Origin of the sequence: Pseudomonas sp. MWU12-2319 (genome assembly GCF_023242525.1) — a bacterium.
In the GTDB taxonomy this organism is placed as follows: Bacteria; Pseudomonadota; Gammaproteobacteria; order Pseudomonadales; family Pseudomonadaceae; genus Aquipseudomonas; species Aquipseudomonas gingeri_D.
In genome coordinates this window covers 57,672-110,781 of record NZ_JALJES010000022.1, presented here as the reverse complement: position 1 = coordinate 110,781, position 53,110 = coordinate 57,672, and the positions used below count along the sequence as shown (strand labels likewise).

Genomic DNA, 53,110 nt, shown 5'->3' with positions numbered 1-53,110 from the left:
ACTCCTCCTGCTCCGGCTCCCGAATCCTGTACCACGCCACATACAGCGCCGGCAGGAACATCAGCGTCAGCACCGTCGCCACCACGATCCCGCCGATCATCGCGTAGGCCATCGGGCCCCAGAACACTTCCCGGGCAATCGGGATCATCCCCAGGCTCGCCGCCGCCGCCGTCAGCAAGATCGGTCGACGCCGATGCTCCGTCGCCTCCACCACCGCATCCCACGGCGCATAACCATTACTCTCGTACTCGTTGATCTGGGTCACCAGGATCACCGAGTTGCGGATGATGATGCCGATCAGCGCGAGAATCCCGAGGATCGCCACAAAGCCCATCGGCGTGCCCGTCGGCACCAGCGCCAGGACCACGCCGATCAGCCCCAGCGGCGCGACACTGGCCACCAGGAACATCTTCTGCACACTGTGCAACTGGATCATCAGGAAGGTCGCCATGAGGAACAGCATCAGTGGTACCACCTTGGCAATCGGCCCCTGGGCCTTGCCGCTCTCCTCCACCGTACCGCCGGTGACCACCTTGTAACCCGGTGGCAAGCCGGCGGCGAACTGGTCGATATCGGGCTTCAACTGCTTGACCAGATCGGTCGGCTGCAAGTTGCCACGCACCCCAGCCTTGAGGGTGATGGTCGGCAAGCGATCACGGCGCCAGACCAGCGGCTGCTCCAGTTCATAACGCACGGTGGCGAACGCCAGCAACGGAATCGACACCCCGTTGGGCGTGACGATCTGCAGGTTCTGCAAGGTTTCCGGCGTGCCCCGCTCACTGTCCACCGCCCGCCCGACCACGTTGATCAGGTAGATATCGTCCTTGACCTGGGTCACCGGCGAACCGCTGACAATGCTGTTCATCAGCCTCGCCACATCCTCGGATGACAAACCGAACTGCCGCGCCTTGTCCTGGGCGATATCGATGCGCAGCACCTTGCCCGGCTCGTTCCAGTCGTAGATGGTTTCGCCGACATTGGGGTTCTTGTCGAGGATGGTCGCCAGTTCGATAGCATGCTTGCGCACCTGGTCGATGTCCTTGCCACTGACCCGGTACTGCAACGGCCGCCCCACCGGCGGGCCCATTTCCAGGGTCTGGACAAAGCTGCCGATGCCGACGAAATCCTCGCGCAGGCGCTTGTTCAGCCGCTCGATCAACGCGGCACGCTGCTCCAGGCCTTTGCTGACAATGATCAACTGCGCGTAGTAGGGGTTCTGCAATTGCTGGTCGAGGGGCAAGTAGAAACGGACCGCGCCCTCGCCGATATAGCTGCTCCAGCGCAGGATATCCGGGTCGTCCTTGAGGCTCGCCTCAAGCCGGTCCACCGCCTTGCGCGTTTCGTTGATCGAGGCGTTTTGCGGCAGGTTGAGGTCGACAAGGATTTCCGGACGGTCCGAGGACGGAAAGAACTGGTTCTGCACAAAACGCATGCAGAACACCGACAAGGCAAAGATCAACACCGTGAGGCCGATGGCCCACCAGCGATTGCGCATCGACCAGAGCAAACCGGCGTTGAACACCCGGGCAACACGTCCCGGTTCGCCACCATGGCCCTTCACGTTCTCACTGAGGATATGCACGGCGATCACCGGCGCGAACAGCACCGCGACCACCCACGACACCAGCATCGCCACGGCAATCACCGCGAACAGGGTGAAGGTGTATTCCCCGGCGGAACTCGCATTGAGGCCGATAGGCACGAAGCCCGCCACGGTCACCAGGGTACCGGTCAGCATCGGAAAGGCCGTCGAGGTGTAGGCGAACGTCGCCGCCTGTTCCTTGCTGTCGCCCTTCTCCAGCCGCGTGACCATCATTTCCACGGTGATCATCGCATCGTCCACCAGCAGGCCGAGGGCGATGATCAAGGCGCCGAGGGAGATCCGCTGCATGGTGATACCGCTGTATTCCATAAATACGAAGACCATCGCCAGCACCAGCGGGATCGAGCAGGCCACCACCAGCCCGGCACGCATACCGAGGGCGATAAAACTCACCACCAAGACGATGATCACTGCCTCGAACAAAGCGCTGGTGAAACCGCCGACGGCCTTCTCCACCACCTCGGCCTGGTCGGAGACCTTGTGCACGCCGACACCCACCGGCAGTTCGGCGGTCAGGCTGTCCATGCGCGCATGCAGGCTCTTGCCGAAGTCCTGGATATTGCCGCCCTTCTTCATGGCGATGGCCAGGCCGATGGCGGCCTGGCCGTTGTAGCGGAACAGCGGGGTCGGCGGGTCGACATAACCGCGGCTGATCTCGGCGATATCGGCCAGACGGTAGAAACGGTCATTGAGCTTGAGGTTGACCGCCTCCAGGTCTTTCTCCGAGGCGTATTGCCCGGAAGCCCGCACCGAGATCCGCTCCGGCCCGGCCTCGATCACCCCGGCCGGGGTCACCGCGTTCTGCGATTGCAGGCTCTGCACCACCTGGCGCTGGTCGATGCCCAGGGCGGCCAGCTTGCGGGTGGAGAAGTTCAGGTAGAGGACTTCGTCCTGCGCGCCGATCATCTGGATCTTGCCCAGGCCCGGCACATCGCGAATCTGCGCCCGCACCTGTTCCACGTAGTCGCGCAGCTGACGCATGCTCAGGCCGTCGCTGGTAAAGGCGTAGACCGAACCGAATACATCGCCGAACTCGTCGTTGAACCCCGGTCCCTGGATACCCTGGGGGAAGTCACCGCGGATATCGTCGATCTTCTTGCGTACCTGGTACCAGATCTCCGGGATGTCCTTGCCGCTGGTGGTGTCACGCAGAAACACGAACACCGTCGACTCGCCCGGCCGGGTGTAACTCTTCACATAGTCCAGGGAGTCGAGTTCTTCGAGTTTTTTCTCGATGCGGTCGGTGACCTGTTCCAGGGTGTCATCCACCGTGGCGCCGGGCCATTTGGTCTGGATGATCATGGTCTTGATGGTAAAGGACGGATCTTCCTCGCGCCCCAGGTTGATGTAGGAAAACACCCCCATCAACAGCGCGACGAACATCAGGTACCAGACGAACGACTGGTGTTTGAGGGCCCACTCGGACAGGTTGAAGGACCCTTTCATTGGGCTTTTTCCTCGGCGACTTTGACTTTCTGCCCCGGTTTCAGGCTGTTCACTCCGGCACTCACCACCCGTTCGCCGGGTTTGACGCCGGAAGCCAGCAGCACGCCGTCGGCATCGCGACTGAGCACCCGGACCTCACGCAATGCAACTGTCTGGTCCTGCGGGTCGATGATCCAGACCCGGGTCTGGCCCTCGCTTTCCAGCAGGGCCGAGAGTGGCAGGCGGGTCCGTGGCTCGATGGCCGAGCTGAGGGTGACGCTGATGGAGCTGCCCAGGCGAAACGCCGCCGGGGTTTCGGCCAGGGTCAGCCGCGCGCGCCGGGTGCGGGTGGCGCTGTCGGCCAGGGGCTCGATTTCCCGCAGGTGCGCGATGGTGTTGACGGCGGGGTCGAGCTGGCTGGCGACAAGGAACTCGACGCCCTCGCTCAACTGATCCGCCAGGGAGGCCGGCAGGTCGATGACCGCTTCCTTGATATCGGGACGCGCCAGGGTCACCACCTGCTGGCCGGCGCTGACCACCTGGCCGGCTTCGGCTTTCCAGGCGGTGACCACCGCCGCGTGGTCGCTGTGCAGTTCGCTGTAGCCGAGCTGGTCGCGGGCCTGGCTGACCGAGGCCTTGGCCTGTTCCAGGGAGGCACCGGTGGTTTTCAGGTCGGTCTGGGCGACGTCCAGCTGGGCCTGGGCGCCGACGCCACGGTCGAACAGTTCCTGCTGGCGCCGGGCATTGGCCTGGGCATTGATCCACTGCGCCTGGACCCGCGCCAGATCGCCTTCGGCGGCGCGCAACTGGTTCTGTTGATCGGTGGGATCGAGACTGGCGAGCAAGGCGCCCTGGGCCACCTCGCTGCCGACATCCACATAACGCCGGGCAATGCGTCCCGAGACACGAAAACCCAGGGTGCTTTCATAACGCGCCTGGATGCTCCCGGCGAAACGCCCGAGGCTCTGTTCCAGTGCCGGCGTAACCTCGACGAACAGCACCGGGCGTACCGGTTCGGGGGCAGGCTCCTGTTTCGAGCAGGCGACCAGCAAGGCGCCACTCAGCAACACCAGCGACAGGCGCTTCATGGCTGGGCTCCCTTGGCCGGTTGCGCGGCGATCTCCACCCGCATGTCCGGATGGAGCAATTGCCCGCCGGCGATCACCACCTTTTCGCCACCCTGGAGGCCGTCGCTGATGATCACATGGCCGGTCAGGTAGCGCCCGACCTTGACCCGGTGCAGGCTGACTTTACCGCTATCGTCCACCAGCCACACGGCAGGCTCGCTGATGTCCTTGGTCAGGGCCGACCAGGGCAGCTCGATGCTGGCTTTGCCGGGGGCGGTGACGGTGGCGCTGACCACCGAGCCCAGGTCCATGCCGGCCGGTAGCGCGCCGAGGGCCACCTTGACCTGCACGGTGCCGCTCTGGGCGGAAACCGCCGGGGTCACTTCACGGACCTTGCCCGTGGCCTGGATACTCGGGTTGTCGAGCAGGGTCACGGTGATGCTCTGGTCATCCGGCGGCTCCACCAGCAGCGCTTCGTAGACGTTGAATACCGCGTCGCGCGCGCCGTCACGGGCCAGGCTGAAGATCGGCATGGTCGCCTGCACCACCTGCCCGACCTCGGCCTGGCGGGCGGTGATCACCCCGGGCGCCTCGGCGATCAGCGAGGTGTAACTCAGCTGTTCACGGGCATTGGCCAACTGTGCCTGGGCCGCCGTGAGCGCGCTCTTGCTGCTCAGCAAGGCGGCCTGGGCCGAGTCGTATTCGCTGCGACTGGTATACCCCTTGGGCAGGAGCTTCTGCTGGCGGACGAAAGCCGCGCTGGTCTGTTGCACCCGCGCCTGCTGGGCGTTGACCTCGGCCTGGGCGGTGTCGACATGGGTTTGCAGGTCCTTGGGGTCGAGCTTGGCGAGCACCTGTTTGGCGGAGATCCGCGCGCCGACGTCGACAGAGCGCTGGATGATCTTGCCACCGACACGGAACGACAGGTCGGTCTGGACCCGGGCCTGGACATCGCCGGTCAGGGTCACGGCGGCGCCGAAATCCTTGCGTTGCACCTGCTCGACGAAGACCCGCGGCCGCTCGGGCTGCGGCGGTTTGTCATGACCGCATCCACTCAAGAGCGCTGCCAGGCCGAGGGCGACCATCCACTGTGTTCGATGCCCCTTCATGCACGCTCCTTTGCGTAATACAGTTTCGCCAGTGCGGTTACGACTGTTAGCGTAGAACAGGGTTCCCTCCGCGCACATCAACGACTCAACTCATCCGGCAGGACGCTTTACCATGCTCAAGACCCTCGCGGTCGCCAACTACCGCTCGATCAACCAACTGGTGGTGCCGCTGGGTCGGCTGAACCTGATCACCGGGCCCAATGGCAGCGGCAAATCCAACCTCTATCGCGCCCTGCACCTGCTGGCGGAAACCGCCCAGGGCGGGGTGGTCAACGCACTGGCGCGTGAAGGCGGGCTGGAGTCGACCTTCTGGGCGGGGCCGGAAACCATCAGCCGGCGCATGCGCAACGGTGAAGTGGCCATTGAAGGCCAGGTCCGCAAGGGGGCGAAGCGCCTGCGCCTGGGGTTTGCCGGTGAGGACTTCAGCTACGCCATTTCCCTCGGTTTGCCGGAGCCGAGCAGTTCGTATTTTTCCCTGGACCCGGAGATCAAGCGCGAATGCATCTGGGCCGGTGCCCTGTATCGCCCGGCCAGCCTGCTGGTGGGACGTTCCGGGCCCATGGTCAAGGCCCGCGAAGGGCGTGGCTGGGAGGTGCTGGCGCAACACACGCCAAGCTTCGACAGCCTGTTCGATCAGGTCGGCAATCTGCGCGGTTCGCCGGAAGTACTGTTACTGCGTGAGAGCATTCGCGGCTGGCGTTTTTACGATCACTTTCGCAGCGATGCCGACGCGCCTGTACGCCAGCCCCAGTTGGGTACACGCACGCCGGTGCTGCATCACGACGGTCGCGACCTGGCGGCGGCGTTGCGGACCATTATCGAAGTCGGCGACGCCGAGGCCCTGCACGCGGCCATCAGCGATGCCTTTCCTGGCTCACGACTGGAGATCGCGCCGTTGCAGGGTGCGCGCTTTGCCATCGAGTTCTATTAGGAAGGGTTGCTGCGACCGCTGTCGGCTGCCGAGCTGTCGGACGGGACCTTGCGTTATCTGCTGCTGGTGGCGGCGTTGCTGACGCCCCGGCCACCGACCCTGATGGTGCTGAACGAACCGGAAACCAGCCTGCACCCGGACCTGCTACCGGCCTTGGCGCGCCTGATCGTACAGGCTTCGGAGCACTGTCAGGTGTGGGTGGTGTCCCATGCCAGCCGCCTGATCGCGGCGTTGCAGCAGGACCCGGCGTGCAACGCCATCGTCCTGGAGAAAATCCTCGGACAGACCGGGGTTGTCGGCCAGGACAGACTCGATGAGCCGGCCTGGAACTGGCCGGATTGACCCTGGATTAAAACCCGCCCGACGGATTTGCCGGATAGTCAGCGGGCGGCTACTTTCCTTTGCAGCGCAATACGGATCTTTTTACCCAATGGGCGCTCCAAGCACGGACGAACATGGCCCGCTCAATGGCCAGCCCATAACAAGGAAGACTATATGGTTCAGGCAAAAGCGCCGGAAAAGCTCGATCCACAAGACATCGTGAAGCTGTTGATGGCATTGCGCCGAGCAGTGAGAAAACAACCGAGCGGGCAATAAAAAACGCCGACGCTGGTTGCTCGTCGGCGTTCAAACCTTGGAAGGGGTTCTTCGCGAATCAGAACGCCGGCAATACCGCGCCTTTGTACTTCTCGGCGATGAATGCTTTCACTTCCGGGCTGGTCAGGGCCTTGGCCAGTTTCTGGATCGCGTCGCTGTCCTTGTTGTCCGGACGAGCTACCAGGAAATTCACGTAAGGCGAATCGGCACCTTCGATCACCAGTGCGTCTTTAGCCGGGTTCAGGCCCGCTTCCAGCGCGTAGTTGGTGTTGATCATGTCCAGGTCGACCTGGTCCAGAACCCGTGGCAGCAGGGCCGATTCCAGTTCCTTGAACTTCAGGTGCTTGTCGTTCTTGACGATGTCTTTGGGCGTCGACAGGGCGTTGGTCGGGTCTTTCAGGGTGATCAGGCCGGATTTCTGCAGGAGCAGCAGGGCACGGCCGCTGTTGCTGCCTTCGTTCGGGATAGCCACGGTGGCGCCGTCTTTCAGCTCAGCCAGGCTTTTGACTTTCTTCGAGTAACCACCGAAAGGCTCGACGTGCACGCCAATCACAGTGACCAGGTTGGTGCCCTTGCCTTTATTGAAGCCATCCAGGTACGGCTTGGTCTGGAAGTAGTTGGCGTCCAGGTGTTTCTCGGCCACCTGGGTGTTCGGTTGTACGTAGTCGGTGAAGACCTTGATTTCCAGGTCCACGCCTTCTTTGGCCAGGGTCGGCTTGATCAGCTCGAGGATCTCGGCATGGGGGATCGGCGTTGCCGCCACGACCAGTTTCTCGCCGGCCTGGGCCAGACCTGCCGCCAGAGCGGCCGCCAATGCGGTAAACAACAGAACCTTTTTCATGCAGTGTCCTTATCGAAGATCACGGTCGTCATCGACGACAGCCTTGAGAGAGAGGTGCCAGTAAAGTGATATCGCTGGCGTGGGGCAGAAGATACCGATATTTTTTATTCCAGAACAATATCTTTTATTCATCTTCATATTCCATTTTGTTCATACAGCACTATCCAGCAGGCGCTTGAGTGCCGCCAGTTCCTCAGGGGAACTGCTACCGATAAATTGCTCGATCAAGGCCAGGGGTGCCGGCAGGTTCAAGTGCTCCGGCAGAATCTCGTCGCCACTGCTGACCAGCAAGGCAAAGTGAATGACATTCTCCAGCTCGCGGGTATTGCCCGGCCAGCTGTGACGCTCCAGAGCACGCTGGGCACTTTCGCTGACCAGTGGCACCGGCAGGCTCAGGCGCTGACTGTAGATACCTAGAAAATACTCGGCCAGGGGCAGGATATCGCCGACCCGCTCGCGCAATGCCGGCAACTCCAGCCGGCCTTCGCTGAGGTAGTGATACAGGCGCTCATGGAATTTACCGACCGCCACCGCCTGGGCCAGGTCGATGCTGGTGGCCGCCACCAGGCGCACATCCACGGGGCTCGGTTGCGGCGCGCCGACCCGGGTGACTTCATGATTTTCCAGGGCCGCGAGCAACTTCACCTGGATCGGCAACGGCAGGTCGCCAATCTCGTCCAGGTACAAGGTGCCGCCATTGGCCGAGCCGAACCAGCCGGCGCGACTGCTGGCCGAACCGCTGTAGGCCCCCGCCGCATAACCGAACAGTTCGGCATCGGCGTAGGTCGGGCTGATGGCGCCGCAGTTCACCGAAACAAACAACCCGGTGCGGTCGCTGGCGCGGTGGATATGCCGGGCGAGCAACTCCTTGCCGGTCCCGGTCTCGCCACGGATCAATACCGGCACCGACTTGGGCGCCAGGGTTTCGAGTTCTTCACGCAGTTGCCGCGAACGCGGGTCGACGAACACCAGCGCCTTGGCGCGAATGCTCAGTGGGCTTTTTTCCGAATCGGGAAAGGTCAGCAGCGGCTGACCGAAGGTTTCATGCAGGCTCATGGCAGGCTCCCGCCCCAAACCACCAATGGCAGTGGGCGTTCAAGCAAAAGAAAGAATTCAGGCGCGACGCAGGGAATGCTGTTCCATTCGGGTCTGCAGGCGGTACAGATAGGCAAAACCCTGCTCCCAACGCTGGTGACCGGACTTCACATTGATATGCCCGGCACCGCTGAGGATGCTCGCTTGCGCGCCCCAGTCGCGGGCCAGTTCCAGGGTCCGCGGGGCGCTGACGGCGGCGTCGTTGTCGGAGGCGACGATCTGGCTCGGAAACGGCAGCAGGTCGCTCGGAATCGGCGCAAAGTTACGCAAGGCCGGGGCGCAGGCGGGACGCTCGACATCGGCCGGGGCCACCAGCAATGCACCACGGACCTGGCGCAGCAGGTGCAACGGCGCTGTTTGCGCCCAGTGGGCAACGGTGATGCAACCCAGGCTGTGGGCAATCAAGATCACCGGCGTATCGTCCGCGGCAATGGCTTCGGCCAGGGCCGCGACCCAGTCTTCGCGGCGCGGCGTCAGCCAGTCGGCCTGCTCCACCCGCGCACTGTTGGGCAGGCTGTTCTGCCAGTGGGTTTGCCAATGATCTTCTGGCGATCCTTGCCAGCCCGGCACGATCAGATAACGAATCGACTCGTTGCGCATGGGGTACACCTCCTCCAGCGTTTGCGTTCCCGATCGAGTATAGGGAGGAGAGTTATATTCGTTAAGGAATAAGAAGCTATTTATTAAGACCATAAAGAAATATAAGAACTAGCGAATCACTCCTTGTCGACGCGAATCCTTGTGGGAGCGGGCTTGCCAGCGATGAAGCCCGCAGTCATGTATCGACTATCCATCCACCATCGCCGGCAAGCCGGTTCCCACAGGTTCTGCATTTGCCAGTTGCTCCGTGGAAAATAAAAAAGGGCCGCACCCTGCCAAGGAGACGGCCCAAGAAACATCGAAGATGTGTTGCCCTCAGCGTGCGGTAATCACCGACAGTTTGGTAATCCCGGCCCGCTCGATGGAGGCCATGGCCCGCGCCACTTCGCCGTAGTTCACGCCGTTGTCGGCCTGCAATTGCACCCGCAGGTCCGGATCCTTGGCCTTGGCCGCCTGGAGGTTGAACTCCAGCAGCTCGGGCTTGATTTCATCCTTGTTGAGGAACAGCTTGCCGCTGCCATCAATACTCACCACCAGCGGGTCCTTCTGCTCCACCGGCGCCACGGCTTCGGTCTTCGGCAGGTTGATCGGAATCGCATTGGTCAGCAGCGGCGCGGTGACGATAAACACCACCAGCAGCACCAACATCACGTCCACCAGCGGCGTGACGTTGATCTCGCTCAATACCTCATCGCTGTCCTGGGTCGAGAAGGCCATATCAGGACGCCTCCTTCACTTTCTGCGCACCGCCCTGGGCGGCGGTTTTGTTCGCCGTCGGGTGGATCAGCACGCGGAACGAACTCTTCTGCGCCAGGCTGTAGAAGTCATGGGCGAAGTCATCGAGGTCGGCGGCGGTGAGCTTCAGGCGACGCAGGAAATAGTTGTAAACCAGCACCGCCGGCACCGCGACGGCGATCCCGACACCGGTGGCCACCAGCGCGGCACCGATCGGCCCGGCAACGGTTTCCAGGCTCGCGGACCCGGCGGCGCTGATGCCTTTCAAGGCTTCCATGATCCCCCACACGGTGCCGAACAGACCAATGAACGGCGAGGTGCTGCCGATACTGGCGACTACCGCCAGGCCGGTTTCCAGGGAGCGTCGTTCCCGCACGATCTGTTGGCGCAGGGCACGTTCGAGACGGTCCTGATGATTGATCGCCTGGCTCAGATCCGCCGCGTGGGACGCATCGCCGACCTGGATCGCGGCATAACCGGCCTGGGCCACGCGAGCGGCTGCGCCCGGTTGGGTTTCGCTGAGCTCGGCGGCCGAGTCGAGGCTGGAAGCGGCCCAGAACTGTTTGTGGAACTTGCGATCCTGGGCCTTGAGGCGGCCGAACTGCACGCCCTTGAGCAGGGCCAGGCCCCAGGTGGCGACGGAGAAAACCACCAGCAGCCAGATCACCGCGCTTTCGATGGATTGGAGTGGAGATGCCAGTAACGTCATGATGTGTTCCCTCTGTGGAAGCGTTTAGCGCGTTGGGTGCCGATCAGTGGATCTTGAAGTCGATGGGTACGCTGACCCAGCCGACCTGGGCGACATCGCCCTGCTTGGCCGGGACAAAGCTCCAACGCTTGACCGCTGCCAGCGCGGCGTCGTCGAGTTGCTGGCGACCACTGGTTTTCTGAATCTGGATCTCGCCCGGTTTGCCGCTGGCCAGGACCTGCACCCGCAACAAGACCGTGCCTTCCCAACCGCGACGCTGAGCCAGCTGCGGATATTCCGGCGCCGGGTTCTTCAGGTACGCGGCGCTGGCCGAAGCCGGGGTCACCGGTGCCGGCGTCGGCGGCGCCGGTGGCGCTGCCGGAGCCGCTGGCTCTGGCGGCGCGGGCGGTTGCTCGACCGGCTTGGGCGCAGGTTTCGGCTCAGGCTTGGGCACCGGCTTGACCTTGGGTTTGGGCACCGGCTTGGGCGGCGGCGGTTTGGCCGCCAGCTCATCGACCACTGGCGGCGGCGGCTCGACCACCGGTGGGGGCGGCGGAGGCGGAGGGGGTGGAGGCGGCGGTTCAACCACGGGCGGAGCCGGTTGGGAGAACTCGATGGTCATCGGTGGGATTTCCGGCGGCACCACCGGCAGCACCGGGGTTTCCTTCTGGCTCAGCCAGTAGATCACCGCGCCATGCAGCACCAGCGCGAACACCCCGAGCAAGATCGCCTCGCGTCGGCTGAGGATGCCCTTGGGCACTTTCTGCAGACGCAATTGCCCCAGCGGCGCGCGGTGGGGCCGGCCGAGGTCGACCAACTCGCCACCCGGTGCCGGTTGCCTGCGCACCTCATGTGCACTGGCAGCGGTCTGGACATTGCCCATTGAATAACTCCTGCGGTCTTCAGCAAAAAATCGTCGAGGCGCGCTTGGCGGCGTCGAGGTGCCGATGATCCACGGAGGCTGCTTAGGCCTTAAAGCAATATTTAAAATTATACATAGAACAAAAATGAATATTGATTTTCAGTGCCCCGCTCAAGGCCGCGTGTTTCAAGGGCTCCAGCCAATCGCCCGGAAAGCCATGCTTTTCAGGCATTGAAAATATTCGCTCAAGGCATGCCTTCAAGGCCCGAAACCGCCACTTGATGAGCGATTTCAAACACGCGGCGGCGATCACCACACGGGCAACCGCGCGGATGACAAAGAAACAGAAAGAAGGATTCGGATGTAAGAAAGAGGAAAGTACAAACAATAAAATGGCGTATTTAATAATTAACACAGACGACAAAACATACCGCCAGTACTTCGAGCGGATGAGCAGCATCCGCCACTCACCCGTTCGTTGGCCTGGCAGTATAGTGTGTTGCCTTTATTACTGTTTGACGAACTCGCCACCCAGACCGACCACTTGGCCGTCAAAGGTGCTGCGTGAACCGCTCGCTCTCAGTCGCCCGTAGTTGTGGTCGGGGGAGAAGGCGGCGAAGGTGACATAGCCGTGACCATCATTGTAGCCAGTGAAGGCAATGATCGTGGGCTGGCCGGTGCTGTTCTGGAAGTGGTAGTGACCGGTCACGTTGTAGTTCACACCGGCCTGGGTGATCTGCCCGCTGAAGGAACCGTTCGAGTCGTTACCGTCGGTCACGACCAGTCTGGCGTCAGAGTTGGCGTTTACATAAGTTCCATTGATGCTCGACATGATGCGTTCTCCTTATGTCGTTAATACACTCTTCCACTGAAGGTGAGGTTCTCCTGAAACTCACGACACCCAGCATGGTTGGACTTGTAACGTCTGTCCAATTGCACCACCGGTTATTTATCAATCGATTGGCTATATGAACCATGAGCATGGTGAATAACTTGTTTGGCGGATGAGTTGTATATAACCAACTCTTCACTGAATGGACTCAGAAGTCATAGCGCCCGGTCACCCCGAGGGTCCGCGGCGTGCCGAGCAGTCCTTCATAGCCGCCATTGCCGCCGGTCCAGAGGGTGGTGTAGTAGGTCTTGTCGAAGGCGTTCTTCAACCACAACGACACATCCCATTGACCCTGCTTGAAATCGCCGCGCAAGCCGGTGGACAGGTTGACCACCGCATAGCTGGGAATCTGCCCATAGGCGGAGTCCTCGACCGTACCGGCGGCCTTGGAGCGGAAGGCGTAGCTGCCGGTGACGTATTCTTCCCAACCGTTATCCAGGTTCCATTTGTATTCGCCATTGGCGTTGGCAATCCACTTCGACGCCCCCGCCACCTGGTGCCCGGTAAGGTCGCAGGAAGCCGGCGCCCCGGGTTGCAAGGCGACCTCGGGCGCGCACGGCGCATCCTTGTAGGACATGTAACGCACATCGTTATAGGAGCCGTTGAGATTGAGGGTCAGGCCGCGCAGGGGAATCAGCGTGCTCTCCACTTCCAGCCCGCGCGAGCGCACGGAACCGGCGTTGGTCAGGTATTGCACACGGGTGTCGTAGTCATAGGCGTTGGTCTGGTATCCGTTGACCTGGGTCCAGAACAGGTTGGCGTTGAGCTGCAGGCGCTTGTCCCACAGGGTGCTCTTGAAACCCAGTTCGGCGTTGTTGGCGCGCTCGCTGCCCACCAGCAGCGAGCCGGCACCGGCCGTTGGGGCCGTCCCCACCGCAAGGCTGACACCACCGGATTTTTCACCGTGGGACAGGGTCGCATAACCCAACAGGTCGTCGGTGAAGCGATAGCTCAGGTTCAGCAGGCCCGACGGGCTGATGCTGTACAGGCTCAGGTTACCGGAGTCATAGGCACCGGCACGGCCGGCTCGGGCCGTGGCGGCGGCACCGGTCACGGCTGCACCGCCAACCGGTGCATCGCGGGTCACCCAGGCACTTTTTTCCTCGTAGCTGCCGCGCAGGCCGGCGGTGAAGTCGAGGCGCTCAGTCAGGTGCCAGGTGCCCTGGGCGAAGAGCGCGAAACTGTCGGTGTCGATATGCCCGTTGCCGATGCTGGTGACGTTGTTCAACGCGCCCGTGGGGGTGCCGTTCCAGATATCCGCCTTGGGGCCGTAGTAGCTGAAGCTCTGGTTATCCAGCTTCGAGCCGAAGTAGTACGCCCCCAGCACATAGTCGAAGAACCCACCCGTGGGCGAGGCCAGGCGCACCTCCTGGGACCACTGGGTATCCTCCACCGAGACCCCGGAGTTGTAGGCGGCCGGGACGTTGAGCCCGTCGTCGTTGCGCGGAGTGAAGTTCCACCAGCGATAGGCGCTGATGGACGTCAGGGTGAAATCGTTGGGCAGGGTCCAGTTGGCCTCCAGGGAAGTGCCGCCCTGGAACACCCCGACGTGTTGCTGACCGTCGAGATTCACTTCCCGATTCCGACCATCGGCGAGGGTCGCCCCGGCCGCGGCAGCCCGCGCCTGGTAAAGGTTCACGCCATTGATGGTCGGGCCGGTGCTGTAGAGCACGCGGGTCCCGGCGCTGGAGTCTTCTTCGTTGTAGTCGCCGATCCAGCGCAGGCTGAAGTTTTCGTTGGGCTTGAACAGCAGCTGTCCGCGAAAGCCGTCCCGCGAGCCGCCGTCCAGCTCATGGCCGTTGTATTCGTTCTTGATATCGCCATCGCTGCTGGTGCGATAGGCCGACAGGCGCCCGGCCAACTGATCGGTGATCGGGCCGGAAATCGTGCCCTTGGTCTGGAAATAACCATCCTCGCCCACCGAACTTTCAATGCTGCGCTCGGGCGTGAAACTCGGCGCCCGGGTATTGATATTGATCACCCCGGCAGTGGTGTTCTTGCCGAACAGCGTGCCCTGGGGACCGCGCAACACTTCCAGTTGCTCGATATCCATCAGGTCGAATACGGCCATGCCCGGACGACTCAGGTAGACGTTGTCGATATACAGCCCGACGCTGCCCTCCAGGCCATCGCTGGCCGGATTGTTGCCCAAGCCGCGAATCGACACGCTGGACTGGCGCGCATGCATGTAGGCGACGTTGACGCTGGGCACCAGTTGCTGCAGATCCTGGATGCGATAGACCCGCTGGCTTTCCAGGGCCTGGCCACCGATCACGCTGATGGGCACGGGCACGCTCTGGGAGCTTTCTTCCCGGCGCCGGGCGGTGACGGTCACGGTTTCCAACTGCCCGCTGTCGGCCTTGGGCTTGCTGGTACTGGCCACGGGTGCCGGGTCCGGCGGTGCTTCGCTCTCGGCGGCCTGGCCCAGAGACCAACTGGCACTCCCCGCCAGCAACAGGGCCAGGGGCAAGCGCTTGAGCCGCCGCGAAGGGTGATGCAAGGCAAAATTGAACGAATTCATGGGCGGCTCCTGGTCAAAAAATACACATCCGGTATATTCTTTAAAGTTATTTATTTATGTTTTTACAGATATTTACTGCATAAGAGATTGCCTTTATAAGGAATCGACGTAATGCATAGCCAATGCATTTCCCCGATATTTTCCATGTGAAAAATGCATATCGACCTGCGTCAACTCCGTCACTTCATCGCCCTCGCCGAGCAGCGCAGTTTTGTCGCCGCGGCCACGGCGGTGAACCTCTCGCAGTCAGCGTTCAGCCGCAGCATCCAGGCTCTGGAACACAGCGCCGGGTGTCAGTTGGTGGATCGCGGACGCAAGGACCTGGCGCCGACCAAACAGGGCCAGGTGTTGCTCGAACATGCTCGCCGACTGGTCAGCGGCGCCCAGCAACTGGCCAATGAAATCAGCCAGTTCAACGGCCTGGAGGCCGGCGAGGTGCGCTTCGGCTGCGGGCCGGCGCCGGCCTCGGGGTTGATCCCACGGGCCATCGGCCACTTCATCGGGCGCTATCCGAAAGCCCGGGTGCAGTTCCAGGTGGATGACTGGCAGAGCCTGAGCAAACGGCTGTTGAACGATGAGTTCGAATTTTTCGTCGCCGACACCCGCAGCTTCGAGGCCAACCCGGATTACCTGACCCAGCGCCTGCGGCCACGCAAGTGGTATTTCTGCTGCCGGGCCGGGCATCCGCTGGCGGCTCAGGAGAGCGTGACGGCCGGGCAATTGCTGAGTTATCCCCTGGCCTCGACGATTCGTCCGCCGAACTTGCGCAAGGTGATCGTCGACCTCAGCGGTCGCCCGGATTTCACTCCGCAGGTGGAGTGTGAAAGTGCGTTCAGCCTGTTGGGGGTGGTGTTGAGATCGGATGCCATTGGTATCTGCGGTGAGAACAGCGATGCCTGGGAGTACGCCCGTGGCGGGTTGGTAAGGCTGAAGATCGAGGGGTTGGCGGAGGATCTGGAGGAGTTGTATACGCGGTATGGGATTGTCAGCCGGGCCGGGTATCGGTTGTCGCCGCTGGCCGAGGCGATGATCGAGCAGATCAAGAGCGAGGATGCGCTGGAGGTGGGTGAGGTGTGCAGCCTGGAGCAAATGGCTGTCTGAGCGAGACTCACCCCATGCACACTGTGCATAGAAAACAGTCGCCAAATGCGCTTGCCGAAAATCGCGCCAAAACGCGAAATCCCTCACTTGTCCTCCGCTGCGGTGAACCTCCATGCCCCACGTGCGCAACGTGCTTTACATCATGTGCGACCAACTGCGTCGCGATTATCTGTCCTGCTACGGCCACCCCCATCTGCACACGCCGAATATCGACCGCCTGGCCGCCGCCGGCGTGCGCTTCAGCCGCGCCTACACCCAGGGCACCATCTGCGGGCCGTCGCGGATGTCGGCCTATACCGGACGTTACGTCAGCAGCCATCAAGTGGCCTGGAACGCCGTGCCGCTACCGCTGGAAGAACTGACCATCGGCGACTACCTGCGGCCCCACGGCATCCGCACCGCCCTGGTCGGCAAGACCCACGCCACGCCCAATCTCGACGCCCTGCAGCGACTGGCCATCGACCCCGGCAGCCTTCAGGCCGAGCCCTTCAACGAAGTCGGTTTTGAAGCCTACTCACGCCACGACGGCATCTACCCCGATGACCCGCTGTTCGCCGATAAACGCGAGTCGGCGCCCTACACCCATTACCTGCGCGACCTCGGCTATAACGGCACAAACCCCTGGCATGACTGGGCCAACGCCGCCGAAGGCGAAAACGGCGAGATCCTCAGCGGCTGGCAAATGCGCCACGCCCATTTGCCGGCGCGAGTAGCGGAACAACACTCGGAAACGGTCTACACCACCGACCGCGCCATCGACTTCATCAGCGAACAGGGCGAGCAGCCATGGTGCCTGCACCTGTCGTATATCAAACCGCATTGGCCCTATATCGCCCCCGCGCCGTACCACGCGTTGTACAGACGCGAGCAGGTGCTGCCGGCGGTCCGTCCGGCACCGGGCGCGGCTAGTGATCACCCGGTCTACGGCGCCTTCCGCCAGCATGAGGAAAGCCTGAATTTCTCCAGGGACGAGGTGCGGCTGAATGTGGTCCCGACCTATATGGGCCTGATCAAGCAGGTCGACGACCAGCTCGGGCGACTGTTCGACGTGCTCGAAAGCAGCGGCCACTGGGACGACACACTGATCGTGTTCACCAGCGATCACGGGGATTTTCTCGGCGATCATTTTCTCGGCGAAAAGGAGTTCCTGCTGGAGCAGGCGGTCGGCGTGCCATTGATCGTGCGCGACCCGCGGGCGGCGGCGGATAGTACCCGGGGTACGGTGGATGAACGCCTGGTGGAAACCATCGATGCGCTGCCGACGTTTCTCGAAGCACTGGGTCTGCCGTCGGCGGAACATCGGTTGGAGGGACGGTCGCTGGTGCCGCTGCTGCACGGGGCGCAACCGGACTGGCGCCGCTATGCCATCGCCGAATACGACTATGCCTTCCAGGCCCCGGCCCGGGAGCGGCTGGCGCAATCGATCGATCGTTGCCGGATGACCATGGTCCGTAGCGAGCGCTGGAAGTACCTGGCGTATGACGGATTTCGGCCGCAGTTGTTCGACCTGGAAAACGACCCGCAGGAACTGCGTGACCTGGGGGCCGATCCGGACTTGGCGGCGGTGCGTGAAGAGCACTTGGGGTATCTGTTCGAGTGGCTGCGCGGGTTGAAACGCCGGACCACCATCAGCCATCAGGAAATCGATCTGCGCGGGCAGCGCTTTCGTTATGGCGAGCCGGAGGCGGAGAAGGTGGTGCAGATCGGGGTGTGGTGAAACCTTGAGGGCCGCCAGCCAAGTGTGATCTCAATGTGGCGAGCGGGCTTGCCCGCTCACCACATGACCTCACCTGTCACCGCAAACTCAAGCCCCCTTGATCGTCTGGCTCCGCTGCCCATGCACGCCCACCGGCACTTCGCCCTTGAGCGTCACCCGCCGCACGATGCGCTCCTGGGTGCCGTAATCGTCCACTGCGTAATGCTGGGTCGAACGGTTATCCCAGATCGCCACATCGCCGCTCTGCCAGCGCCAGCGCACGGTGTTTTCCAAACGCGTCACATGGCTCTGCAACAGGTTGAACAAATGCGCCGAGTCCGCCAGCGAATAGTCCTTGATACGTTTGACGAAGTGCCCCAGCAACAGACTCTTCTCACCGCTGATGGGATGCACCCGCACCACCGGATGCTCGGTCTCGTATACCGTCGAAGTGAAGATCTGGCGGTAACGCTCCAGCTTCTCCGCCGAGACATTCGGCCGCGAACCGGCGTAGTCGTATTCGTTGCTGTGCACCGCCCAGAGCTTGTCCGCCAGCTCGCGCAACTCCGGCGCCAGCTCCTCGTATGCCGCTGCCGTATTCGCCCACACTGTGTCGCCGCCGGAGGCCGGCGCCAGCACCGAACGCAGGATCGAGGCTTTCGGATAGGCGTCGACGAAGGTCACGTCGGTGTGCCAGGAATTGGCCCGCTGGCCCTGTGCACCGTCCAGCTCCAACAGATAACGCGTACCGTCACGCACCGGCACCGTCGGGTGCGCCACCGGCTCGCCGAGCAGATGAGAAAAAGCCTCCTGGCTCTGGTCATCGAGATGGCTCTGGCCCCGGAAGAAAACCACCTTGTACTGCACCAGCGCCTGCTGGATCGCCTCGATCACGCCGGCCTCCAGCTCGCCGGAAAGCTCGATGCCACGGATCTCGGCGCCAATACGACCGGCCACCGGATGAATATCCAGCGTGTGCACAACGGGTTTTACAGCAAGTGCGGCATTGCTCATGGGTGAACCCTCGTCGGACTGCTTACGGTTTGAGCCGTCGCGAAACAACGCTCTATATATATTCAATTTAGATCTAATAGATATACGCATGCTTCGTTGACGGAATAAGAGCTTGCATTTAAAACCTCAAGCCTCGCTCGTCGCAAATGCCTTCGAGCTATTTTTCGGATGCCAGGAAAGCATATGGATCTTCGCCAACTGCGCTACTTCATCGCCCTCAATGAACACCGCAGTTTTGTCCGCGCGGCGGACGCCATGGGTATCACCCAACCGGCCTTCAGCCGCAGTATCCAGGGGCTGGAACAGGAGTTCGGCTGCGTGCTGGTGGACCGTGGCAACAAGGATTTGCGCCCGACGCCAGAAGGCCAGGTGGTGCTGCAACATGCCTTGACCCTGGTCCAGGGCGCGGCGCTGCTGAGTGCCGAAGTGACCCAGATGACCAAGCTCGATGCCGGTGAGCTGCGCTTCGGCTGCGGCCCGGCGCCGGCGGTGAAACTGGTACCGGAGGCGGTGGCGCGGTTTATCAATGCCCACCCGAAAGTAAGGACCAAATTCCATGTGGATAACTGGGAAAAGCTCAGCCGCAGCCTGAGTCGCGAGGAAATCGAATTCTTTATCGCCGACATCCGCCATTTCGAGGCCGATCCGAACTTCCAGACCCAGGCGCTGACGCCCAAGCGCGGGGTGTTTTTCTGCCGGCCGGGGCATCCGTTGCTGGCCAAGGAAAGCCTGTCGACCAACGATATGTTCGACTATCCGCTGGCGACCACGCTGATTCCGCCGGGCATCCGCAAGCTGCTGGCGAACCTCAGCGGGCGCACGGATTTTTCGCCGAATATCGAGACCGAGCATTTTCCGGCGCTGGTGAAGATCGTCCGGCAGTCCAATGCGATTGGCGTCGGCACCCAGGAGGCGTTTATCGAGGACGTGGAACAGGGCTCGCTGGTGCTGCTGCACTGGCGCAACCTGCCGCAGAACATCGAGAGCATGAACGCCCGCTGCGGGATCGTCAGCCGCACCGGGTTCCGGCTGTCACCGGCGGCGCGGGCGATGATCGAGACGTTGGTGGCAGTGGATACCCAGGAGGACAGGGTTGCGGTCTAGATCCCCGCCGCCGCCAGATTCGGCGCCACCCAATCCGTCACCTTGAACGGCTTGCGAATCAGCTTCTGCTGGGACGCCAGGTCCACCGAGCCCTGCAATTTACCAAGGAACACCGGGTCCAGTTGCGAAGGGAAAATCTCGCTGAGTTTCTCGTCCTTCAGATCCTGCTGCAAAATCACCTGTGGATAACTTGCCAGCCCCGACACCAACTGCACATAGGCGTCCTTGTTGCCATCCTGGGTCAGCCACTCCACCGCTTGCTGCTGGGCCTTGAGCAGCTTGTCGACCACGTCCGGATGCGCATCGACAAAGGCGCCGGAACCCACCAGCACGCTCTGGATACTCCCGGCACCGCCCAGATCCCTGGTGCTCACCGGCAACTCAGCCAGCCCCTTGGCCTGCAACGCCGTCAGGTTCGAGCTGCCCCAGGAGGCGTCGATCTGCTTGGCCGCCAACGCCGCTACCGCCGCGCTGAAATCCAGGTTGATCACCTTGAAGTCCTTCTCACTCAAGCCCTGGCTGGCCAGTGCGGCATCGAAGGACAGCTGGCTGGCGGTGCCACGGAACACCGCCACCCGTTTGCCCTTGAGGTCCTGCAGGGTCTTGATCCCCGAGCCGGGCACCACGCCGAGGTATTGCTTGACCCCGCGTGCCGTCGCGCTCAACAGCCGGGTATCCAGCCCGTTCGATTTGCCGATGATCGCCGCCAGGTCCCCCAGGTAGGCGAAATCCACCTGGCCGTTGGCGAAGGCTTCATTGATCACTGGCCCTGCGCCCTTGAAGAAACTCCACTGCACCTTGATTCCTTGGTCGGCAAAGGCCTTTTCGAAGATCTGCCGGCTGCGCAGCACATCCACCACACCGCCGCCGCTGTGCTCGGTGCCGGCGCTCAGGTCGGGCACGGCGATGCGGATTTCCTTGACCTCGGCCGCCGTGGCCAACAGCGACAGGACGCCCAGGACGCCCGCTAGAGCGGTGGTGGCGAACAGGCGGGCAAGGCTGCCTTTGAACAGGGTTTTCATGGGTGGTGCTCCTTGGCAACAGGCTTCGAGTCGCTGAAGGTAGGCATAGCCATGCATAACAATAAAATACTGATAATTCACATTTTAGTAACTTTAAGGAATATAAGCGCTGAAACAAGGGTCCTGGAGCGGCATGCATAAAACGCATCGAAAATATTCTTCAAATGCATTGGATGCGTGCCCTGCACAAGCCTTAAATGGCTTCTCTTATCTCCCAATAGAATCGATAAGATTTTTTATAGACCGAACAAGCATATTCAATTCAGTGCCGTGCATTGCCCGGAAAACCGACAACGGAGGTCTGCCATGGCCCGTGTTTCGCTCCTCAGCCTGCCGCTGGCGCTGCCGCCGTCCGGGCAGCGCCGTGGCTGGCCCAGCCTGAGTCCGCGTCTGCTGCCCTGGCTGTTGCCACTGGCGCTGGCCGCCCTGTGGTGGGTTGCCAGCCGGCAACACTGGATGAGCGAGCAGATCCTGCCGCCGCCTTCGCTGGTCGGGCAAAGCACCGTGGAACTGGCCGGCGGCGAACTGTGGGGGCATCTGTGGATAAGTCTGCAACGGCTGTTCCGGGGTTTGCTGGCGGGCGTCGGCATCGGCGCCCTGCTCGGTGCCACGCTGGGTTTCAGTCGACGTGCAGAACGCTGGGTATTTCCCACCTTCAGTGCCCTCGCACAAATCCCGACCCTGGCCTGGATTCCGCTGTTCATGGTGTTTTTCGGCATCGGCGAAGTGCTCAAGCTGGTGGTGCTGATCAAGGCCATCGTGGTGCCGGTGACCCTGCACACCCTGGTCGGCGTGCGTGATGCGCAACCCAGGCTGCGCGAAGCCGCGGCGGTCTTGCGGCTGCCACCGTATCTGTTGATCCGACGGCTGATCCTGCCCGCTGCCCTGCCGGCGTTCATGGCTGGCCTGCGCCTGGCGCTGGCCGCCGGCTGGACCTCGCTGCTGGCCGTGGAACTGTTGGCCTCCAGCGAAGGCATCGGCTACCTGATGGTCTATGCCCGGCAACTGTTCATGCTCGATATCGTCTTCGTCTGCATCCTGGTCATCGGTGTGCTCGGCGTGCTGATGGACCGTGGCATCGGCCTGCTCGACCGACGCCTGGTGCACTGGCCGCACCCGGCCACGGCGCAGATCCCCCGCGGCCCGCGCTATCACGGCTGGCAACGCCTGCAACCCTGGCTGCTGCCGCTGATACTGCTGGTGCTCTGGCAAGTGGCGAGCGACCAGCAGTGGGTCGACGGGAATATCCTGGCCAGCCCACTGGCGGTGCTGCACAGCACCTGGCGCGGGACACTCGACGGCAGCCTGCCCACCAGCCTGGGCCTGAGCTTGCAACGGACCCTCGCCGGGCTGCTCCTCGGCGGCTCGCTGGGCTTTGGCCTCGGGCTGTTGCTGGGGCTGTCGAAAACCGGCGAACGGCTGCTCGGCCCGAGCCTGTCGGCCCTGCGCCAGATCGCGATTTTCGCCTGGGTACCGCTGATCACTGCCTGGTTCGGCCTGGGCGAGCTGGCCAAGTCCGTGTTCGTCGCCCTCGCCGCCTTCTTCCCACTGTTTATCGCCACCCAACGCAGTGTCGCCAACCTCTCGCCGCAGTTGACCGAGGCCGCGCAAGTGCTGCGCCTGAGTCTCTGGCAGCGGCTGCGCAAGCTGGTGCTACCCGGTGCCGCGCCGGGGATTTTTGCCGGGCTGCGCCTGAGCCTGATCTATGCCTGGCTCGGCACCCTCGGCGCCGAATATTTCATGCAGTCCAACGGCGGCATCGGCGCGCTGATGATCGGCGCCCAGCAGTTGCTGCGCATGGACGTGATCATGAGCGGCATGCTTGTGGTGGGCCTTACCGGCGCGCTGATCAACCTGCTCGGCCAACACCTCGAAACCCGCGCCACCCGCTGGAGACACGCATGAACGCTCCGATTGTCAGCTTCAACCAGGTCGGCAAATCCTTCGATGTCGACGGCATCGAGCTGGAAGCCATTCATGAGTTCAGCCTGGATATCGCCGAGGGTGAGTTCGTCGCCATTGTCGGTTCCAGCGGTTGTGGCAAATCCACCTTGCTGCGCCTGCTGGTCGGCCTGGACACAGCCTTTCGTGGTGAGATCCGGGTCGATGGCAAGGCGGTCGACGGCATCGGCAGCGAGCGCGGCATCGTGTTCCAGGAACACCGGCTATTTCCCTGGCTGACGGTCGAGGAAAATATCGGCCTGGGCCTGGTCAACGAACCGCTGAGCAAGGCTGAGCGTCAGCAGCGCATCAATGACTTCATCCAGTTGGTGGGCCTGGGAGATTTCACTCGCGCCTACCCGCACCAGCTGTCCGGTGGCATGGCCCAGCGCGTGGCGATTGCCCGTGGGCTGGTGGCGAGTCCACGCATCCTGTTGCTGGACGAGCCCTTCGGCGCCCTCGACGCATTGACCCGCCAACAGATGCAGGACGAACTCCTGGCCATTCGCGCCCGGGCCAGGATCACCACACTGCTGGTCACCCATGATGTCGAAGAAGCGATTTTCCTCGCCGACCGGGTGGTGGTGATGGAGCCGCGTCCCGGGCGGATCAAGCAGGTGGTCGAGATCGCCCTGCCCCATCCGCGCCAACGCAGCAGCTTCGACTTTCACCAGTTGCGCGAGGAACTGCTCCACGAGCTGACCAGCGACGGCCATTACCAGACGCCGGTTCCCGAGCAGATTCGCGACCTGCCCCTGACGTTTATTGCCTGCTGAGAGGAGCCCCTCAGCCTTGCGCCGAGCTCACTTCCTGCGGGCTTTGGCGCTCTGGCCGGACAAACCGGTTGGCCCGTCCGAAGGTCCCGAAATCATTGAAACGCACACCCATCTCGGCCATCACCCTATGTGCCACCGACGCGGTCATCTGGCGGATATAGAACGGTTCCTTGACCACGAAATGATGAATCCCGTGGGTGCTGCCGAAGTTGAAGCAGAACGCCTGCAACGGCCACAGCCACCACGGATTGAGCACCTGGGTCTGCTGGATCACATTGCCCGCCTCGAGATCCCCGTAGTAGTGCATGTTCGAACTGACGAAATGCAGGCAGAAGGTCCGCAGCACATTCGGCCCGATGATCGCCACCACCGCGATATCGATCACCTGCATCACCGCCAGGGTATGGGCCGACCAGTCGATGGAGCTGCCCAGCAGACCGGCGATCCCGTTGGCCGCGTGGAACCCGAGAAACACGTACCACGCGCCCCAGTGCAGCAACGCCAGTGGCGCATAGACCCTCAGTGTGCGCTTGAGGATGCTGAACTTGTGGGTCCAGGTCTTGGCCCGCAGCATGCGGATCAGCGAAGACATGACGTTGTCGCCGACCATCAGCAGGCGGGCAATCCCCCACGGCTCGCCATTGGTGATGGCGCGCTCTTCCATGTCCGCCTCGGTACCGGAAACCTTGTGATGATTGAGGTGCAGATGGCGCCGAATCCAGGGGTTGATGGTGCTCGGCCGGGCCAGCCAGACCAGCGCCAGCATCAGGTTGTGCGGCACCCGCTGCTTGCGGAAATACATGCTGTGGATCAGGTCGTGCTCCAGCTCGTGGGTCAGCGAGGCAAAAAAAGCATTCAGCAACAAACACACCCATCCGGCCAGATAACCGTCCACATAAAGCACCGCCGAACCGATCATGCCGGCCAGGGCAAACGCCAGAATACCCGCGCCCAGGGCGTCCTGATGGTTCAACAGCGGGTAGCGCCGGCGCAATTCGACGCCGCGGGCCATGACCTTTTCACGAATATAGGCGGATCGTTGTTGTGCATTCATGCGTTCGGGACTTGCGCAAACACCATCCATGATTCCATCCTCTGGTTATTGATGTTCGTATCCTGCGCCGTTGCAGCATCAGAGGTCGTAGCCGCGAACGCCAACCCGTTGACCGGATACGCCAACATGCCTGAACCGACCTCGCTCTCCAGCTGGACCCGCGCCCTGCGCAAGCAGCTCGACGCCCTGGGCCTCGACAGCGCCGCCCTGTGCCACCAAGCCGGACTCGACCCGCAATTGATGGACGACCCCAACGCCCGCTACCCGCTGTCGGCCACCACCCGCCTGTGGGAGTTGGCCGTGGCCAGCAGCGGCGACCCGGCCATCGGCTTGCGGGTCTCGCGCTTTGTCAGCCCGACCACCTTCCACGCCCTCGGCTACGCACTGGTGGCCAGCGGCAGCCTGCGCGAGGTGTTCGAGCGGATCGTGCGGTATCACCAGGTGGTCAGCGATGCCCTGGGACTGGAACTCAGCCGCGAAGGCGAACGCTACCGCTTTCGCCTGCGGGTACCCAAGGACAGCCCGGCACCGGCACCCGAAGCCATTGATGCCTTCGTTTCAATCTATGTGCGCACCTGCCGCAACCGCCTGGGCCGCGACTACGCACCGTTGGCGGTGTATCTGCGACGCCCGGAACCGGCCGATCCGACGCCCTGGCACACGGTATTCCGCGCGCCAGTGTTCTTCGCCGCCGAGGAGGACCGGCTGGAGTTCGCCTGCAGCGATTTCGACAGCCACCTGGACGACGCCAACCCGGAACTGGCCGAGCACAACGAGACGGTGCTCAACCGGACCCTGGCGCAATTGAAGCCCTTGACCTGGGAGCGCCGCGTGCGTGAAGCCATCGAGGCCCAGTTGCCGGAAGGCGAACCGTCGGCGGAACGCATCGCCCAGACGCTGCACCTGAGCCTGCGCAGCCTGCAACGGCACCTGGCCGATGAAGGCGCGCGCTACGACACCCTGCTCAACGAATGTCGGGAGAACCTCGCGCTGCTGCATCTGCGCGACCCGCAATGTTCTCTGAGTGAGGTCAGCTATCTGCTGGGTTTTGCCGACACCAGCAGCTTCAGCCGGGCGTTCAAGCGCTGGACCGGGATCACCCCGGGGCAGTTTCGCGACGGGCTGCGCTAAGAGCGACTCAGGCGCTGGCCGTAGCCCGCAGCCCTTCCAGATCGAGGATCTCGATCCCGCCATAGCTGGTGCGCAGAATCCCCTGCTGCTGAAAATCCTGGAGGATCTGGTTGGTGGTCTGGCGCGACAGCGACAACATCGCCGCCAACTGCTCCTGGGACACCTCGAGCAATTGCCGTGAACGGTTCAATTCCCCATAGCCTTCGGCAATCAATAACAGCCGGTGCGCCAGGCGGGCCGGTGCCGGCATCAGGCTCAACTGTTCCAGGCCGATAAAGGTCAGGCGCAGTTTCTGGCTCATCAACAAGGCGAACTGCCGCCAGTATTCGGGGTGCTCGTCGAGCAGCTTGAGCAACACGTCCTGGGGCACCTGCAACAGGATGGTGTGCCCCACGGCATAAGCGTCGTGGGTCCGCGGCAGGCCATCGAACAGGGAAATCTCGCCGAACCAGTAAGGCAGTTCCATCACCCCGAGCAAGGCTTCCTTGCCCTTCTCGCTGACGGCACCGACCCTGACCGAACCCTCCAGCACCGCGTACAGCCCGCACGGCGGATCGCCGCGCTGGAACAGGCGCTGGCCAGGCGTCAGGCGTCGGCCCTTGGCGGCGGCGAGCAGGCTATCCTGCAAGTGAGCGGGCAGATGGTTGAACCAGTGTCCGGTCAGCAGGCGCGAGCGCCAGGCAGATACATCCATGAGAACTCCGAGACAATTGTCGTGTAGCTGACAGAGTAAAAATTTCACGCAGGGCATGATCCCATCACCCTACAGGAGGAATAACAATGAAAAACCTCGTCGAGCATCTCAGTCAATACGCGGACTATCACCGTGACCCGCGCAATATCGCCAGCCACTTCATCGGCATTCCCCTGATCGTGGTCGCCGTGGCGGTGTTGCTGTCACGGCCGCAATGGCCGGTGGCCGGGCTCGGGATCAGTCCCGCGGTGCTTCTGGCGGTGGTCTCGGCGGTGTTTTATCTGCGCCTGGAACTGGCCCTCGGACTGCTGATGACGGTGCTGCTCGGCCTATCCGTTTGGGTGGGCCAAATCCTTGCGGCGCAGGGCACGCTGCTGTGGTTGGCGAGCGGAATCGGCCTGTTCGTGATCGGCTGGGCGATCCAGTTTGTCGGGCATTACTACGAAGGGCGCAAGCCGGCGTTTGTCGACGATCTCAGCGGGCTGATCGTCGGGCCGTTGTTCGTGGTGGCGGAGCTGTTGTTTTTGCTCGGGCTGCGCCAGGAGCTCAAGCATGAGATCGAGGCGCGGGTGGGGGCGGTGCGGTTGCGGGAGAAGCGGACGGCCGTTTGAAATAGCCGGTGCCTGTAAAGGCCTCTTCGCGGGCAAGCCCTGCTCCTACAGTGTCGTGTCGTACCGACAGAAGACTGTAGGAGCAGGGCTTGCCCGCGAAAGGGCCCTCAAGACCACCAAAAGCTGCGCTGGTAAGCCAGGCGCCTACGGGGTCCGCCGTGCCCTTAGAGACTGGCCTGCTTCTGCCAGACCTTGGGCTTGAAGAACAAGGTCTCCCCCCTCGTCAAGCCGATCAGGCTGTCGTGATCCTTCACCACTTCGGCTTCGATCAGTTCGCTCTGGCCTTCAACTTTCAGGGTCACCCGGGTCGTCGCGCCCAGCGGACGGATATCACGTACCTCGGCCGCATGGTGATCCTCCAGTTCATGGCGCGACAGCGACACTTCATGGGGCCGGAACAGCACATGCTGGTCGTCCCCCAGGTGCAGGCGGTTGGAATCACCGAGGAAGTGATAAACGAAATCGCTGGTCGGATTCTCATACACCTCGCCCGGAGAGCCGATCTGCTCGATCACACCCTTGTTCATCACCACGATACGGTCGGCGACTTCCATCGCTTCTTCCTGGTCGTGGGTCACGAACACCGAGGTCAGGTTGATGTCTTCGTGCAGCCGCGCCAACCAGCGCCGCAGCTCCTTGCGGACCTTGGCATCCAGCGCGCCGAAAGGCTCATCCAGCAGCAGCACCTTGGGCTCCACCGCCAGGGCCCGGGCCAGGGCAATCCGCTGGCGCTGACCACCGGATAACTGCTCAGGATAACGATCCGACAACCAGTCCAACTGCACCATGTTCAACAATTCATGGACCTTGGTCGCGATCTGGCTTTCATTCGGGCGCTGGTTCTTCGGCTTCATGCGCAGGCCGAAGGCGACGTTGTCGAACACCGTCATATGACGGAACAGCGCGTAGTGCTGGAACACGAAACCGACGTTGCGATCCCGCACATCATGGCCGGAGACGTCTTCGCCGTGGAACACGATGCTGCCTTCGTCCGGGGTTTCCAGCCCGGCGATGATCCGCAACAGGGTGGTCTTGCCGCAACCGGACGGGCCGAGCAAAGCCACCAGCTCACCGCTGTGGATATCCAGGTTGATGCGGTCCAGGGCCTTGAAGGCGTTGAAGTTCTTGCTGACATTACGGACTTCGATCGACATGACTTATTCCTCCGCCGCAGCGGCGCGCAGGCGGTTGATTCGATTTTCGCTCCACTGCTTGAGCAGCAGGATGAAGAGCGCCAGGATCAGCAACAGGCTCGCCACGGCGAACGCGGCCACGTGGTTGTATTCGTTGTAGAGGATCTCGACGTGCAGCGGCAGGGTATTGGTCACCCCGCGAATGTGCCCGGAGACCACCGACACCGCACCGAACTCGCCCATCGCCCGGGCGGTACAGAGCACCACGCCGTAGATCAGGCCCCACTTGATGTTCGGCACGGTGACATGCCAGAACATCTGCCAGCCGTTGGCGCCCAGCAGGCGCGCGGCCTCTTCTTCCTGGGTGCCCTGCTCCTGCATCAGCGGGATCAGTTCACGGGCGACGAACGGCACGGTGACGAAGATGGTCGCCAGGACGATGCCCGGAAGAGCAAAGACAATCTGGATATCGTGATCCGCCAGCCATGGGCCAAAGAAGCCCTGGGCGCCGAACATCAATACATAGACCAGACCGGCGATCACCGGCGAGACCGAGAACGGCAGGTCGATCAGCGTCACCAGGATGCTTTTGCCGCGGAACGAGTACTTGCTCACGCACCAGGCGGCGCTGACCCCGAACACCACGTTGAGCGGCACCGAAATCACCACGGCGATCACCGTGAGCTTCAACGCCGACAACGCATCGGGCTCAAGGATCGCGCTGAAGAACGCGCCGAGGCCATTCTTCAAGCCCTGGGACACCACGATAAACAGCGGCAGCAGCAGAAACAGGAAGAACACCAGCCAGCCAAGGCTGATCAGGATACGCCGCGACACAGCACTGCCACGACGGGCGGCGTTGGCCGAGGACGCGGCGGAAATAGACGATTGGGACATGTTCCGCGCCTCCTTATGGGTGTTCGATGCGCCGCTGCAGCAAGTTGATCAGCAGCAGCAGGACAAAGGAAACCACCAGCATCATCACGCCGATGGCGGTGGCGCCGGTGTAGTCGTACTGGTCGAGCTTGACCATGATCAGCAGCGGCAGGATCTCGGTTTTCATCGGCATGTTGCCGGCGATGAAAATCACCGAGCCGTACTCACCGACACCCCGGGCAAAGGCCAGGGCAAAACCGGTCAGCCAGGCGGGCAGCAACGCCGGCACCAGGATGTAGCGGAACACTTGCAAGGGCTTGGCCCCCAGGCAGGCGGCGGCTTCTTCGATCTCCCGGGGGATATCGGCCAGCACCGGCTGCACGGTACGCACCACGAACGGCAGCGTGACGAAGGTCAGCGCCAGGGTGATGCCCAAGGGAGTGTAGGCGATCTTGAAACCGAGGTCGGCGGCGAACTGCCCCACCAGGCCTGCCGGCGTGTATAGCGCGGTCAGCGCGATACCGGCCACGGCGGTGGGCAAGGCAAACGGCAGGTCGATCATCGCATCGATGATCTTGCGGCCGGGGAAGGTATAGCGCACCAGCACCCAGGCCAGCAGCGTACCGATGATGCCGTTGATGATCGCGGCGTACAGCGCGGTACCGAAACTCAGCTTCAGCGCTGCAACAACCCGTGGTGCCGAGATGATCGCCCAGAACTGATCCCAGGTGAGTTGGGCGGCATGCACGAACATCGCCGCCAGGGGGATGAGCACAATCAGGCTGAGGTACACCAAGGTGTAGCCCAGCGTCAGCCCGAAGCCGGGTATGACGGGGGAGATACGACGTGACATAAAAGTCCTTGGTTAACGGAACTGACACGCAAAGCCCGCAGGTGAATGCGGGCTCTGTGCTGGCTGCTTAATTCACGGTTTATTGCGCCGTGTAGATCTGGTCGAACACGCCACCGTCATTGAAGAACTTCGGTTGGGCAGTTTTCCAGCCGCCGAAGTCTTTGTCGATAGTCACCAGGTCCAGTTTCGGGAACTGCTGTGCGTATTTGGCGGCGATCTTCTCGTCACGTGGACGATAGAAGTTCTTCGCCGCGATCTCCTGGCCAGCCGGGCTGTACAGGTGCTTGAGGTAGGCGGTGGCGATCTCGGTGTTGCCCTTTTTCTCGGCGTTCTTGTCGACCACGGCCACGGGTGGCTCGGCGAGGATCGACAGGGACGGCACAACGATGTCGAACTTGTCGGCGCCGCCGTCTTCCTTCAGGGCCAGGAAGGCTTCGTTTTCCCAGGCCAGCAGCACGTCGCCCTGACCGTTGTTGACAAAGGTGATGGTCGAGCCGCGAGCGCCGGTGTCGAGGACCGGCACGTGCTTGAACAGCTCTTTCACGTATTCCTGGGCCTTGGCTTCGCTGCCGCCGGCTTTCAGGCCGTAGGCCCAGGCGGCGAGGAAGTTCCAGCGCGCACCGCCGCTGGTTTTCGGGTTCGGGGTGATCACCGAGACGTCTTTCTTGACCAGGTCGCCCCAGTCCTTGATGCCTTTGGGATTGCCCTTGCGCACCAGGAAGACGATGGTCGAGGTGTAGGGGGTGCTGGCGTCCGGCAGGCGTTTTTGCCAGTCCGCGGGCAGGGTCTTGCCGAGCTTGGCGATTTCGTCGATGTCGCCGGCCAGGGCCAGGGTCACCACGTCGGCGCGCAGGCCGTCGATCACGGCACGGCCTTGCTTGCCCGAACCGCCATGGGATTGCTGGATCTTCACGTTGTCGCCGGGGTGGGCCTGCTTCCAGAAGCTGGTGAATTCGGCGTTGTAGTCCTGGTACAGCTCACGGGTCGGGTCGTAGGACACGTTGAGCAGCTCGTAATCCTTGGCAACGGCGGAACCGGCAAACACGGCACTGGCGAGCGCAGCCAGGGCGTAACGGCGAATCGACGACATGGTGAAGCTCCCGAAAATTTTGGTGTATTGGCTTTTTCTTATGGCGCTTGCGGCCCGCATTCGGGCTCGAACGCTCTGGTTTTGACTGGGGTCATGAATAAGATGACGCCCTCCGGTTGACCAGTCGGGCCTCTGAGTGAACAGAGGAAGACGCGGGGTTCAGCTGGGTTTGGCGCCCGGGTTTTGCAGACGGAATTTTTCCTTGCGTTCGATCTGAACCACTTGCGCGTTGTGGACCGTGATCTCGACGGCACCGAAACGCAGATCGCGCAAGGCGCTCTGGATCTCACGCAGAATGGTTGCTTCGTCCTGGCCGTCAACGCTACGCAGAGATGCGCTCATGGTCGTGCTCCTGAAATGAGAGTTGCCCCGGCAGTGGGGCACTGCTTGTGGCGTGAGGGCAATCTTAGACAGGGGAAGTTATTCTTAAAAATACTATTTAAGAATTTTAATATAACTAAATGCCATTATCAGGAGTGGCGCGGGCTGTAGCGGGTGTACGCCTTGGCGCAGACGCGAGATGAACCTCTTGTGGCAAGCCCGCTCGCCACAAGACTGCGTTCGACCTGAAGCCCGAGTGCGTCAGGGGATGGCAGGCGCACGCTGCCAGTCGAGCTGATCCGCCGGCATCGGCCGTCCGAACCAGTAGCCCTGCCCCAAATCGCAGGACTGATCGAGCAGGAACCGCGCCTGATCGGCCTGCTCGATGCCCTCGGCCTGGACCTGCATGCCCATGCTCTGCGCCAGGGCGATGACCACCCGGACAATCGCCGCATCGTCTTCGTCCCAAGGCAAGCCGGCGACAAAACCCTGGTCGATCTTGAGTTTCTGCACCGGCAGCCGCTTGAGCCGCAGCAGCGAGGAATACCCGGTGCCAAAATCATCGATCGCCAGGCTCACGCCCAACTCGCGCAAGCGATGCAGTTGTTCCAACGCCACCTCAGGGTCGTCCATCACCGCGCTTTCGGTCACTTCCAGCTCCAGCAGCGCCGGGTCCAGCCCGGTGTCATCCAACACCTTCGCCACCTGCTGGTACAACTCGCGACGGGCAAACAGACGACTGGAGACGTTCACCGCGATAAACGACAGCTCCACCCCCTCCTGCAACCACTGGCACATCTGCCGACAGGACTGCTCCATGACCCAGGCATCGATCTCGGCGATCAGCCCGGTGCGCTCGGCAATCGGAATGAATTCGCCAGGCGACACCAGCCCACGCTGCGGATGCTCCCAGCGCACCAGGGCCTCGACCCCGATCAGCCGGCTGTTGCTCAGGTCATGCACCGGCTGGTAATAGACCCGCAACTCGTCCTGCTCCAGCGCCCGGCGCAACTCACCGGCCATTTCCACCCGATGCTGGGCGTGGGCGGTCAGTTCTTCGGTATACAACGCATAACCTTCGCGCCCCGCGCTCTTGGCCTTGAACAAGGCCGAGTCGGCATTGCGCAGCAATTGCTCGGCATTCAGCGAATCGCTGGGGAACAGGCTGATACCGATACTGGCGCTGATGAACAATTGATGCCCGTCGAGCTGGAACGGCTCCTTCAAACCCTCGATCACCCGCTGCGCCAGGGCCGCCGCCTGCACCACCTGCGGGCAGTTCTCCGCCAGCACGGCGAACTCGTCACCGCCCAGGCGGGCCAGGCTGATCCCGCTGCCAAAGAGGTGCTGCAGGCGCTCGCCGACCGCCTTGAGCAATTGGTCGCCAACATTGTGGCCGAGGCTGTCGTTGATGATCTTGAAGTGATCCAGGTCGATCAGCAGCAAGGCACAACCGCGCTTGTGCACCTGCGCCGAGGCCAGTGCCTGGGAGGCGCGGTCGGTGAACAGCAGGCGATTGGGCAGGCCGGTCAGGGGATCGTAGTTGGCCAGTTGCGCCAACTCGTGCTGCGAGTCCTTGATCGCACTGATATCGGAAAACACCGCGACATACTGGCTGAGCTGGCCAAAATCGTCGCGAATCGCGCGGATCGTCTGCCATTGCGGGTAGATTTCGCCGCTCTTGCGCCGGTTCCAGATCTCGCCGCTCCACTCGCCGGTGGCGTCCAGCGTCTGATAGACCTTCTGGTAAAACTCCGCCGAATGCCGACCGGACTTGAACAGGTTCGGCCGCTCTCCCAGCACCTCGGCTTCCTGATAACCGGTAATGGCGACAAAGGCGCGGTTGACGTGGACGATCAAGCCGTCCTTGTCGGTGACCAGCACACCCTCGCGGGTGCAATCGAACACCGCGGCCGCCTGTCGCAAGCGCTCGCGATCCTCGGACCCGGGCTTCAAGTCCGGGACGGCCTGGCCGAAACGCTGGTAACGGGCATGAATCAGGAAAATCAGCACGGCGCTGACACTCACCCACAGGTAACCGCGAACGATCTGCCACTGCAGCAACTGTTCAGGGTCATCGAAAAAGCTGCTCAACAGGCGTTGGCTGAGCTGGATCCAGAGGACCGACAGCAACAGGTACAACAGGCCTGACCTCAGAGCATTACGAGTTGAAATCGACATAAACAGTGCTAATTCCCTCTAGAAACGCCAAATTGCCCTACAAACTGGCCGGAATTATAGAGTAAGAAACATCCCGCCACTCTTATCTGAAACAGCGACTGGTTTTCTCTGTGGGCTCGGTGATAATGCACGGGCTGTTCTTTACTTTTTCGAGGGCCATACAGCCTATGTGGTACAACGGTTTTCTTGACCTGTCAGCCTGGCAAACAGTGGCGGTCACCCTGTTGATGACCCACGTGACCATTGTCGGCGTCACGGTCTATCTGCACCGCTATTCGGCCCACCGCTCCCTGGAGCTCAATGCTGGCCTGAAACACTTCTTCCGTTTCTGGCTGTGGCTGACCACGGCACAGAATACTCGCGAGTGGACGGCTATCCACCGTAAACATCACGCAAAATGTGAAACCGTCGACGATCCCCACAGTCCGGTGATCCTCGGCCTGTCCACGGTCCTGCGTACCGGTGCCGAATTGTACCGGGCCGAGGCCAGCAATCCCGAGACTTTGCGTATCTACGGCAAGAACTGCCCGGACGACTGGCTCGAGAACAACCTCTACTCGCGCTACAAGCTGCTCGGCATCGCCATCATGGCGGTGATCGACCTGCTGCTGTTCGGCGCCATCGGCATCACCGTCTGGGCCATCCAGATGATGTGGATTCCGTTCTGGGCCGCCGGCGTGATCAACGGCCTGGGCCATGCGATCGGCTACCGCAACTTCGAATGCCGTGATGCCGCCACCAACCTGGTGCCCTGGGGCATCCTGATCGGCGGCGAAGAGCTGCACAACAACCACCATACCTACCCCAACTCGGCCAAGCTGTCGGTCAAGAAGTGGGAATTCGACCTGGGCTGGGCCTGGATCAAGGTCTTCAGCTTCCTGGGCCTGGCCAAGGTACAGCGGGTCGCCCCCATCGCCCACCGGGTCGAAGGCAAGGGTCACCTGGACATGGACACCGCCATGGCGATCCTCAACAACCGCTTCCAGATCATGGCCCAGTATCGCAAGCTGGTGATTGCACCGCTGGTGCAGCAGGAGCTGGCCAAGGTCGATCATTCGGTCCGCCACCAGTTCCACCGCGCCAAGCGCTTGCTGTCGCGGGAAACCAGCCTGCTCAGCGAAAACCATCAGGTGCGCATCGAAACCATGCTCGCCCACAGCCAGGCACTCAAGGTAATTTACGAGAAACGCCTGGCCCTGCAACAGATCTGGGTCAAGACCAGCTCAAATGGCCATGACATGCTCGCCGCGATCAAGGATTGGGTCCACGAAGCCGAAGCCAGCGGCATCCAGTCGTTGCGCGACTTTGCCGACCAGTTGAAAACCTACTCGCTACGTCCCTCGGTCGCCTGACACCGTTGATCGGCGCGCCCTCCCCCCAGGGCGCGCCGAACGGAACTTAGCGGCTCTGGCCCTATCTCAAAAGCACGTCGCCATCCCGGCGGGCCGTAGCGTGGCCGTGCCGCCATAACGGTCGGCACGCCCTGTGAGATGAGTGCCGATGGTCAACAAGAACTCAAAACCGCCTTCCCTCCCACAGTGGCCAAAAGCCGCTGAAACCCTGTTGGCCCTGATGCACGCCCAGGCCGAAGTCGCGCGCCTGGGCGAACGCGAACAACTCTTCAGCTCGTTGCTGGTCAGCGTCAATGCGGTGCTCTGGGCCCTGGACTGGAACAGCCAGCAGATGCTCTACGTCAGCCCCGCCTACGAGCGGATCTTTGGCCGCTCGGCCGGCCTGCTGCTGGCCGACTACAGCGAATGGCGCAACAGCATCTACCCCGACGATCTCGACTACGCCGAACGCAGCCTGGCCCAGGTACTGGAAAAGGGTGCGGTGGAAGACCGCGAGTACCGCATCATCAGCGCCGACGGGCAGATCCGTTGGCTCAGCGACAAGTGCTTTATCAGTCGTCACGCCGAGCCGGGGCAGCGAGTGATCGTGGTCGGTATCGCCGAGGACATCACCGAGAAGAAAGCCCTGGAAGACGAATTGCAGCGCCTGGCCACCACCGATGTGCTGACCGGCAGCAGCAACCGCCGACACTTCTTCGACAGTGCCCATCGCGCCTTCGAGGAAGCCCGCCTGCAGGATTCGCCCCTGGCGTTCCTGCTGCTGGACATCGATGACTTCAAGCAGATCAACGACACCTACGGTCATCCCGAAGGCGACGTGGTCTTGCAACGGATCGCCGAGACCGGGCGCGGGGCCTTGCGGATGGGCGATCTGTTCGGACGCATTGGCGGTGAGGAGTTCGCCGCGCTGCTGCCCGGTTGCGCACCGGAGATGGCCCTGCAGATCGCCGAACGCTTGCAACGGGAGATCCAGCGCCTGAGCTTCAGCCACGACGGCAAGGGCTTCGGCGTCACCGTCAGCCAGGGCCTGACCAGCCTGACGCCCCAGGACGAAACCCTCGACCCGCTGTTCGCCCGGGCGGACAGCGCCATGTACCAGGCCAAGCGCCAGGGCAAGAACCAGATCGTATTGGCTTGAAGGCCCGTCCGATCAACGGCTCTGGTTGATATTTGACCAACCCTAAAAACGTATATACATTGCGTATATCCTTTTAGGAGTTCAAAAAATGACCCTTGCCCGTGTATTTCAATCCGGCAATAGCCAAGCCGTCCGCTTGCCCAAAGAGTTTCGTCTTGATGTGGACAGTGTAGAGATATTCCGCCGCGGTGATGAGATCGTGCTCCGAGCGCTGCCGTTAAGCGCCACCGCGATTTTCGATGCCCTGGCCAGCCTACCGGAAAGCTTCATGGCCGAAGGCCGCGAGGACAGCCCCGCACAAGAACGCGAGGATTTCTGATGTCGGTGCGTTATCTGCTGGACACCAACATCTGCATCTACATCGCCAAACACAACCCACCCGAAGTCAGAGAACGCTTTGCGCGCCACCGCGCCTCCGAGCTGGCAATGTCAGTCATCACATTAGGCGAACTGCGCTTCGGCGCTGAAAAAAGCCAGGCAAAAGAGCGCTCATTGGCCGTTTTGCATCAACTGGAATCATTGATCCAAGTGGTTCCTCTCGAAGAAGGCACCGGTGAGCACTACGGCCAGATCAGGGCCCAATTGCAGGCCTGCGGGCGTGTCATTGGTAATAATGACTTGTGGCTGGCCGCGCACGCACGCAGCAACGGTTGGATTCTGGTCAGTAACAACCTGCGTGAGTTCGACAGAGTGCCGGGCCTGCAAGTCGAAAACTGGATTGAAGGCTGACTGAGGCCGGTCGCTTCTGCGTCAGTTCTTGCGCAAACGCATCAGCTCCGGCAAGCCGACCTTGAGCAAACGCGCCGTGCGGCTCTTGGCGATTTCTTCGACGCCCTCGTGGGGCGTCAGCCGTGCCATCTGCGCCGCCAGGCTCATCACCAGGGCCTCGCGCGAGTAAACCCCGCCACCGAGCTGGTAGACCGCCGCAATCAGCTCCCGCAGCTCCAGCGGAAGGCGCCAGCGCGTGCGCAGCGCCGAACCGAAGGCAGCCCCAAAGGCATAGAGCGATTCACCGATCAGTTCATCATCCAGCTCACCTCCGGCGCTCAACCATTCCTGCAGACAACGCAGCAAAGCCAGGTCACCCAGGCGATGCAACAAACCCGCGCAGTAACAACGCTCGTGATCCAGATCGAGCAAACGCGCCAGGGAGTGGCCGTATTCGGCCGTGTGCAGCGACAGATTCCAGTAGCGTTCGGCGTAGTCGCCCAGGGCCGCATCACTGAGCCGGGCGCTGCGCTTGAGGGTCAGGCCGAGGATCAGGTTCATGCTCTGCGCCGCGCCAAGCCGCTGCAATGCCTGGGCCAGGGTCTGCACCCCGCTGCCGTGATGCTGGGCCGCACTGTTGGCGGCGGCGATCAGCACCGCAGTGATTTGTGGGTCGGTGCGAATTTCCTGCTCCAACACCTTCAAGTCGAGGCCACCGGGATTGAGGCTGCGATTGACCGCCACCTGCACGTCGGCCATCAACGGCGCGCCGTCCGACTCCTCGCGGCGTCGTTCGAGAAACTTCGCCACGGTCATGCCCGGCGCCAGGGCCGGAATTTCGCACGAGACCGCCTGCCCGGCGTCCAGCAGCAGATCCTGCAGGCGCTGGGTCAGGCTTTCCATATTCAGGGGTTTGGTCAGGTAGGCCGTCGGTTGCAGCGGCAGGATTTCCCGCACGCTGGCCACGTCATTGCGCGAGCCCACCAGAATGAACGGCAGTAGTGGCGTGCGCTTTTTCTGGCGCAGACCGCGCAGCAGGCTCAGGCCATCGACACCCGGCAACTCCCAGTCGGCGATCACCAGGTCGAACGCCCGTTCGCTGAGCAACTCGAGCGCGTGGTGACCGTCGGCACAGATTTCCAGTCGAGCATCACAACGCACGTTCAACAGCACCTGCTTGAGCAGGTCCCGTGACCAAGGCTCCGCCTCGGCAATCAACACACGGGGTACAGCGGGTAGATCCACAGCGGTCATCAAGCACTCTCCGAGAGCAATCCTGACACATTAGTCAATACGCACAGGCAGATACAGCCAAAAGCCACTCTTGCGATCTCATAAAACAAAAAAACCCGCCGGAGCGGGTCTTTTTGTCTATCGCGTCACAACTCAGGCGAGTTCGGCGAAGCACTCTTCGATGATTGCCAGGCCTTTGTCCAACTGCTCGTCCGGCGAGGTCAGTGGAACCAGTACGCGCAATACGTTGCCGTAGGTACCGCAGGACAGCAGGATCAGACCCTTGTCACGGGCCTTGGCCACGACCTGGGCCACAGCCGCTGCGTTCGGCTTGTGGCTGTCGCCGCCTTCGAACAGCTCGACCGCGATCATCGCGCCCAGGGCACGCACTTCACCGATCACCGGGTACTTGGCCTGAATCGCTTTCAGACCGGTCACCAGGCGCTCGCCGACCGCTTTGCAGCGATCCAGCAGGTGCTCTTCCTCGAACACTTCCATCACGGCCAGGGCCGCGGCGCAAGCAATCGGGCTACCGGCGTAGGTGCCGCCCAGGCCGCCGGGAGCGATGGCGTCCATGTATTCGGCCTTGCCGCAGACACCGGCCAGCGGGAAGCCGCCAGCGATGGATTTGGCGAAGGTGGTCAGATCGGCGGCAACGCCCATCTGTTCCATGGCGAAGAAGGTACCGGTACGACCGGCGCCGGTTTGCACTTCGTCGGCGATCAGCAGGATGCCGTGCTGGTCGCACAGGGCACGCAGGCGCTTCATGAATTCTTTTGGCGCGACGTAGAAACCGCCTTCGCCCTGGACCGGCTCGATGATGATTGCAGCGATATCACGGGGCTCGGCATCGTTCTTGAAGATGCGTTCGATGCTGGCGATGGAGTCGTCGATGCTCACGCCATGCAGTTCGTTCGGGTACAGCGCGCGGAAGATGCCACCAGGCATCAGGCCCATGCCGGCCGAGTAAGGCACGACTTTACCGGTCAGGCCCAGGGTCATCATGGTGCGACCGTGGTAGGCACCGGTAAAGGCGATCACGCCGGCGCGGCCAGTGGCGGCACGGGCGATTTTCACGGCGTTTTCCACGGCTTCGGAACCGGTGGTGACCAGCAGGGTTTTCTTGGCGAAATCACCCGGGACCTTGGCGTTGATTTTTTCGCACAGCTCTACGTAGGGTTCGTAGGCCAGGACCTGGAAGCAGGTGTGAGTCAGCTTGTTCAACTGCTCGGTCACGGCGGCGATGATTTTCGGGTGCAGGTGACCGGTGTTCAGCACGGCGATACCGCCGGCGAAGTCGATGAACTCACGACCTTCAACGTCGGTCACGGTGGCGTTCTTCGCGTGGTCGGCGAAGATCGGATGGATCTGGCCGACGCCGCGGGGTACAGCGGCTTCGCGGCGTTTCATCAGGGATGCGTTGGTCTTGCTCATGGTGTCCTCATTCACCGCTCATCGGGCGGCGTGGTTCAAGGATGACGCGGCAGGGAGGCACTGCACCAGCATACGATGATCGACTGGTACAGCGTTCCGGCCACACTGAAGTGTCGTTTGAAACGCGACAGGAGCAGCGCTCTCGTGCCCCTCTCGCTGAACCACCTGACCGGGTTAGATGCCCAGGCAGAGATATTTGATTTCCAGGTAGTCTTCGATGCCGTACTTGGAGCCTTCACGGCCCAGGCCCGAGGCCTTGATACCGCCGAACGGCGCGACTTCGTTGGAGATCAGCCCGGTGTTGACACCGACCATGCCGTATTCCAGGGCCTCGGCCACACGGAACACACGGCCCAGGTCACGGGCGTAGAAGTAGGAAGCCAGGCCGAACTCGGTGTCGTTGGACATCGCGATCACTTCGGCTTCGTCCTTGAAGCGGAACAGCGGCGCCAATGGACCGAAGGTTTCTTCCTTGGCCACGGCGGCGTCCTTGGAGACGTTGACCAGGATGGTCGGCTCGAAGAAGTTGCCTTCGATGGACTTGCCGCCGGCCAGCAGGGTCGCGCCTTTGCTCAGGGCATCGGCGATATGTTCCTGGACCTTGGCCACCGCCTTCTCGTCGATCAGCGGGCCGGTGGTGGTGCCTTCGTCCAGACCGTTGCCGATCTTGAGTTTGGCGACCGCCACTTTCAGCTTCTCGGCGAACGCGTCGTAGACCGAATCCTGGATGTACAGGCGGTTGGCGCAGACGCAGGTCTGGCCGTTGTTGCGGTACTTGGAAATGATCGCGCCTTCGACGGCCTTATCCAGGTCAGCGTCGTCGAACACGATAAATGGCGCGTTGCCGCCCAGTTCCAGGGAAACCTTCTTGATGTCCTTGGCGCATTCGGCCATCAGTTGGCGACCGATCTCGGTCGAGCCGGTGAAGGACAGTTTGCGCACGATCGGGTTGCTGGTCAGCTCGCTGCCGATATCGCCGGCACTGCCGGACACCACGCTGAACACGCCTTTCGGGATACCGGCACGCTGGGCCAGTTCGGCCAGGGCGAAGGCCGAGAACGGGGTTTGCGAAGCGGGCTTGAGCACCATGGTGCAACCGGCGGCCAGGGCCGGGCCGGCTTTACGGGTGATCATCGCGGCCGGGAAGTTCCACGGGGTGATGGCGGCGGTGACACCGATCGGCTGCTTGATCACGATCAGGCGCTTGTCCGGCTGGTGGCCGGGAATCACATCACCGTAGATGCGCTTGGCTTCTTCGGCGAACCATTCGATGAAGGAAGCGGCGTAGACAATTTCGCCCTTGGCTTCGGCCAATGGCTTGCCTTGTTCGAGGGTCATCAGGCGGGCCAGGTCGTCCTGGTTCTCGATGATCAACTCGTACCAGCGACGCAGTTTGTTCGCACGCTCTTTGGCGGTCAGGGCACGCCAGGCCGGCAGGGCCTTGTCAGCGGCTTCGATGGCGCGACGGGTTTCGGCGGCGCCCATCTTCGGCACGGTCCCCAGGATTTCGCCCGTGGCCGGGTTGTTGACCTTGATCGTCTGACCATTGTCCGCATCGACCCAAGCCCCATCGATATAGGCTTGCTGGCGGAACAACTGGGTGTCTTTGAGCTGCATGTAGGCTTTCCTTAACAGCACCGCGCTGATGCGCAGCGAATTATTGATTGTAGAAAGGCGCCTTGGAGGCTGCCGTCAGGAAATTCATTCACCGGGCCGAAGCACATAAATAGCGCACATGAGATTGCCGTGCGGTTCAGCACCCAGACAAGAGCGTTTGAAATCTCAAACGAATCCTAGGATCAATGGGGGTAAAGGACAATAGTCTGTTCGAAAAAAAGAACGAAAATGGCGCTTTTGCCGGGCTTTTCTGATCAACGTGAAGTCAGGGCCTTCGTGATGTCCCTGGAAATCGCGAAGGCGGCGATTACCAGACGGACGGCTCGAACCGAGGCGGGCCGGGGCCATGAGCATGGAAAACCGAAGAAGAGAATTTCCCGACAAAACCTGAATGGACGCCCCGAGCCGACATGGGTATGATGTCGCCCGCACAAGCACCAGTAGCTCAGCTGGATAGAGTACTGCCCTCCGAAGGCAGGGGTCGTGGGTTCGAATCCCGCCTGGTGCACCATCTGCAAATAAAATGCCCCGAATCGTTGATTCGGGGCATTTTTGTTTTCGGGTCTGGGTCGGCCGGGACAGGCCACTCATTCAGTGGTAACGGCAGGTGCCATTTATAAAAACCCACATTTTTTGCCCAACAAAAAACCGCCCTATAGGCGGTTTGTTGTTTACGTTTTCTTTTGCAGTATATGCCCATAGGCCGTCGCGAGGTTCCGGTACTGCTCCAGTGATCCCCGCCAATGAGATCAATGCTATCGAGGGGGGCACTTGCGTGTCAAGCCTGAATAAGTAACCTACGTGAGCGGAACGGAGCTATTGGCCTAGCCGCCAGCAGGCTCGCCTTCAATCTCGGAGTACAATTCACGCAGCTCATCCACTGCCTTCTGCAAGCAACCTCCCCCCATCCGCTTATCCCAGTCATTTGCAACCTCATTCACCAAGGCAAGCTCAGTCCTTTCAAGCTCCAACTGCGCAATTTTCGCGTTGGCTGCCTCCAGGGCAGCATGCATCGGCGCGAGTGTGGTTATCTGCTGCTGAGCCGCCGCCAGCCTATCTTTGGTCTGCTGGTAATCGGTCACACCAATGGTGTGGGTCAGACACCCTTTCAGCAATTCCTTTTCATCAGGAGTGAGGCGAAGCACGTAGTTGAGGTTGCGACCTTTGCGTTTCACTCCTCGCACCTCATAGTCTGTGATGGGAGGCAAAATCCTGCTGGCTGATACGGACTCAATCATGCTCGAAATCACCCAGCTTTGTTTTCCGCTGGAGCCCCACACGGTGAGCTGATCCAGGGTGTCACGAGATAGCTGGAAAGTAGTCTTGTCGTTGGGACTCTGGGGATCAGAAGTGACCGGAGCCACTTGAACGACGTTCCGGTTAACACGAACGACCACAGCCAAACGCCGCTTGTGCATTTCTCCCTTCTGCAAGGTATCCGAATAGCGTTTATTCGTTTTCAGCAACCCATCTTCCCGACCGATAGCCTGGATGAACCCGTAGTCAACTTCGACCACGGTGCCGCTCTGAATGATCTTGCTAAGGGATGACCCTCTTTTTGTCATTGTCTTCTGCAGATACTCCTCTGGGGGCCCTTGAAATATTTTGCTCAGGGTCACTGCGTAAACCACGGGTGACGCAGTTGGAAGTGACACCAAACACACACCCTCAACGTGCCAACGGTAGTTGTCCACACCAGTGAACTTCTTGATACAGAACACCTTGTGGGCAGCAGAACTTGGGAGCAAAACCTCAGAGATTGACTCGAGTGTCTCTTTACCTAATGGGGTCAGACAAACTGTACCAGAGAGCCCGGACTTAGCTTGCTGGTAATATCTGATGACAATGGTATCCATCTACGTCCCTGATCTATTCCGCTCTCACAAAGGGCGTCAACGAAAAACCCCGCACAAAATGCCAGGGCTTGCGCTCAAGTTTGTAATGGGTTGTGAACGCCGGCTATTCGTCAACCCGCCGCCTGACCACTTCCAGCAAATCCGCCCCCTCCCGGAGCAGCAGATACGCAGCACTGGTGAATCGGTACAAGTCGTTATCTTCAAGACAGGTGATGCTCACGGACGTGATGCTTTCCAGTAGATCGGTACCTGCCTTGATGCGCTGCTGCGCGCATTCCAACAACTGAGCTACGGGGACGTGACTGTCGATCAACAGGACAGGGCGGTTGGGAAGATTGGTTTGCAGCGAAATATATTGCGCCATATTACATAACTCCTGAATTGACGATCCGGCAAATTAAATAAACCGACAGACCTGAAGGTCTCCCGCACACAGTCACCATGAACTGCAATCGCCAGGGCCAATAGCACCCACGAAAAGACATGATACAACTGTGCCTAACTTGTTTCGGATCGCCAAATCCAGTCACTGGTTTGTGCAGCAACATGCTGAACTATAGGGGGCAAAATTCAAGGTATGCAAGCCGCCCAGGGTGAAGATTATAACTGGTTGTAACAGCCTGCCGTGACTCATCGGCCGCAGAAGACGGTTTTTGAGCTTACAGCCCCAAAGCCCATAGCGGAGCTTTACTCCATCGTGCCGAAGGAGGACAGAATCAGACCTAAACGACAGGCAAAATAAAGGCCGCTATAAGCGGCCTGAGTGCAACCAAGAAAACACTCGCCTGGATAACTTGTAACTCAGCCAGCGCATCAGTACTTTCTTGAGTCAGAGCCTACGCCATCCCCAAGGTCAAGATCAGGGTCATTCGTCATAGGGCAACAACCATGGCCGCAGCCCTCTGAACCCCCTAGACCACCCGAGTAAAATACACCGTGACCTGCCCGGTATCCCCCGAGCGCTGTAGCCCCGCGATCAGCTTCACCAGGCGCCCCTGCTCCATGGCCTCCTTGACCGGCTTGAGCAGCGCGCGCTGACCCAGCGGCCTCAAATCGAAATGTCGGTTGAACCAGCCATCCGTCAACTGTCGTGGGCCCCCTTGGTAGCGGGTCATGGGTATCGAACGCTTGTCGGTCCATTTGAGCATGATGTAGTAGAGATGCTCCGAGTTCGGGTGAGTACAGAACAGGTTGACCGTATTGAAGGACTGGGATTTCGGGACCTCGGTCACGACAAAGCCATGACGATGCAAGATGTCGATCACGGCGTTCTCGCTGTTCGAGGCCAACTCGGCAATACGGGCCGCCCCCCTGGCGTCGAAAAGCCGGGGATTAACGGCCTGGGGCGGATCGAAGTCCAACCGGGAAAAACCCGCTGTATCGGCCGCACCACCGATGCGCAGGTAAGTCTGCCCCAGGGGCCGGGCATCGAGTTCGCGCAACAGCACATCCATGCGCACGCCCCGCGAGCTCCAGGCTTCCTGCGTGCGCTTGAGCGCGACCATCCGGGTCGCCGTGGCCGACGAATACTCCATATCGGTTCGCTCGATCAACCGACGGGCCGTCTTGCGCAGACTCACCGGCGTCATGCCCGCCAGGGGTTGCGCCAGGGACTGCTCCAGAGGCTCGTTGAACAAGGCGGAACGCACTGTCCAGCTCTGGCTGCGCGGATCAAAAGTAGCCGGTACCGGCTGTTCGTCCAGGCGCGTCCACCAAAGGTTGAAGTCGGCCTCGGCATGGGCAGACAACGGAACGGGACGTTTCAGAAAAACGATATCGGGGTGAACCCCGGAACCATCGGGAAGCAGTTCGAAATAACGATCATCGATCTTCAGCAGTCGAACGTGTTCAGCCCCCCGCCGTGCATACAGCCCCCGGCTCGCCGACAACTCCACGACCTGGTCGCTTTCCAGGACCAATCCCCGGGTCTTCCAATCCACGGGCAACAAGGCCGGCCGGCGGGTCATCCATTCCAGTTGCAGCACGGGAGCACCGGCGGACTCCGGCAACGCAGGCCGCGTCCAGGGTTGCCACATCGCGCGACTGGGGCCCGGCTGCGGCTCGGGCGCATCGGCACGCAACAGGTGTTCGCCCGGCTCGCGGATATACAGAATCAGCTCATTGTCCTGTACGGCGGTTTTCTTCAAGCGCAAGGCACTCTCGCCCTTCGGCCGGTAGACCTCGTAGCCGGTGCTGCCATCGGTGATGAACTGCACGCCGTTTTTCGCGTAGCTGCCGGCATTGGCCGGACCGTGCAGGGCCACCGCATCGTCAGGGGGAATCTTCGCTTCATACCCCGGGAGCAAGGGCTTGGGCTTTGACGCAATCTTCGTTTTCAGGGCCATCGCGCCTTTCTGAGACAAGCCCTGCCGACGATCGAGGGTCCGCAAGGCCGCGCGCGACCAGCCTCCACGACCGACCCGTAGCGGCCGGGAGACCGCACCGACACCCTTGCTCAGCGGGTAGAAGGTCAACGCGACGTCGACCAGCGTCATATGCACCGCCTTGAAGAGTTCGAAGGCATCGCGCGGATCACCGCTACGGTGAAACTGACGCACAGCCACCGCCGTCTCCCGGACATTGACCGCAATACTGACCACGGGCACCACCGACAACACCCTGAGCCAGTAGGCCGAGCGCTGTTCGCGTTCACGCAACTCGCGCAGCTGGGACAATTGTCGAGCCGAATTCGACACCATCCGGGCCCGCTGCTGCGCCCGCAGGACAAAGGCATGCGCCAGCACCAGCGACAGGTCCCAGCGTTGGGTTTTCCTGAACCGCAACCAGCGTCCGGGATTTTCCGCGATCTCGCGCTTCACCTCCTTTTCCAACGCCGCGGAATCCGGCACGGGTTGCTCCGGCTCGCTCGTCCACCAGCTCTTGATGGCCTTGAACAACGAAGTGGGTTTGACCGTGGCCATCGGACCGATCCCCAAAGGCGTCAAGCCGATTGGCCGCCGATCATCGCGCGCAGGCGCCAGGAGCCTTGAGCGCAGCGCCTCCGGGTCTTGCTCGGCGGGATAACCCTCGATGACTTCCGCCTCCCAACCGGCCGCCAGCCTTTGCACAATATCCGCCACCCGCTGCGGCGCCCGCTCGATATTGACCAGTGCCCGTTGCGCCGTCGCCAGGTCGGCGTGCTCGGTCAGCACCTGCTCATGGGGAGCGCCCGGCAAATAGATGAGCGTTCGTGCAGAAACCTTGTCGTGGATGGCCACGGCATTGCCCACATGCCGGGCCCAGGCAAAACCCCGGCCGGCGAAGGTGACAAAGTGCAATTCGAGTTCAAGCTGCTCGGTGCGCAGGTCGGCGGCAGACTCCAGATTCAGGGCCCTCTCGAAAACCTCGGCGGCCCAGTCGCTGAGCCCCTGTTGCCGAGCGCTGAACAATTCCATTCGGGCCCGCTGCCTGACCAGCCGATACAACAGCACCTGATCGAACGCCCGTAGCGGTTCGAGCCTGGGATCATCGACGCCGTAAAAAGCCCGCTGGATCAGGGTGTCGTAGTGGCCGCCAAGATCGAGTGCCGAAATCGTCGCCATCAGATAATCCGGCGTCAGTCGCTGTTGCCAGGTGCGATCCAGTATTCGTCCATGCTGCAACCGACGTTTGGTCGCGGGCGCTTGCGGATCGAGGTTTTCCAGGGCCAGGCGCAAGAAGCTGCAGGTCGTGCGCCCCTCGCTGACCACCGTCTTCGGACCCGCCTCGCCCACCGTGCGTTCAGGATGCCCGGCCCACACCCGCTCGACGCTGTCGGGAAGGTCGAACAGCGGCTTGTCGATATCCAGTTCCGGGTAAAAACCATCGCGCTTGAGCTGCTCGATGATGCTCTCCCGGGCAAAGTCGTCCAGGTCCGGTAGCTGGAGTTTCAGCTTGAGCTCCAGGGCATGCATATTTCTCTGATAGCGGGCCAACAGTCGCGCGTACTGCTGGCGGACCGGGCGGGCTGCCGTCGGCAGCCAGTCGGGAAGGCCTTGCGCCTGCTTCGCACCGAGCTGCAGCAGCGCAATATTGTCCAGCGCGCGCTCGCGGGCATCGTGATCCGGAACGCCCAGGTTCTCCTCCAATTCATGGGCCAGCAGTTGCAGGGAACTGTGGGCGTCGCCAATTTCAGAGAACGGCCGCAAACCGCTCTCGACCAACCGGCAGACCCGCAGGTGGTCCTGGATCTGTTGCTGGAGTCCCTGTTGCAGGGCGTCCCTTTCAATCGCTTGATAGTGGATGGGAATCCGCTCGCCGTCAGGCCGTCCCCGCACCCAGCGACGGGCCTCGCCACGCCGGTCCCGGGCAATCAACGGCCAGAAGCTTTCGCACTCTGGGCTGCGCAGGCTGACGTCCAGCTGTTGCGAGAGACTGTCGAGGGTCATGAAGCGTTGCAGCCCGCCCAGACGTCCCGGCACAAACAGCAGTGCCGATACGCTCAAACGCGGATCGGCCAGCGCGGCTCGGGTGCTGATGACGCAGGCGCCCGTCAGCGACCACCCTGAGGCCGCCGGCCCCAGGCCGATCGCGGCGACCACTGTCTCACTGGCCAGACGCACATCCGCCACAGGCTGTGGCAGCACATCAAGCAGGCGCGCCCGTTCCTCCTGATCGAGCAGCCCGAGCTGATGCTGCATCTTCGCCTCGTGCAAAAGCCCCTGGCAGCGCCCGCTGAGCAACTTGTCTGAAAGATCGTTCCCCGTCTGGTCCCGGGCGTTCCAGAATTCGGCCTGGCCGTATCGGTCCCTGTCCTGAAGCAGGCCCTGGACATAAACCACCAGTTGTCGCCAAAGAGTGTGGCGTGTCAGCAACTCGCCATAGGCCGGCGTGTCGCGCCCGGGGTCCTGTTCATCGAGCAACTTGAGGAGGCCAAGCTCCTGCTGCCGAACCTTGCCCTGGCGCAGGCGCACGGGAAGATCAGCGGCCAGGTGGCCGAAGCTGATTTCCAGCCTCCGACGACGCTCATCATGTCGAAGCCTTTGTGCAAGCATCGTCCTCAGGGGCGGCAAGCCGGTCAGCGCCGTGCGCGACTCCTGCATGGCGTCCACCGCCTGCAGCGGCGTCAGGTGCCCGACATCGACCACCCCATCGGGCAGCATATACGCCCTGTTGAGCAACAACGCGGCGGCCCACTCGTTGGCCAACTGGGTATCCAGCCGGCTCAGGGCACTGTGGGCCAGGGCATCGCCGCCAAGCTCGGTACACCCCTGGAAGCGGTAGGCCAGGGCTGGGCCATCCGGTTGGGGGAACAACTGATGGCGCTCTTGTAGCGCAAGCAACTGCCAGGGCCGATAATTCCCCGGTTCGTTGAACAGCTCCGCGAGCCGGTGTTGCATCTCGGCGTGGCTGGCAAACTCGAAAAACTCCTCCAACACCCCAGGCACGAAAATCAGCTGCCTCCCCCGCTCGGAGCTACCGGAACCCCGCAGGTGCAAAGCGCCGCTCAAGACCACCGTTGCCGCCCCCGTTCCCGGCCAGACCAGCTCCGACACCCTGAGTCGCCCCCAGCGGCCGCCGGCAAGCACCCGCGCTTGCGGGGTCGGTGCGTCCAGCAGGCCCATCAGCATGTTGAATCCGGCAGCGGACAAGGCATCAGTGCCATAGGCCAACAGGGCCTTGTCGTGAAACTGCAGCTTGTGCAGCTCGATCAGGCGCTCGCGCCGTGACAGAGGGCTATCGCACGCCGGCTCATGCCAATAGCCGCGCAGGGCCGTGTCGAAACGGGAAGACAACCCTAAGCGCTTCAGACGTGCCAGCACCTGCTCCGGGTCCAGTGCCAAAAGCCTCTCCGGTTCGTCAGCCAGACTCAGGCGCACGGCATGACCCGGCACCAGGGACAGGAACGGATTGCGCAACAGCGACATGGCCACCTGCGCCAGGGTCCGCGCCGTTTGGCCGTCGCCGGAATGCAACGGCGGGGCGAACACCAGTTGGTGCGGATCGTGTCCGAAGGCCTCGGTCAGGATCTGCTTGAGCAATGCACCGATCCGCGGCGCTTGCGCGAAGAGCTTCCTGAGTTGATGCTGGCTATCGAGCCCACGCACCAGCGCCGCCTGGAGCCGGTTGAGCAACAAGCTGGGGCGCTCCGCGGTCGCAATACGTTCATCGAGTTTCTCAGCGAGGCGCTCCAAGGTGGCGCCACGGGGATCGGGTAAAACCGCTACCGGCTCGACGGGCTCCCCGGGAGGGTCCGCTACGGAGGTTTTCATAGGATTTCCCTTGTTCCATGGAAAAAGGGAAAAGCGTAGAGCGCGAAACGACGTCCCCGTGCACTAGATAGTTAAGGTGCGGGCCTCACCGCGAACCGGCGCTACAGCGACGGGCGATTGCCGTCATCCTCCGATGGCAGCTGGATGATCGCAGGCGCGGCCAGCGGCAGCTCCTGCGGTTCAACGCGATACAGCGGCGTAATCACTTCAAGCACCCCGCCATGCTCATCGTGATGCACGATCATCGTCGCCGACTGGCGCATCCGCGCGAAGTTGTCCTCGCTGAGCTTGAAACTGCGGCTCAAGCCCTCATCCCCGACCACCGGCGCGGGCAAACGGCGCCGACTGAAACCACGGCTCTTGCGCTGCTGATAACGCGCCCAGGCAATCAATACCGCCGCATTCAGCAGGCCGACCCACAGATAAACCTCCAGGGTATTGACGGCGTCGAAGAACGAGATATCGATCCGCGGCCCCGTATGCCCGTCGAACAATGGTATCAACCCCTGGATCAACAGGTACCACAGCCCGGCCCAGGCCAGCACGGTCAGGACCACATCCACCAGCACCATGAACGGCCGCTGGCGGGTTCTGATGATTTTCATGACCGCACCTTCTGCTTGTCGTCATCGACGGGCTTGATCCCCCGGTCCGGACTGACCCAGCGCGCCCGCTTGCCGCTCTGGCGGAACAGCACCTGGGGAAAGCTGACCAGGGTGGTGAAGAAGCTGATGAGCCAGAACACCAGTGGATACCAGACCACCCAGAACATGATTTTCCACAGGTCTTTTTCGTAGCGGCGGTCGATCAGCAGGCTGACCGCGAACTGCCCCAGGCAGACCATTGCCAGCAGCAACCCGGTAAAGGCCGGCGGCACGATGCGGTGCACGGCAATCGAGGCCGGCATTTCGATAAACAGCCCCATGCAGTAGAAAACAATCGACAACAGCAGGGTGAAGGCCCAGCCGGTCGACAGGCAGTACTCGAACAACAGCGGCCACAGGTAACGATGGTTCCACTGCCAGATGCCCCGGATGTTCTTGAACAGGACCTCCGCGCCACCCCGGGCCCAGCGCAACCGCTGTTTCCACAGCCCACGCAGGGTCTCCGGCATGAGGATCCAGCACAGCGCCCGCGGCTCGTAGAAAATGCTCCAGTGATCCAGTTGCAGCTTCCAGCTGATATCGATGTCTTCGGTGATCATGTCCGGGCTCCAGTAGCCCACCCGGTCCAGCGCCGTACGGCGGAAGGCGCAGATCACCCCGGAGATGGTGAAAATCCGCCCGAAGACCCGCTGCGTGCGCTTGATCAAACCGATGATCGAGGAAAATTCACCGACCTGGACCCGTCCGACCAGGGTCGAGCGGGTGCGGATCCGCGGATTGCCGGTGACGGCGCCGAGGCGCACGTTCTGCAACAGCGGCGCCACCAGGTAGGCCGCCGTGTGCGGTGCCAGCAAGGCGTCGCCGTCGATGCACACCAGGTACTCGCTGCGGGCCGCCACGGCGCCCATGCGCAGGGCCACCGCCTTGCCCTGGTTCTGCGCCAGATGAATCACCCGCAAACGCGGGTCGAGCAGTGCCAGGCTGTCGAGCAACGGGCCGGTGTTGTCGCTGGAACCATCATTGATGGCGATCACTTCGATGTTGGGGTAATGCTGGGCCAGCGCGGCCTCGATGGTCTCGGCAACATTGTCCCCTTCGTTGAAGCAAGGGATCAGGATCGAAATCAGCGGCTCACCCGCCAGCGCCGGGGGCAAGGTATCGGCTTCCCAGGGCCAGTGGCGTTCCCAGTGCAGCCAGAAGTACAAACCGCCGGCCATCCACAAACCCGACATGAACAACGGGTAGAAAAATACGAAGTCCATCAGGAATTGCCCGGTGACCAGAAAAATCACGCCGAGGGGAAACCCCAGGACGAGCGCCAGGACGACCAGAGCCAGGATTCGATCCATCATGATCTAGGGATTCCACTTGTTGGACAGTGCCGGGCGCACGGCCTGCACAGCCGGGCGGCCATCCAGGAAGTTGTCCGGGTAATAACCGAAACTGCTGGCGCCCTGGCGCTTGAGCCGTCCCATCCAGTCAGCCAGCAGTTCACCGTCGAGGTCCGTCGCCGGCTTCTGCCGCCAGTCCCGAGCCTGCAACTCGAACACCGTGCGATCCAGCGCGCCGGGGCGTTGCTTGACCTTGCCGACCAGGCCCTCCAGCCAGTCGCCCGCCTGTTTCTCGCTCTGCCCTTCCATCAGCGGCATGGCCATGGGCACGGTCCAGTCGTAGCTGGCGAGGAAGTCGTCGAGGTTCTGGGCGAACCAGGTTTCACTCTGAGGATCGATCACCGGCTCCGTGAACAGGTTGCGCGCGGTCTGTACCTGCGGGCCGCGAATGGCGCGGACCCTCGCGGTGAGTTCGGCGGTGAAATCGATCAGGTAGCGGCTCTTGAACCGAGTCCAGCGTTGCAGTGTCGCCGGATCACCGCGCAGGGCACCGAGGGTGCCCGGCAGGCCATTGGCGGCGTAGGTCCGTAGTGCCTGCGGGCTAGCATCCTCGAAGTCGGACAGCACGGCATCGTCGTGGTAGAGAATGCCGTCGACCGAGGTCAGCCGGGCCACGTCTTCGTAGATCTCACCAATGATCCGCCGCACGTTCGGATCGAACGGCGACAGGCGCTTGTATTGTTTCGGGTCCACCGAGGCCTGCCCGCTGGCCGGATCCCAGCGCGTCACCCGGGGCAGTTTTTCATCCAGGGCAAAACTCAGCACCGGCATCCAGGCGAAGACCTTGACGTGGGCCCGGGTGTGCAGTTGCCAGGCAACGCGATTGAACAGGTCGGCGCGCATCGGCAGATGGCGGTTGGGGAAGTACAGCGAACGCGCCAGGCCGTCCCCCGCCGGATCGGCGAACGCTTGCAGGAACACGGTATTGGCGCCCATATCCGCCACGTGCTGGACCAGCATGCCGAGGTTGGCTTCCTGCTGGGCCGGGTTCGGGTCGTAGACATTATCCAGGTCGACATGCACCACGCGCATTGGCAAACGGTTCTGCACCGCGACAACAGCACTGGCGTAGTGCGCCCCATCCGGGTCCGCCGCCACCAGCAGGCGCGGGCTGTTCATCAGTTGGTCGAGGCTGTCGATACCGTCGTCCAGGGTCAGCGCGATCTGGTAGCCCTGCTCCTTGATGACTTTCAATGCAGTGCCATCGGCGGTGCCGTAAGGCCAGATCCAGACCCGCGGCGAATAACCGGTGGCCGCACGAATCTTCGCCGAGATGGCCAGCACATCCGCGCGCGTGCGAGCCTCGAAATCGGCCTCGCTTTCATAACGACCGGTCGCCGAATCGTAGCGCCGGGTCGCCGCCGCCGGTTGCAGGTTGCCCTGGGGATTGGCGAGCATGCCGTGATGGTTGGCGTTGGTGTGCGCGACGATTTCCACCAGTCCCGAGGACGCTACTTCCTTGATCTGCGCCCAGTTCAGAAACATGGAGCGCGGGCGCATGTCACCGGCAAAATCCACCGGTTTATCCGCCGGGGTATCCATCCAGACGCCGACCGGGGCCAGCAAGGCCGGCCATTGATAGCTCCTGAGCAGCGGCATCACGCGGGTGTAGAAACTCGCGTAACCGTCATCGAAGGTCAGCAAAATCGCCCTTGGCGGTAACTCGGGCCCACCCTTGCGCGCCGCCAGGATCTGGTCCACGGTCACCGGCCGATAGCCATTCTCCCGGAGCCACGCCAGCTGCTCGAGCAAGCGTTCGGTGCGCACGGCAACCACCGCCTGGTCCGGGTCGCGGTCCTCAATGTCATGGTAGGTCAGGCTGAGAAAATGATTTTTCGGCCAGGGTGCTTCATTGATCGGCACGCTACGCTGCGCGGGCGCGACAAATTCGACCGGCTTCTGGGCACAGGCACCGATCAGCAAGGCTCCCAGCAACAGGATGCAACGCGTGATCCAAGGCATCATCATCCCCTTCTAGAAACGGTAGGTCAGATCGACGGTCAGCCGCACGTCGCGTTCGC

General features: G+C 61.9%; 43 protein-coding genes, 1 tRNA gene and 1 pseudogene (1 of these 45 running past the window's edge). 13 read left to right on the top strand and 32 right to left on the bottom strand.

What is annotated here, in order from left to right; all coding sequences use genetic code 11:
- The 3 genes from M5C01_RS28185 to M5C01_RS28175 form a co-directional block, all read right to left on the bottom strand.
- Positions 1 to 3,049, bottom strand: a 3,049-nt coding sequence (locus M5C01_RS28185; RefSeq protein ID WP_248764421.1) for an efflux RND transporter permease subunit, incomplete at its 3' end; no start/stop codon positions are given.
- Complete coding sequence (locus tag M5C01_RS28180) at positions 3,046 to 4,116, bottom strand: efflux RND transporter periplasmic adaptor subunit (RefSeq protein WP_152741780.1); 1,071 nt, start codon at positions 4,114 to 4,116, stop codon at positions 3,046 to 3,048. The genes M5C01_RS28185 and M5C01_RS28180, both read right to left, overlap by 4 nt.
- Positions 4,113 to 5,204 (bottom strand): efflux RND transporter periplasmic adaptor subunit, encoded by a 1,092-nt coding sequence (locus M5C01_RS28175; protein ID WP_152741781.1) that lies wholly within the window; start codon positions 5,202 to 5,204, stop codon positions 4,113 to 4,115. The genes M5C01_RS28180 and M5C01_RS28175 overlap by 4 nt, the downstream gene beginning before the upstream one ends.
- A gap of 112 nt (positions 5,205 to 5,316) precedes the next feature.
- Here M5C01_RS28175 and M5C01_RS28170 point away from each other — a divergent pair.
- Positions 5,317 to 6,477 (top strand): annotated as a pseudogene (locus M5C01_RS28170) (AAA family ATPase).
- A 313-nt stretch (positions 6,478 to 6,790) separates the two neighbouring features.
- Here the strand turns inward: M5C01_RS28170 and M5C01_RS28165 are convergent.
- The 9 genes from M5C01_RS28165 to M5C01_RS28125 form a co-directional block, all read right to left on the bottom strand.
- Positions 6,791 to 7,573: a MetQ/NlpA family ABC transporter substrate-binding protein gene (locus M5C01_RS28165; RefSeq protein ID WP_103499041.1), complete on the bottom strand. Its 783-nt coding sequence runs from the start codon at positions 7,571 to 7,573 to the stop codon at positions 6,791 to 6,793.
- 150 nt (positions 7,574 to 7,723) lie between these two features.
- Positions 7,724 to 8,629 carry a sigma-54 dependent transcriptional regulator gene (locus tag M5C01_RS28160; protein WP_152741782.1) on the bottom strand — a complete coding sequence of 302 codons (906 nt, stop codon included), beginning with the start codon at positions 8,627 to 8,629 and terminating at the stop codon, positions 7,724 to 7,726.
- 57 nt (positions 8,630 to 8,686) lie between these two features.
- Positions 8,687 to 9,268 carry an alpha/beta hydrolase gene (locus M5C01_RS28155; protein WP_103499039.1) on the bottom strand — a complete coding sequence of 194 codons (582 nt, stop codon included), beginning with the start codon at positions 9,266 to 9,268 and terminating at the stop codon, positions 8,687 to 8,689.
- A gap of 315 nt (positions 9,269 to 9,583) precedes the next feature.
- Positions 9,584 to 9,985 (bottom strand): biopolymer transporter ExbD, encoded by a 402-nt coding sequence (locus M5C01_RS28150; protein WP_100942624.1) that lies wholly within the window; start codon positions 9,983 to 9,985, stop codon positions 9,584 to 9,586.
- Between the two features lies 1 nt (position 9,986).
- Entirely contained in the window at positions 9,987 to 10,712 is a 726-nt protein-coding gene (locus M5C01_RS28145) for a MotA/TolQ/ExbB proton channel family protein (RefSeq protein WP_152741783.1), read from the bottom strand.
- A 43-nt stretch (positions 10,713 to 10,755) separates the two neighbouring features.
- The gene (locus tag M5C01_RS28140; protein WP_152741784.1) at positions 10,756 to 11,574 is read right to left on the bottom strand and encodes an energy transducer TonB; all 819 of its coding nucleotides are present in this window, start codon (positions 11,572 to 11,574) and stop codon (positions 10,756 to 10,758) included.
- Positions 11,575 to 11,656: 82 nt separating this feature from the next.
- Positions 11,657 to 12,013 carry a hypothetical protein gene (locus M5C01_RS28135; protein WP_152741785.1) on the bottom strand — a complete coding sequence of 119 codons (357 nt, stop codon included), beginning with the start codon at positions 12,011 to 12,013 and terminating at the stop codon, positions 11,657 to 11,659.
- Between the two features lie 48 nt (positions 12,014 to 12,061).
- A complete protein-coding gene (locus tag M5C01_RS28130; protein ID WP_103499036.1) occupies positions 12,062 to 12,385 on the bottom strand; it encodes a hypothetical protein in 324 nt (107 codons plus the stop codon).
- Between the two features lie 208 nt (positions 12,386 to 12,593).
- Positions 12,594 to 14,966 (bottom strand): TonB-dependent receptor, encoded by a 2,373-nt coding sequence (locus M5C01_RS28125; RefSeq protein ID WP_152741786.1) that lies wholly within the window; start codon positions 14,964 to 14,966, stop codon positions 12,594 to 12,596.
- Positions 14,967 to 15,119: 153 nt separating this feature from the next.
- On the opposite strand from M5C01_RS28125, the gene M5C01_RS28120 reads away from it, so the two are divergent.
- Complete coding sequence (locus M5C01_RS28120; RefSeq protein ID WP_100942629.1) at positions 15,120 to 16,067, top strand: LysR family transcriptional regulator; 948 nt, start codon at positions 15,120 to 15,122, stop codon at positions 16,065 to 16,067.
- Between the two features lie 112 nt (positions 16,068 to 16,179).
- Positions 16,180 to 17,784, top strand: coding sequence for an alkaline phosphatase family protein (locus M5C01_RS28115; RefSeq protein ID WP_152741787.1), 1,605 nt, complete (start codon positions 16,180 to 16,182; stop codon positions 17,782 to 17,784).
- An 87-nt stretch (positions 17,785 to 17,871) separates the two neighbouring features.
- Here the strand turns inward: M5C01_RS28115 and M5C01_RS28110 are convergent, their stop codons facing one another.
- A complete protein-coding gene (locus M5C01_RS28110) occupies positions 17,872 to 18,777 on the bottom strand; it encodes a TauD/TfdA family dioxygenase (RefSeq protein ID WP_152741788.1) in 906 nt (301 codons plus the stop codon).
- Positions 18,778 to 18,960: 183 nt separating this feature from the next.
- Between M5C01_RS28110 and M5C01_RS28105 the strand changes: the two genes are divergently transcribed.
- Positions 18,961 to 19,881 (top strand): LysR family transcriptional regulator, encoded by a 921-nt coding sequence (locus M5C01_RS28105; RefSeq protein WP_152741789.1) that lies wholly within the window; start codon positions 18,961 to 18,963, stop codon positions 19,879 to 19,881.
- Here M5C01_RS28105 and M5C01_RS28100 read toward each other — a convergent pair.
- A complete protein-coding gene (locus M5C01_RS28100; protein ID WP_152741790.1) occupies positions 19,878 to 20,903 on the bottom strand; it encodes an ABC transporter substrate-binding protein in 1,026 nt (341 codons plus the stop codon). The two genes, M5C01_RS28105 and M5C01_RS28100, sit on opposite strands and share 4 nt — an antisense overlap.
- Before the next feature lie 306 nt (positions 20,904 to 21,209).
- Here M5C01_RS28100 and M5C01_RS28095 point away from each other — a divergent pair, with 306 nt between their 5' ends.
- Both M5C01_RS28095 and M5C01_RS28090 read left to right on the top strand, forming a co-directional pair.
- On the top strand, positions 21,210 to 22,808 hold the full coding sequence (locus M5C01_RS28095; protein ID WP_152741791.1) for an ABC transporter permease: 1,599 nt from the start codon (positions 21,210 to 21,212) through the stop codon (positions 22,806 to 22,808).
- Complete coding sequence (locus M5C01_RS28090) at positions 22,805 to 23,620, top strand: ABC transporter ATP-binding protein (RefSeq protein WP_152741792.1); 816 nt, start codon at positions 22,805 to 22,807, stop codon at positions 23,618 to 23,620. The genes M5C01_RS28095 and M5C01_RS28090 overlap by 4 nt, the downstream gene beginning before the upstream one ends.
- A gap of 10 nt (positions 23,621 to 23,630) precedes the next feature.
- Here the strand turns inward: M5C01_RS28090 and M5C01_RS28085 are convergent, their stop codons facing one another.
- Positions 23,631 to 24,704: a fatty acid desaturase gene (locus tag M5C01_RS28085; RefSeq protein ID WP_152741793.1), complete on the bottom strand. Its 1,074-nt coding sequence runs from the start codon at positions 24,702 to 24,704 to the stop codon at positions 23,631 to 23,633.
- 96 nt (positions 24,705 to 24,800) lie between these two features.
- On the opposite strand from M5C01_RS28085, the gene M5C01_RS28080 reads away from it, so the two are divergent.
- Positions 24,801 to 25,805, top strand: coding sequence for an AraC family transcriptional regulator (locus tag M5C01_RS28080; RefSeq protein ID WP_152741794.1), 1,005 nt, complete (start codon positions 24,801 to 24,803; stop codon positions 25,803 to 25,805).
- Positions 25,806 to 25,812: 7 nt separating this feature from the next.
- Here the strand turns inward: M5C01_RS28080 and M5C01_RS28075 are convergent, their stop codons facing one another.
- Positions 25,813 to 26,499 carry a Crp/Fnr family transcriptional regulator gene (locus M5C01_RS28075; protein WP_103499032.1) on the bottom strand — a complete coding sequence of 229 codons (687 nt, stop codon included), beginning with the start codon at positions 26,497 to 26,499 and terminating at the stop codon, positions 25,813 to 25,815.
- An 86-nt stretch (positions 26,500 to 26,585) separates the two neighbouring features.
- Between M5C01_RS28075 and M5C01_RS28070 the strand changes: the two genes are divergently transcribed.
- Positions 26,586 to 27,110, top strand: coding sequence for an Mpo1-like protein (locus M5C01_RS28070; protein WP_152741795.1), 525 nt, complete (start codon positions 26,586 to 26,588; stop codon positions 27,108 to 27,110).
- A 164-nt stretch (positions 27,111 to 27,274) separates the two neighbouring features.
- Here the strand turns inward: M5C01_RS28070 and M5C01_RS28065 are convergent, their stop codons facing one another.
- The 6 genes from M5C01_RS28065 to dibA all read right to left on the bottom strand — a co-directional run bounded on the left by M5C01_RS28065 (position 27,275) and on the right by dibA (position 33,564).
- The gene (locus M5C01_RS28065) at positions 27,275 to 28,264 is read right to left on the bottom strand and encodes a sulfate ABC transporter ATP-binding protein (protein ID WP_152741796.1); all 990 of its coding nucleotides are present in this window, start codon (positions 28,262 to 28,264) and stop codon (positions 27,275 to 27,277) included.
- A 3-nt stretch (positions 28,265 to 28,267) separates the two neighbouring features.
- Positions 28,268 to 29,140 (bottom strand): sulfate ABC transporter permease subunit CysW, encoded by an 873-nt coding sequence (cysW, locus tag M5C01_RS28060; protein ID WP_103496012.1) that lies wholly within the window; start codon positions 29,138 to 29,140, stop codon positions 28,268 to 28,270.
- Between the two features lie 13 nt (positions 29,141 to 29,153).
- Positions 29,154 to 29,972, bottom strand: coding sequence for a sulfate ABC transporter permease subunit CysT (gene cysT / locus M5C01_RS28055; protein WP_152741797.1), 819 nt, complete (start codon positions 29,970 to 29,972; stop codon positions 29,154 to 29,156).
- A gap of 79 nt (positions 29,973 to 30,051) precedes the next feature.
- Positions 30,052 to 31,062, bottom strand: a complete 1,011-nt coding sequence (locus M5C01_RS28050) for a sulfate ABC transporter substrate-binding protein (RefSeq protein WP_103496014.1) — start codon at positions 31,060 to 31,062, stop codon at positions 30,052 to 30,054.
- Positions 31,063 to 31,221: 159 nt separating this feature from the next.
- A complete protein-coding gene (oscA, locus tag M5C01_RS28045) occupies positions 31,222 to 31,404 on the bottom strand; it encodes a sulfur starvation response protein OscA (protein WP_028621060.1) in 183 nt (60 codons plus the stop codon).
- 240 nt (positions 31,405 to 31,644) lie between these two features.
- On the bottom strand, positions 31,645 to 33,564 hold the full coding sequence (gene dibA / locus M5C01_RS28040; protein ID WP_152741798.1) for a phosphodiesterase DibA: 1,920 nt from the start codon (positions 33,562 to 33,564) through the stop codon (positions 31,645 to 31,647).
- 167 nt (positions 33,565 to 33,731) lie between these two features.
- Between dibA and desA the strand changes: the two genes are divergently transcribed.
- The 4 genes from desA to M5C01_RS28020 all read left to right on the top strand — a co-directional run bounded on the left by desA (position 33,732) and on the right by M5C01_RS28020 (position 36,783).
- Positions 33,732 to 34,916 carry a delta-9 fatty acid desaturase DesA gene (desA, locus tag M5C01_RS28035; RefSeq protein WP_103496016.1) on the top strand — a complete coding sequence of 395 codons (1,185 nt, stop codon included), beginning with the start codon at positions 33,732 to 33,734 and terminating at the stop codon, positions 34,914 to 34,916.
- A 148-nt stretch (positions 34,917 to 35,064) separates the two neighbouring features.
- On the top strand, positions 35,065 to 36,054 hold the full coding sequence (locus M5C01_RS28030) for a sensor domain-containing diguanylate cyclase (RefSeq protein WP_152741799.1): 990 nt from the start codon (positions 35,065 to 35,067) through the stop codon (positions 36,052 to 36,054).
- 88 nt (positions 36,055 to 36,142) lie between these two features.
- The gene (gene vapB / locus M5C01_RS28025) at positions 36,143 to 36,373 is read left to right on the top strand and encodes a type II toxin-antitoxin system VapB family antitoxin (protein ID WP_152741800.1); all 231 of its coding nucleotides are present in this window, start codon (positions 36,143 to 36,145) and stop codon (positions 36,371 to 36,373) included.
- Positions 36,373 to 36,783: a type II toxin-antitoxin system VapC family toxin gene (locus M5C01_RS28020; RefSeq protein ID WP_152741801.1), complete on the top strand. Its 411-nt coding sequence runs from the start codon at positions 36,373 to 36,375 to the stop codon at positions 36,781 to 36,783. Before vapB ends, M5C01_RS28020 begins: the two co-directional genes overlap by 1 nt.
- A gap of 21 nt (positions 36,784 to 36,804) precedes the next feature.
- On the opposite strand, the gene M5C01_RS28015 is transcribed toward M5C01_RS28020, so the two are convergent.
- From M5C01_RS28015 to gabD, 3 genes are all read right to left on the bottom strand, one after another.
- Positions 36,805 to 38,016, bottom strand: a complete 1,212-nt coding sequence (locus M5C01_RS28015) for an HDOD domain-containing protein (RefSeq protein WP_103496018.1) — start codon at positions 38,014 to 38,016, stop codon at positions 36,805 to 36,807.
- 132 nt (positions 38,017 to 38,148) lie between these two features.
- On the bottom strand, positions 38,149 to 39,429 hold the full coding sequence (gene gabT / locus M5C01_RS28010) for a 4-aminobutyrate--2-oxoglutarate transaminase (protein ID WP_100942647.1): 1,281 nt from the start codon (positions 39,427 to 39,429) through the stop codon (positions 38,149 to 38,151).
- A 174-nt stretch (positions 39,430 to 39,603) separates the two neighbouring features.
- Complete coding sequence (gene gabD, locus M5C01_RS28005; RefSeq protein WP_100942648.1) at positions 39,604 to 41,046, bottom strand: NADP-dependent succinate-semialdehyde dehydrogenase; 1,443 nt, start codon at positions 41,044 to 41,046, stop codon at positions 39,604 to 39,606.
- Positions 41,047 to 41,480: 434 nt separating this feature from the next.
- On the opposite strand from gabD, the gene M5C01_RS28000 reads away from it, so the two are divergent.
- Positions 41,481 to 41,557: transfer RNA gene (locus M5C01_RS28000), tRNA-Arg, on the top strand.
- Positions 41,558 to 41,870: 313 nt separating this feature from the next.
- On the opposite strand, the gene M5C01_RS27995 is transcribed toward M5C01_RS28000, so the two are convergent.
- From M5C01_RS27995 to pgaA, 7 genes are all read right to left on the bottom strand, one after another.
- Positions 41,871 to 42,902: a type II toxin-antitoxin system PemK/MazF family toxin gene (locus tag M5C01_RS27995; protein ID WP_152741802.1), complete on the bottom strand. Its 1,032-nt coding sequence runs from the start codon at positions 42,900 to 42,902 to the stop codon at positions 41,871 to 41,873.
- 103 nt (positions 42,903 to 43,005) lie between these two features.
- A complete protein-coding gene (locus tag M5C01_RS27990; protein ID WP_152741803.1) occupies positions 43,006 to 43,266 on the bottom strand; it encodes a hypothetical protein in 261 nt (86 codons plus the stop codon).
- Positions 43,267 to 43,813: 547 nt separating this feature from the next.
- On the bottom strand, positions 43,814 to 49,093 hold the full coding sequence (locus M5C01_RS27985) for a DUF6543 domain-containing protein (protein WP_152741804.1): 5,280 nt from the start codon (positions 49,091 to 49,093) through the stop codon (positions 43,814 to 43,816).
- Between the two features lie 101 nt (positions 49,094 to 49,194).
- A complete protein-coding gene (gene pgaD / locus M5C01_RS27980) occupies positions 49,195 to 49,698 on the bottom strand; it encodes a poly-beta-1,6-N-acetyl-D-glucosamine biosynthesis protein PgaD (RefSeq protein ID WP_152741805.1) in 504 nt (167 codons plus the stop codon).
- A complete protein-coding gene (pgaC, locus tag M5C01_RS27975) occupies positions 49,695 to 51,050 on the bottom strand; it encodes a poly-beta-1,6-N-acetyl-D-glucosamine synthase (protein WP_152741806.1) in 1,356 nt (451 codons plus the stop codon). The genes pgaD and pgaC overlap by 4 nt, the downstream gene beginning before the upstream one ends.
- Positions 51,051 to 51,053: 3 nt before the next feature.
- A complete protein-coding gene (gene pgaB, locus M5C01_RS27970; RefSeq protein WP_152741807.1) occupies positions 51,054 to 53,051 on the bottom strand; it encodes a poly-beta-1,6-N-acetyl-D-glucosamine N-deacetylase PgaB in 1,998 nt (665 codons plus the stop codon).
- A 12-nt stretch (positions 53,052 to 53,063) separates the two neighbouring features.
- Positions 53,064 to 53,110, bottom strand: the end of a protein-coding gene (pgaA, locus tag M5C01_RS27965) for a poly-beta-1,6 N-acetyl-D-glucosamine export porin PgaA (RefSeq protein WP_152741808.1). 2,434 nt of this gene lie beyond the right edge of the window; the window shows 47 of its 2,481 coding nt (coding positions 2,435-2,481); the start codon falls outside the window, past its right edge — the gene reads right to left on this strand; the stop codon is at positions 53,064 to 53,066.

Coding starts and splice junctions, on each gene's coding strand:
- cysW (WP_103496012.1), bottom strand. CDS start 29,140: ATGTCCCAATCGTCTATTTCCGCCGCGTCCTCGGCCAACGCCGCCCGT.
- M5C01_RS28130 (WP_103499036.1), bottom strand. CDS start 12,385: ATGTCGAGCATCAATGGAACTTATGTAAACGCCAACTCTGACGCCAGA.
- M5C01_RS28180 (WP_152741780.1), bottom strand. CDS start 4,116: ATGAAGCGCCTGTCGCTGGTGTTGCTGAGTGGCGCCTTGCTGGTCGCC.
- M5C01_RS28065 (WP_152741796.1), bottom strand. CDS start 28,264: ATGTCGATCGAAGTCCGTAATGTCAGCAAGAACTTCAACGCCTTCAAG.
- desA (WP_103496016.1), top strand. CDS start 33,732: ATGTGGTACAACGGTTTTCTTGACCTGTCAGCCTGGCAAACAGTGGCG.
- gabT (WP_100942647.1), bottom strand. CDS start 39,429: ATGAGCAAGACCAACGCATCCCTGATGAAACGCCGCGAAGCCGCTGTA.
- vapB (WP_152741800.1), top strand. CDS start 36,143: ATGACCCTTGCCCGTGTATTTCAATCCGGCAATAGCCAAGCCGTCCGC.
- dibA (WP_152741798.1), bottom strand. CDS start 33,564: ATGTCGATTTCAACTCGTAATGCTCTGAGGTCAGGCCTGTTGTACCTG.
- oscA (WP_028621060.1), bottom strand. CDS start 31,404: ATGAGCGCATCTCTGCGTAGCGTTGACGGCCAGGACGAAGCAACCATT.
- M5C01_RS28080 (WP_152741794.1), top strand. CDS start 24,801: ATGCCTGAACCGACCTCGCTCTCCAGCTGGACCCGCGCCCTGCGCAAG.
- M5C01_RS28175 (WP_152741781.1), bottom strand. CDS start 5,204: ATGAAGGGGCATCGAACACAGTGGATGGTCGCCCTCGGCCTGGCAGCG.
- M5C01_RS28030 (WP_152741799.1), top strand. CDS start 35,065: ATGGTCAACAAGAACTCAAAACCGCCTTCCCTCCCACAGTGGCCAAAA.
- M5C01_RS27995 (WP_152741802.1), bottom strand. CDS start 42,902: ATGGATACCATTGTCATCAGATATTACCAGCAAGCTAAGTCCGGGCTC.
- M5C01_RS28160 (WP_152741782.1), bottom strand. CDS start 8,629: ATGAGCCTGCATGAAACCTTCGGTCAGCCGCTGCTGACCTTTCCCGAT.
- M5C01_RS27985 (WP_152741804.1), bottom strand. CDS start 49,093: ATGAAAACCTCCGTAGCGGACCCTCCCGGGGAGCCCGTCGAGCCGGTA.
- gabD (WP_100942648.1), bottom strand. CDS start 41,046: ATGCAGCTCAAAGACACCCAGTTGTTCCGCCAGCAAGCCTATATCGAT.
- M5C01_RS28015 (WP_103496018.1), bottom strand. CDS start 38,016: ATGACCGCTGTGGATCTACCCGCTGTACCCCGTGTGTTGATTGCCGAG.
- M5C01_RS27990 (WP_152741803.1), bottom strand. CDS start 43,266: ATGGCGCAATATATTTCGCTGCAAACCAATCTTCCCAACCGCCCTGTC.
- M5C01_RS28050 (WP_103496014.1), bottom strand. CDS start 31,062: ATGTCGTCGATTCGCCGTTACGCCCTGGCTGCGCTCGCCAGTGCCGTG.
- pgaB (WP_152741807.1), bottom strand. CDS start 53,051: ATGCCTTGGATCACGCGTTGCATCCTGTTGCTGGGAGCCTTGCTGATC.
- M5C01_RS28150 (WP_100942624.1), bottom strand. CDS start 9,985: ATGGCCTTCTCGACCCAGGACAGCGATGAGGTATTGAGCGAGATCAAC.
- M5C01_RS28125 (WP_152741786.1), bottom strand. CDS start 14,966: ATGAATTCGTTCAATTTTGCCTTGCATCACCCTTCGCGGCGGCTCAAG.
- M5C01_RS28120 (WP_100942629.1), top strand. CDS start 15,120: ATGCATATCGACCTGCGTCAACTCCGTCACTTCATCGCCCTCGCCGAG.
- M5C01_RS28090 (WP_152741792.1), top strand. CDS start 22,805: ATGAACGCTCCGATTGTCAGCTTCAACCAGGTCGGCAAATCCTTCGAT.
- M5C01_RS28140 (WP_152741784.1), bottom strand. CDS start 11,574: ATGGGCAATGTCCAGACCGCTGCCAGTGCACATGAGGTGCGCAGGCAA.
- cysT (WP_152741797.1), bottom strand. CDS start 29,972: ATGTCACGTCGTATCTCCCCCGTCATACCCGGCTTCGGGCTGACGCTG.
- M5C01_RS28100 (WP_152741790.1), bottom strand. CDS start 20,903: ATGAAAACCCTGTTCAAAGGCAGCCTTGCCCGCCTGTTCGCCACCACC.
- M5C01_RS28075 (WP_103499032.1), bottom strand. CDS start 26,499: ATGGATGTATCTGCCTGGCGCTCGCGCCTGCTGACCGGACACTGGTTC.
- pgaD (WP_152741805.1), bottom strand. CDS start 49,698: ATGAAAATCATCAGAACCCGCCAGCGGCCGTTCATGGTGCTGGTGGAT.
- M5C01_RS28095 (WP_152741791.1), top strand. CDS start 21,210: ATGGCCCGTGTTTCGCTCCTCAGCCTGCCGCTGGCGCTGCCGCCGTCC.
- M5C01_RS28105 (WP_152741789.1), top strand. CDS start 18,961: ATGGATCTTCGCCAACTGCGCTACTTCATCGCCCTCAATGAACACCGC.
- M5C01_RS28070 (WP_152741795.1), top strand. CDS start 26,586: ATGAAAAACCTCGTCGAGCATCTCAGTCAATACGCGGACTATCACCGT.
- M5C01_RS28085 (WP_152741793.1), bottom strand. CDS start 24,704: ATGGATGGTGTTTGCGCAAGTCCCGAACGCATGAATGCACAACAACGA.
- pgaC (WP_152741806.1), bottom strand. CDS start 51,050: ATGATGGATCGAATCCTGGCTCTGGTCGTCCTGGCGCTCGTCCTGGGG.
- M5C01_RS28135 (WP_152741785.1), bottom strand. CDS start 12,013: ATGCTGCTCATCCGCTCGAAGTACTGGCGGTATGTTTTGTCGTCTGTG.
- M5C01_RS28165 (WP_103499041.1), bottom strand. CDS start 7,573: ATGAAAAAGGTTCTGTTGTTTACCGCATTGGCGGCCGCTCTGGCGGCA.
- M5C01_RS28020 (WP_152741801.1), top strand. CDS start 36,373: ATGTCGGTGCGTTATCTGCTGGACACCAACATCTGCATCTACATCGCC.
- M5C01_RS28155 (WP_103499039.1), bottom strand. CDS start 9,268: ATGCGCAACGAGTCGATTCGTTATCTGATCGTGCCGGGCTGGCAAGGA.
- M5C01_RS28115 (WP_152741787.1), top strand. CDS start 16,180: ATGCCCCACGTGCGCAACGTGCTTTACATCATGTGCGACCAACTGCGT.
- M5C01_RS28110 (WP_152741788.1), bottom strand. CDS start 18,777: ATGAGCAATGCCGCACTTGCTGTAAAACCCGTTGTGCACACGCTGGAT.
- M5C01_RS28145 (WP_152741783.1), bottom strand. CDS start 10,712: ATGACGTTACTGGCATCTCCACTCCAATCCATCGAAAGCGCGGTGATC.